A 57406-nucleotide genomic window follows, 5' to 3' on the forward strand; every position below is an offset into this window, starting at 1 on the left:
GTGCGGACCCAGACGAAGCGGACCGGTCGGGTGTGGTGCGGTGCGGGTGCGGTCAGGGCGTCCGCGATCGACGCCCGCACCGCATCCGGGTCGACCGGGTCGGTCGCGAAGTGGCGGACCGAGCGGCGCAGCAGCACCGCCTCCGCCCGGCCCAGCTCGACGGATTCGGCGGTGCCGAGCCAGAACAGGTCCTCGGCGCCGCGGCGGATCAGATCCTGTGCCCGCGAACCGTCGTCGACCAGATCCAGGCCCCGCACGACCGCGACCGGTACCCCACCGAGTTTGCCCTTGACCAGATCCCCCGCGGCGGCGATCTCGTCGGCGACCGCCACCTCCGTCACCACCAGTTCGTTGCCCTGACTGTCGCGGGACCCGGCGTAGCCGTGCAGCACCGGCAGCCCGACCGCGCCGATCGCGGCGTCGATCTGACCGTTGCGCCACGCCCGGCCCATGGTGTCGGTGACCACCACCGCCACCCGCACCCCCAGCGCCACCTCGATCGCATCGCGCAGGGCGCGGGCGCTGGCGTCGGGATCCTCCGGCAGCAATGCGAGTTCGGAGCCCTCCACGTTCGAGCCGTCGATCCCCGACGCGGCCTGCACGACCCCGAGCCGGTTCTCGGTGATCAGGGTCCGGCCCTTGCGGGCCACGATCCGCACCGCTTCCTGCTCGACCAGGCGCCGTCGGGCGGCGTCGCGTTCCTCCGGGTCGGAGGGCGAGGACACGATCCGGCCCTCGACCTTCGAGAACACCTTGCTGGTGACCACCAGCACGTCCCCTTCGGCGAGCCACGGTGCGGCCGCGACGATCGCCGCCGCCAGGTCGTCGCCGGGCCGGAACTCGGGCAGACCGGTCACCGGGCGGATCTCGATCGCCCCGCCCGGGGCGTGATCGAGCCCGGACGCACCCGCAGGGTCGCTCACAACGTCACCCCCGCCACGTCCAGCGCCGCCCGCACCATCGCCGCGGTGGCGTCGGGGTCGGTCATGATCAGCGGCACCCGGGCCACCTCCACACCGGGGATCTCGGCGGTGTCGGTGTCGTGGACCAGCCAGCCGTCGAGGATCCCGGTCCCGGACCGTGCCCCGTACCACCGGCCGATCGCCTCCGCCGAGGTGTCCACCCCGATCACGTCGAGGCATTCGTCGGCCATGCCCCGCAACGGTTTTCCGCCGACGATCGGCGAGATCCCGACCACCTTCGCCGCGGTGGTGCGCAGACCACCCCGGATCCCGGGCACCGCTAGGATCGCCCCCACACTGACCACCGGATTCGACGGTGCCAGCAACACGATGTCGGCGGCCTCGATCGCCTCGAGCACCCCCGGCGCCGGGGCGGCCTGCTCGGCGCCGATGTGCGCGAAGCTGTGCGTCGGCACCTGGGCGCGGTACCGCACCCACCACTCCTGGAAGTGGATCGCCCGCTGCTCCCCGTCCTCGGGATCGGTGATCACGACGTGAGTTTCACTACGATCATCGGTCACCGGCAGCAAGGTCACACCCGGTTGCCACCGGTTGCACAACGCCTCGGTCACCGCCGACAACGGATACCCCGTCCGCAGCATCTGGGTGCGGATCAGATGCGTGGCGATGTCCCGGTCCCCGAGCCCGAACCAATCCGGTTTCGCACCATATGCGGCGAGTTCTTCCTTCGCGTTCCAGGTTTCCCCGGCATGCCCCCACCCACGCTCGGTGTCGATACCGCCGCCGAGGGTATACATGCAGGTATCCAGGTCCGGGCAGATCCGCAACCCGTGCATCCACACATCGTCACCGACATTGACCACCGCCGTAACGACATGGCCCGAATCGGCCCCCAGAAGTCTCCGCACACCTTGCAGGAACCGGGCCCCACCCACCCCACCAACCAATACAGTCACGTTCACGATCCAGACCTCCGCCTACGAGCGATACATATGCAGTGAAATCAACTCCCGGCGGCAATCGACATGGGCTCACACCTCAGCCGGTGTGCTCGCCGCCGCGATGGTGTGGTCTTTCTCGGCCTTGTTCGCCGACAACGCAAGGCAGCACAGCAGTGCGGCGAAGATCCCAATTCCCGAGAGCACCGAGAACATGACGATCGACGGCCGGCCGGCAATCAACCCGCCCAAGATCGGCCCGCAGACGCCTCCGATCCGGCCCACTCCTGCAACGAATCCGATAACGCTGGCCCGGATGTCGGCGGGGAAGTAGCTGGCAACGAATCCGAAGACGATCGGTTGCGTTCCACCTGTTCCCGCCCCCGCGAGGAACAGGAATACGTAGAGGACAGGCGCCGGCATGTGTACCGCGAGGGTAATGACCGCGACCGCGCCGACCGCGAACCCGGTAATGGCGGCACGACGTTCCCCGACTCTGTCGGCAATCCAGGAGCCGCCGGACGCACCTGTTGCGGCTCCGATACTGAAGATGACCAGAAAGACCAATGCTGATCCGAGGGAATAGCCGCTGGCCTTCATGATCTGCGGCAGCCAGGTGAGTAGTCCGTACCACTGGATCTGGCCACAAAAGGTCACAGCGGTGAACACTGCCAGGGCCCGCCATCCGCTGCGGCCGAGGCGTGCAAAGAGATCACGAACGGTCCGTCGTGTTTCCACACCCGACTGCACCGAAACCGGCGTAGGTACCCACCGCCCGAGCTTGACCGCGACGATCGGAACCACGGTGAGGAGGGGAAAAGCGCCACCGATGAAGAAGACTCCACGCCAGCTCAGCACGTCGAGGAAGGCCAGGGCGGTGAGAGCGGCAATCACGCCACCCAGGGGTAGGCCGGCCAGGATCATGCCGTTGAGGAAGTTCTTCCGATGTGCGGGTGCGACGCTCATGGTCAACGCGACCGCTGTCGGCACCACACCGCCGAGCCCGAACCCTGCGACGAACCGGGCGATGCCGAGCAGTTCGGCAGTCGGTGCCGCGGCACACAGCATCATGCCGACGGAGAACCAGGTGACGCAGAGCAGGAACAAACGCCGAACACCGAATCGATCGGCAAGTACTCCCGCTGCAATGGATCCGATACCCATCCCCATGATCGCCGCACTGGCGATCACTCCGACTTGCGCGGTGGTGAGATCCCAATCAGCGTAGTGGAGCAGTTGCGGCGTCGCCGCACCGAATATGGCGAGGTCGTAGCCGTCGGCGGCTATCGCAAGAAATGCAAGAACAGCGACGCCTACGTAGGCGGGAAAGCTGAGTCGATTGTTCATGTGCTTCCTCAATGAGTAGGGAACTGATGCGCAGGACGACAAGGGCGCCCCCGGTTACGAAACCGCTCGGCGATTGCTGGGACGAAGCCCTCAACCCCTCGAGCGCGATAGTCAGAGATGGCCGAAACTCACTGCATCACTGGTGATACGCAAACTGTCGACGCGTCGATGCCGAATCGAACGGGTGCCCCAGACTGCGGAGGACGGCACGCAGGGCCGAACCGGCCTCCCCCATGGCGGCATCCAGCAGGTCGTCGAGATCGTCCACGTCACGCCGCAGAGACTCGATGTCGGGGTCCAGCGTCTCCACTGCTCCGGAGGCCAGGTGCGCCCGACGCGAGGGCCCTCCGAACTTCGGATCCAGGTCGACGCCCTCGGCGGCTGTGAGGAGACTCGTCCCCTCGCGTCGTCTGTCGGCGACGAATGTGCGCTCGTGCCGCCCAGCCACGTTCAGCGCGGCGTCCAGGTCCTCGCTGCGAAGGCTCGGAAGATCGGCAGGCAGTCCCGCCAGCCGGCAGCGCGGCCACCACTCGCGTGCCCGACGCCCACCCTCACTCAGCGCGTCGTTCATGCCCCGCATGTCCGGCAGAATCAGTGGTACGACGCCCGGCGACCGGACGTGGGCGGCATCCTGAGTCCGGTCCACCACAACGACGACCGCCTGCACCTGCGAGGCCGCCCGTACGGCGGAGACCGTGTCTCGGAACATGGCGCGCACGACCGCTTGCCGGGCCTCCGGCCGGAGCAGGAGCCGTGACTTCGCGGACGTGATGTCCCGCTGCGGAATGACGGCCACCCAGGGCCCATGGCGCGCGGAGTCCGGGCTTACCGCACTCATCGGCCGACCATTCCCACCGCGAGCGGCAGCACGGACCGAGCGCGGGCGTCGAATCTTCCTGCTGCAGCTGAGCGTTCGGCACCAACGTCGTCGTACGTGGTAGTGCGCTGCCGGACGGGGCGGCCTGCCGCCCCCGCCATGTCGGTGATGTCGGCGATGGTCTTCATCGACCCGTTGGTCGAACCGGCCATCCTGCTGATGGTCTCCTCCATCAGGGTGCCTCCGAGGTCGTTGACCCCGCCGCGAAGTAACTCCACACATTCATCCGGACCGAGCTTGACCCAGGAGCACTGGATATTGTCGATCTGACCGTGCAACATCAGCCGCGCCAACGCGTGAACTGCGCGGTTGTCCCGTCGGGTCGGGCCCGGCCTCGCCAGACCTGCGAGGTAAATGGGCGAACTCTGGTGTACGAACGGCAATGGAACGAACTCCGTGAAGCCGCCTGTCTCCTTCTGGATGTCGAGCAGGACGCGAAGGTGCCCGACCCAGTGCCGGGGCTCGTCCACGTGCCCGTACATCATCGTCGCGGTGGTGCGGATCCCGAGTTCGTGCGCGGTCTTGACCACCCGAATCCACTCGGCCGCGGGGAGTTTGCCCTTGGTCAGCACCCACCGAACCTCGTCGTCCAGGATCTCGGCGGCGGTGCCTGGCACGGAGTCGAGCCCAGCTCTCCGTGCCTCGGTCAGCCACTCGGCCACCGAAATTCCCATGCGCGATGCGCCGCTCACGATCTCCATGGGCGAGAACGCATGCAGGTGGATCTGCGGGCTCCGGCGTTTCGTCTCGGCGGCCAGGTCGAGATGGATCGTGCTGGGGAGGCCGGGGTCGATCCCGCCCTGCATGCAGATCTCGGTGGCGCCGACGTCCCAGGCCTGAGCGACCCGCTCCCCCACTTCGGAGACGGAGAGCCGGTACGAATCGGCATCGCTTGCGCGTTGCGCGAACGCACAGAAACGGCAGCCGGTGTAGCAGACGTTGCTGAAGTTCAGGTTCCGATTGACGACATACGTCACCGCGTCGCCCACTGTCGAATGCCGGACCTGATCCGCCAAGGCGCACAGGGCATCCAGATCCGCGCCGTCGCAGTGAACGAGAGCCAGGGCCTCGGCGTCGCTGAGACCGGCAGGATCCCGCTCGGCCGCGCGCAAGGCGGCGAGTACCTCACTGCCCAGGCGAGGATGGACGCCGGCCCCCGCACGTGCTGTCATCTCCTCGCCGAGCACGGTCCAGTCACCGAAGGCGTTCGCGAAGTCGCTGCGAGTATCCGTACGCCGCCCTTCTGTGTCGATCTCGAGGTGCAGATCGGTTCTGCCACTGGACTCCCCCGGTGCAGCATCCTGCCACGGTCGGCCCTCCGGGAGTACGTCGGCGGCCAGCCCGGTTTCCAGGTCGGCGAGCGCCAGCAGGTGGGGCCGGACGCGGGCGTCGATCCACCGCTCTCCCGCGAGAACGTACTGCGGCTGGGCGGCGAGGCGCTCCCGTAGCTCGAAACCGGCTGCAGCACTGAGGTCACGCAGTCGCTCGATCTCCGGCCAGGGCCGCTCGGGGTTCACGTGATCGGGGGTCAGAGGCGATACCCCGCCCCAGTCGTCCACCCCCGCCGCCAACAGTCGGCGCAGTTCGTCAGGCTCCGACAGGTTGGGTGGGGCCTGGAGACGCATCGAGGGGCCGAGCAGGATACGGGCCACCGCGATCGTGGCCAGGTACTCGTCGAGGTCGGCGTCGTCGGCCGACCGCATCGCGGTATCAGACTTGGCGCGGAAGTTCTGGACGATCACCTCTTGGATGGCGCCGTACTGCCGCGCGATCCGGCGGATCTGGAGGATGGACTCCACCCGATCGGCGTAGGACTCGCCGATCCCGACCAGGATGCCGGTCGTGAAGGGAATGTTGGTGCGGGACGCATCCTCGATGCAGGCCAGACGAACAGCAGGATCCTTGTCAGGGGAACCGTAGTGGCATCCCCCAGGTTCCGCCCACAGCGACCGCGCGGTGGTCTCGAGCATCAGACCCATGGAGCCTGCCACCGGCTTGAGGCGCTGGAGTTCAGCCCAGGACATTATCCCCGGGTTCAGATGCGGTACCAGACCGGTCTCCTCGAGCACCAGCACCGCCATGGCGCGCACGTACGACAGCGTGTCGGCGTAGCCCCGCGACTCCAGCCAGTCACGGGCGGCGTCCCACCGATCCTCGGGCCGGTCACCCAGCGTGAACAGTGCTTCCTTGCAGCCCATCCGGGCTCCCGCTCGAGCAATCTCGAGCACTTGGTCGGGAGACAGGAACGGCTCGTCGACCCGCCCGGGCGTCGTCGCAAAGGTGCAGTAGTGGCAGCGGTCGCGACACAGACGGGTCAGCGGGATGAACACTTTCCGGCTGTAGGTCACCACTCCCGATCGGCCGGCATCGAACAGGCCTGCCGACCGGACGGCCGCGGCGACCTCGCACAGTCGGTCGAGATCGGCACCGCGCGCACCCAGGAGGGCCTCGGCTTCACCGGCGTCGATGGTCTTGCCGGCGCTCGCCCGCGCGAGCGTGCGCCTCAGACCCGTCACCTGCCCGCTCCTGTCCCCAAGCCCATGGACCGGGCGATGAAGTCGAGCTGGACCGAGGGAGGTCCCGCCACGACGCGCGCGATGATCCCGTCGGAATGGTGCATCGGCAGGGCATGATCGCGCACATAGCCGTAGGCGCCCTGGATCTGCATCGCCAGCGCAGAGGCCTCTGCGTAGAGCTGGCCGGAGAGGAACTTCGCCATGGTGCTCTCCACCTCGCACGGCAGACCCGCGTCGAAGAGGTCGGCCGAACGGCGTACCGCGCACCGGGCCGCGTCGAGCCTGACGAACATCTCGGCGAGGGGCAGCGTCACGCCCTGATAGCTCGCGAGTGCCTTGCCGAACTGCTCGCGGTCGTTGGCGTAGTGGACCGTCAGGTCGAGCACTGCGGCCACGCTGCCGAGGAAACCGGAGCTGATCATGATCCGCTCGAGCACCAGGCGTTCCTTGAGGATCTGCCATCCTTCACCGGGCTCACCCAGCACAGCCGTCGCCGGCAGGGCGACGTCCCGCAGGAAGACCTCGTAGATGCCGCTGATGTTCCGCCCGAGCGCAGGCATGCGGCGGACCTCGACACCCGGATGGTCGACCGGCACCAGGAATATGGCGAGCTGGTCGCGCTTGCGTCCACCCCCGCCCACTCGGGCGACGAGTTCCATTACTGCGCCGGGGAGTCCCGCACCCTCGCAATAGGTCTTCTGGCCGTTGAGTACCCACGAGTCCCCGACCTTCTCGGCGCGCGTTGCCACGCTGGCAGCGTCCGAGCCCACATCGGGTTCGCTCACGGCAATCGACAGGCGCGCGTCGCCGGCCAGCACCGGTGCACCGTACGTTTCCTGCTGTTCGGGCGTGCCCCAGCGGTGGATGTCGCGCAACCCACTGAGGTTCAGGTTGAACAAGGCCACGAGGTCCGAACTCGCCCGGCCGATCTCCTCACAGAGCGTGATCAGCAGGCCGGCCGTCCCTTCGAGACCGTCGGCGCCGGCCACCACGTCGTACCACCCGAGGCGGGCGATCTCGCGGAACAGGCGCTCGGGGTACTTCCCCTCCTCGTCCCAGATTCGCACGTCGTGCGCGGGAGCGTGTCTGGCCAGGAACGCCCGGGCGGTGGTGCGGAGGTGCTCCTGCTCGTCGGTCTGAATGTGAATGCTAGTGCTCATGACTGCCTTTCGAGGCTGGTCGGTCGATGAAGGGGGGCCGCTTCCAGGCGGAGAGGCCTGTTTTGAGATCGCGCAACAACTCGGGGGGAAGGGCCGCGAGTCGGGCGGCCATCTCGCGCGCCTTTCCGTCGAGCGAATCCTCGGGAATGACCTCGACCAGACCGAGCCTGGCGAGATCGTCGGCGACAAAGCGCTCGTCCAGGGCCAGAAGCCGCAGCGCCCGTGCCGGACCGACGGCAGCTTCGAGTCTGCGCACCGTGCTGTCGGGTGGCGGGAACCCGAGCGGGAGCTCGGGAAATCGGAACGAAGCGGCAGGCGAGGCCAGGGTGATGTCCGCCGCCGCGGCTATGGCCCACCCGGCGCCGACCGCGGCGCCCTGGACCGCGACCATTGCCGCCGGGTAGTCGCTCAGCAGGTCGAGGCTCTCCTCGATGAGTCGACGCCGGAGGCCCGGTCGGCCGGTCGCCGTGCCGTCGTCCGAACGCACATCGGCTCCTGCGCAGAACGCCGGCCCTTCGGCGCGCACGAGAACGACGGCGGAGCCCGCGTGCCTCCCCTCGGCAAGTGCGGAGACGAACGCCTGCAGCAGCGGTACGTCGAGGGCGTTGCGTGCCTCGGGACGATTGAGTGTCAGGACGACCAGACCGTCGAGTTGTTCGGCCGGGCACAGGTTCCGGGTTGCCTGCGTATTCGCGCTCATGCGAGCTCCGGCAGGACCTGGGACGTGAGGAGCTCGACCGCCTCGCGAGGGTCGGGGCCGACCGGGGCGCCGATGTAGGCCTCGGTGAATCCGGCATCCTCCGCGTACTCCAGCAGCTCGCCCAGTGCCTCGATGCAGTCGCCGGGTGTGCCCGAAACGACGAGCTGATCCGCGACTTCCTGCGGGAGGAGGTCGGCAGCTGCGTCTACGCCGTCACCGGCTTTGAGCGCCGCGCGGGTGGCGGCGTAGTCGGAGGGTTCGAAGCCGACCTGGTGCAGGTTCTCTGGAGGCTGTTGGCTCACAATGAGTGTCGCCTGTCGCCGTGCGGCCGCGCAGGCGCTGTCCCGGTCCGCCGACACGGACAGGTTCACGCCGTAGATCCGGGTGAACTCCCCCCGCCGACTGCGCTTTCGTCCCCGGTCGAGCGAATCGAGGTTGCTCACCGCGTCGAACTGGCCGCTGCGGAAGGCCGCGAGGCTGTGGGCCGGGAAGTTGCTGGCGCAGATGACACCGTCTGCCAGTTCGCCGGCCATCTCCAGCACTTTCGGCCCGGCGCCGGCGACCACCACACGCACGTCAGGCTTGCTCGTCCAGGAGAACGACGCCCGAGCATCCTCACGCAAGCCGAGGGCTGTGCAGATCTGTGGGTAGTCACCCATTCGGATCGACTCGCCCTGCCAGAGAAGTCGGCACATCGCGATGAACTCGGCCACGCGGTCGATCGGATTCTGCAGCGGCATGAGCGCACTCACCAGCCCGCCCCCGGTGCCGATTCCCATGCTGACCCGGCGCCCTTCGGGCATGAACTCCGCCAGGGTGGCCATGCTGGACGCCATCTCGAGGGGGTTTCGCCCGAAGGGGAAGGTCACCGCAGTACCGACCCCGACACCGGTGCGCGCAGCGATTGCGCCGAGGAGAACGGCGACGCCTCGGGACTGGAGTTGGTCACTGAGCCAGACGGTTTCGAAACTCCGAGCGGCGATCTCGGCCACTTCCACCATCTGCGGCCCGTCAGCCCAACCATGGAGCTGGATACCTTTGATCATCGAACTTCTCTTCATGATGTTGAACTCGAATCACTATATGGAACAGGTTAGGGGCAGAACACGGCGACGGTCAAGAGTCGGGCCAACCTCGTTCGGCGCCGCTCAGGATCGGGCGTACGCCGGAGTGACCAGGAACGTGCTCCGGATCTCCGAGATGAGCGGCCCGTCGCTCTCGGTGCGTGCCTTCAACGCACGCCACCGGGGGTCGGCCTGGAACCGGGCCCAATGGGCGTCCGCAGCCTCGGGGTCGGGGAAGGCCAACAGGTAGACGATCCGGGCACGGTTGCCTGCCTCGTGCCAGAAGCCCTCGACCTGCAGCCCGAATTCCGCGAACAGGGCCAGCGTGTCGTCGGCGAACCTGCGGTGCAGGTCCTCGGCGCGGCCCGGTAGAGCAATGTACTCACGCAGCTCGTGGATCATGAACAACCCCGTTCACGGCGAGACCGGAGCGCGTCTTGTAGCGCCGGTTGACGTTGATGAGAACGGCAGTCAACGGTTCGAGCTGCCGCGCCACCCGCAGCGCCCCTCCATCGATGCCCGGGCGGCCGGTGATCGCGACCGCGAGCCGAGCCACCTCGTCCTTGGCGGGCCGATCGTCGCCGCACACGAGCACATCCTCGGGAAGGGGGCCCTCGTGCTCCCAGAGGTTGATCGCCGACAGGTGGTGGAAGGCAGCGACTACCGTGGCATCGGGCACGAGGTCGCGCAGTTGCTCGGCCGCGCTCCCTTCCTCGACGTCCAAACCGTAGGCCCCGGACTTGTCGAAGCCGAGCGGGTTCACGCAGCTGACCACGAGTTTGCCCGCGAATGTGGGTGCAAGTTCCGAGACCAGCTCACGATGGCCGTTGTACGGGACCACCAGCAGGATGATGGGACAGTCGGCAGCTGCCGACGCATTGTCGGCGGCGCCGACCACGGCGCCGTCACCGGCGCGTCTGCGCACCTCGAGGGCCGCCTCCTCCGCGCGTTCGACAGAACGCGATCCGATGACGACGGGCCAGCCGGCCGCCGCGAACCGGTAGGCCAGACCCTTTCCCTGGGGTCCGGTGCCGCCGACGACGGCGATCTTGCTGCTTTTCATCTCTGTCTCCTACACACGTTGAACGGGACACCTCGGGCGCGTTGCACCGGAGGTGGCAGTCGACCGTTGAGGGTCGACTCGGAGCGGCAGGCCCTCGATGGGGCCGCCGCATGAATGAAAACGGGGGGTCGGTCAGTCGCGCCCGGAACCCAGGTCGGGGGCCGTGACAGGAGTCGGGTAGTCCACGGGGATGCGGCCGCCGATATGCGAGCTGATCTCCCGAGAAGCCGTGACGAGGTAGTCGGCGATCCCGGCCACACCGTCAGCCGTGAGGTCGTCACCGATACCGAGCAGGGCGATGAACAGGCACGGCTCGCCGTCTCGGTCGAATACCGGGACCCCCACGACGTTGAGTTCCGGTCGATATTCGCCGTAGACCGCGCCGTAGCCCTGTGCCCGAAGCTCCTCGAGCTCCTCGGCGGGGTACGCGACGAGCTCCGGGCGACCCCGGCCCGGCCATGCCGCCGCGAGTCGGCTGATCAACGGCGTGTCTCGGCCGAAGCGCGAGCCGACCTCGATGGTGACCTTGACGGCCTTGCGGCTCTCGATCTTCGCGATCGCCGTGAAGTGACCGTCCGGCATCGGCTGGATGGCGAGACATGCCAGCTCGGTCCGCTCGGCCAACCACTCCATGTACGTCCGCGACGCGGCGACCGCCGACGTTCGCGCGATCGCAGCCACCCCGAACTCCACGAGCAGCGGGCCGAGGTTGTACCGACGTGTCTCCTGGTCGTACACGACGAGGCCTTCGACCACCATGGTCCGGAGCAGGACTGACGCCGTGCTCTTCGCCAGAGCGCACCGCTTGGCCAATTCGGTGAGCGTGGCTCCGGTGGACTGCTGGACCAGTGTCTCGAGCACGCGGGTGGCGCGCGAGATGGCGGGCACCAGCTGCTCGCTGGATTGCTCGCCCCGCTCGTCAGTCGCGCTGCTTCCCGGGACTTCTGCCTTGGTCAAGGGTTCCTACCTTCGTCGTGCGAATGCTGTCAGCTGACCGTAGCGGCCTGCCCCACCAGTTCGGCGAAGTGGAACAGCGTGCCGTCGGGATCGCGCGCGAAGAGCAGGCGCCAGCCCTTGACGCCGTCCGGACCCATGATGGTCTGCGGCGAGTGCAGGAACTCGACGCCGTCGTCCGCCAGCCGTGCATACTCGGCGTCGATGTCGTCGGTGAGGATCGAGAATCGGCACAGGCCCGGGTGCACGAGGTCGCTCTGCGCTCGACCCTCGGATCGTGCGTCCCTCCACTCGATGAGGTCCAGCATGGCCTCGTCCGGGGAGTCGTTCAGGCGCAGGTGCGCGAAGCGGAGCTTGCTGGCGCCCTCGACCATGAACGCCCGCGCAAGGTTGCTGTCCTCCACCTCCCGGTCCTGCACGACCTCGAAACCGATCCGCTGATAGAAGTCGATCGATTTGTCCATGTCGGTCACATTGATGCCGACGTGCCAGAACTTTCGCATTGCTTCGTCCTTCTTCTTGTACTTCTCTGTTCGGTGGGTGGATGGCGCTACGCGGGGCCGCGGCAGTCGCCGAGCGCTGGAGCTGGGGGCGGCACCAGCTCGCGGCGCCGGACCTTTCCGGTCTCCGTGCGCGGCAACGCTGCGACTGCCTCTATCTCGCGGGGGCGTGCGTGTGGACCGACCGCTGCGGTGACGAGTTCTCGGAGTTCTTTCGTGATTTCCTCGGTGAGCTCTCCGGCAGCGAGGTGGACGAATGCCTTGACCTGCTGCCCCGACTCCGGGTCGGGCAGCCCTACCGCCGCCGCGTCCAGGACCTGTGGGTGGCGCTTCAGGGCCTCTTCGATCTCCGCCGGGCCGATGCGGTAACCGCGGCTCTTGATCACGTCGTCGGCGCGGCCGAGGTACTCCAGTCGGCGACCATGCGCGCGCCGCGCCAGGTCGCCTGTCCGGTGCCAACTCCCGGCGGGAGGTACTACGCGAGCTGACGACGCGTCCCAATGGCCGAGGAGCGCAACCGGATCCGGAAGTTCCAGCGCGATCTCACCGACCTCACCGGGAGCGACGTGGGTGCCCGCGTCGTCCAGGAGCGCGATGCGATGCCCCGGGTACGGAGCGCCCATGGTCGCGTCGTCGACGGATCCGAGAACACCGGAGTCGCCGATGAGGGCGTTGGCCTCGGTCTGACCGTAGGCCTTGTTGACGGCGTCGCTGAGATGCCGCCGAGCCCAGGCGAGTTCCACCGCGCCGGCGGGCTCGCCTCCGGTCACGACCGCCCGGAGGCGTCGCTGGGCTGATTCCCCGTGTTCGGCAAACATCCGCAGAACCGACGCCGGCAGGAACGCGGTCGTCACGCCGTACCGCCTCAGCATGTCCAGGGTGGCGCCGGGGTCGAAGCGCTGCGGCCGGTGGGCCACGACAGGAACGCCGAGAGACCACGGAACCAGCAACCCGAGCATCAGGCCGCCGATCCAACCCCAGTCCGCAGTGCCGAAATAGACGTCACCCGGCCTGAACAGCTCGAAGGCGTAGTCGACCCCCGCATGTCCGAGGAGGACCCGGTGGCCGTGAACGATGCCCTTGGACAGACCGCTGGTGCCGGAGGTGTACATCAGCAGAGCAGGGTCCGAGGACCGCCCGGGCACCGGGGCGAGCGGGTCGACCCGGCGGGTCAGGTCCCCGAGCGGCGTGCCGCGGGAGCCGTCCACCGTGAGCACGTCGACGTCGCGTAGGGAACATCCTGTCGACTCCAGCCGGTCAATGCCCGGACCGTCCGTGACCAGCACAGTCGCGCCCGAGTCGACGAGCCGGTGCGCCACCGAGGTCCCGGTGAGCAGTCGCGGGACGGGCACGAGCACGGCGCCGGCGACCAGCACCCCGAAGACGACCTCGGCGGCCTCCACCGAGGGGTCGAGGTACAGGACCACGCGGTCACCGGGCTGAACCCCGCGGGAGCGGAGGACACCGGCGACGCGCACAGCGGCGTGCTGCACCTGACCGAACGTCACCTCCTCGGGCGTGTCGAGCCCCCCGCGCAGCACGGCCACGGCGTCGGGGTCGCGCGAGAAGAGGGCGTCCTCGGTGATCGTGTAGTCCGCCGCAGGCTCCCAATCCTGGGTGTGGCGGGCGTCGATCAACCGTCTGATGGTCCGTGACCTCGATGTCCCGGAGGTCAGTCCAGGCGTGCCCATATGCTCTTCTCCTTGGTGAAGCTCTCGATGGCGGCCTGGCCGAGGTCGCTGCCGTAGCCGCTCTGCCCGAAGCCTCGATACGGTGACGCCGGGTTGAGCACTCCCCAGCTGTTGATCCACACGTTGCCGGCGTCGAGTGTCTGCGCGAACCGCAGTGCGCGGCCCACATCGCGGGTGAAGACGCCCGCGGCCAGCCCGAAGACGGTGTCGTTGGCCAGGGTGATCGCCTCCTCCTCGCCCTCGAACGGCAGCACCGACAACACGGGTCCGAAGATCTCCTCCCGAGCGATGCGCATGTCCGCGGTGACCCCGGCGAAGAGCGTCGGACGGTAGTAGAAGCCCTGCTCAGGCGCTCCGGTCGGCGACTGGCCGCCACCGCTGATCAGCTTGGCGCCTTCTTCGGTCCCGGCGACGACGTACGAGTGGACCGACTCCCGCTGTTCGGCGCTGATCAACGGGCCGATCTCCGTTTCGGGGTCGAGGGGGTCGCCCACCCGGGCGGCCTCGACCCGCGCCTGGACGAGCTCGACCACCTCGTCGTAGATCGGCCGCTCGACGAGCAGCCGGCTCGCCGCCGTGCAGGTCTCGCCCTGGTTGCTGTACATCGCCTGGAAGACCACGGCTGCGACCGCCTTCGGGGACGAGTCGCCGAACGCCACGAGCGCCGACTTTCCGCCCAGCTCCAGCGATGCCGTGATGAGGCGGTCGGCCGCCATCCGGCCGATCTGCTGGCCGACCTCGGTCGAGCCGGTGAACGTCACCTTGCCGACCGATGGGTGCTGCACCAAGGCGTTACCCGCCACCGACCCGCGGCCCGGCAGGACGTTGACCAGCCCGGGCGGGAGCCCCGCCTCGAGGGCGAGCTCGCCGAGTGCCACGGGCACGAGCGGTGCGAGCTGCGCAGGCTTCAGCACGATGGCGTTGCCCATCGCAAGAGCCGGGGCGATCTTCCAGACCGCCTGCACTGCAGGAAAATTCCACGGAGTGATGGCGCCCACCACACCGATCGGCTCACGCAGGGTGTAGTTGAGGAAACGACCGGGTGCCGGCGTCGTTCGCCCCTCGATCTTGGTCACGAGGCCCGCGAAGTACTCGAGCGTCTCGATCATGATCGGCAGGTCGACCCCAAGCGACTCGCGGATGGGTTTGCCCATGTCACGACTCTGCAGCTGGGCGAGCTCGGTCTTGTGTTCCTCGATCAGCGCGGCGTAGCGGAACATCAGGCGGGTGCGCTGGGCCGGACGCATGCGCTGCCACGTCCTGGCTGCGGCCTTCGCGGCTTCGACGGCACGCGCGACGTCCGCGGCCGTGGCCTCGGCGACGCTGGCCAGGTGCGACCCGTCGGCCGGGTTGATCGAGTCGAAGGTCGCCCCCGTCGACGAGGGAGTCAGTCGGTCGCCGATGACGAGGGGGACTGATGAGGTGAGTGCCTGCACAATTCTCGTCCTTTCTTCCGCCGGGCCGTCAGGCCAGGTTGTGTGCGGTGGGGAGGACGGCGTCGGCAAGCTCGGCGAGCTCGTCCATGGTTGCTTCGAGGGTGTCGTGCTCGAACGACGTGTCGCAGATGAAGTGGGTGACACCGAGTTCGCCGTACGCTTCGATAGTCTCGGCGTTGTACGGCGCCTTCCGCAGAGGCCGCGCAGTGAGGGTGATCTCGTTCATGTCGCGACCGGCTTCCTCGGCGTACTGCCGCAGGGTGGCCAGGTAGCCGGCGTACTCCTCCGGCCCGATCGCCAGTGGGTGCCAGCCGTCGCCGATGGCGGCGATACGGCGCAGGGAGGCTGTGCTGTACCCGGCGAACCAGACTGGGATCGTGCCCCGCACCGGCTTCGGATACATCTTGAAGTCGTGGAGTTGGTAGAACTCACCGTCGAAGTCGACCTCGTCTTCCTTCCACATGTGCCGCATCGCGTTGACCATCTCCGTGGTCCGCTTCCCGCGGTCCTTGAAGGGCGCTCCCAGCAGCTCGAACTGCTCCTTCATCCAGCCCACGCCGATGGCGACCGACAGCCGCCCGCGCGACATCACGTCGATGCTCACCAGCGTCTTGGCGGTCTGGACGAGCGGCCGCCACGGCAGGATGAGGCACGACGTGCCGAGCTCCATCCGCTCGGTCGCGGCCGCCGCCCACGTCAACGACGTGAGGCAGTCGAGGTACGGCGTGGCGGGGTCCCACAGGAACTTGCCGTCGTCGGTGTACGGGTACGCCGTCTCGACTCGGGTCGGCAAGGCCACATGATCAGTCATCCAGAGGGAGTCGAAGCCGATCTTCTCAGCGAACCGCGACACCTCCGTGATCGCCTCGGGTCCTGCCCACGGTCCTGCTCCCGGGATCCTGATTCCGACCTTCATTGGGGTTCCTTTCGCCATGTTCTGTGGTCATCGGACGATCTGTTCGGCCCGGAGGGCCGCGATCCGGTCGTCCTTGTATCCGAGATCGCTGAGAATCTCGGTGGTGTGCTCGCCCAACGACGTCGGTGGGCGATGAACGTGTCCCGGGGTGCCCGAGAGCTTGACCGGGAGACCCGGGACCTGCAGCGGCCCGAGTTCGTCGTGGGTGATGTCGACGACGAGGTCCAGTGCCTGGATCTGGGGATGCCTGACGGCCTCGTCGTACGCGAGTATCGGGGCACAGATGATGTCGTGGGCCGAGAGCAGTGCGACCACGTCGTCGCGGTCGCGGTCGGCGAACCAGGGTGCGACGGCGGCGTCGAGGGCCTCACGGTTCTCCAGTCGGGATCCGGCCTCCGCGAAGCGCGGATCATCGATCAGAGCCTCGGCACCCATCGCCCGGGCGAGCTTGACGAAGTGGCGGTCGTTGAAGGCAACGACGTGCACCGCGCCGCCGTCACGGGTCGTGTAGGCGTTGTACGGCGCGTAGAAATTGCTGCCGTTGCCCACCTTGCCCTGGATGTAGTCCGCGAGGAGGTACTGCCCCAGCCACGGCGTCTGCAGATGGAACAGCGCGCCCACCAGGGACACCGAGCCAGTTTGCCCCTCCCCCGTGCGTTGTTTCGCGAAGAGCGCGACGAGGGCGGCGATCGCGACCAGGTAGCCCGCCGCGCTGTCGGCGACGGGCGGTCCGGCCTTGAGCGGCGTCCCGGAGCGCTCACCGGTCGCCTCCATGAGACCGGTGAGCGCCTGAGCCACCGGGTCCATTGCGGGACGACCCGCGAGGGGGCCGCTCTCGCCGTACCCGCTGACATTGAGGCAGATCAGGTGAGGGTGCCGTTCGCGAAGCTCGGCGGCAGTCAACCCGAATCGCTCCCGTACAGCCGGCAGCATGTTCCCGATGAGCACGTCCGCTGTCGAGCAGAGCTCGTGGAACAGCTCACGGCCCGCCGCCGTACGAAGGTCGAGCGCGAGCGCGCGCTTGTTTCGGTTCACGCCGGAATAGACACCACTCATGCCGTCTCGTCCCGGCCCGAACGTGCGCGACTCGTCGCCGCCGATCGGCTCGACCTTGATGACGTCGGCACCGAAATCGGCGAGCAGCGACGCACCCAAGGGGCCCGCGACCATCGTCGCGGCGTCGACCACCCGGATTCCCGACAGTGCCTCGACATTTCCGGTGAACCCCATCACTAGCTCCGTTCATTATGCTGAACTGACATCATTATTTGGAACTCCACGGACGTTACGAGCACCATCGCTCGCTGTCAAGAGGGAGCAGGTCCCCGGACGCCGGGGCGCGGCTGGCGATTCGACCCCACGACGGGAAATGGGGGCGAGCAGCTAGACGAGATCGAAAAGCCACATACGTTCGGGGAGAATGGTTTTCGTCGCAATGCCAGGGACCGACCCACGGTCGTGTTCGTCGCCGACTGCTGCGCTCAACGCGAGCGGAGGTGTTCCATTCAGTCGTCGGCCCGCTCCACGACCCAGGCCGCGACCTGCGCCCGAGAGGTGAAACCCAGTTTGGCCAGGATGTGCTCCACGTGCCCTTGCGCGGTGCGTGGAGAGATCACCAGGCGGTCGGCGATGGCCTGGTTGGTGAGACCTTCGGCGATGAGGTCGGCGACTTGGCGTTCCCTCTTGGTCAGTCGCGTCGACCCGCCGGTGGTGGGTGCGGAGGTGCTGGGCGGTTGCTCGCGGAGTGCGTAGGCGATGGCCCCGTCGAAGCCGAGTCCCTGACCCTTGCGGTAGGCCGCCGCGAATCCCTTGTCCCCGAGTTCCCGTCGAGACTTCTGTTCGCATTCCTGATGGTAGACAAGAAGATCGGAGTAGATCACCACGGCACTGCCCACTGATCGCGCCAACTCTTCCGCGGCTCCCAGCAGAACCGCAGCCCTCGGTTCGTCATGCAGCCCGCACGCGATCCAGGCCAGTGCCTCGAGACAGGAGGCGGCGACACGTGGGCCGTGCACTTGTCGGGTCACCTCCAGTGACTGCTCGAGCACTCGGACCGCGCGATCGCCGTTCCCATGCCGCCACAGGGCGATACCCAGGGCCCATAACGAGTGCGACCGATACATTCTCTCGCCGTGCTGCTCGGTGATCGCGAGAACGCGCTCGAGCCGTTCGATCGCTCGGTCCGTCGAGCCGCGCAGCCCGTACGCCAACCCCAACGGGTACAGGGCGGCTACTTCGAGCGTTCGGTCACCGCGCGCGGTGAACTCCGTCAGAGCGGTCTCGAGGTCCGAAGACGCACGCGCCAGATCACCGCTGTAGAGGGCAAGCATGCCGTCGCCGTAGGCAACGAGAGCGCGCATCGTGGGGTCACTCGTGTGGGCAGTGAGCGCTCGCCCCTCCGCCACGAGTGCGGCTCCGGCAGTCAGATCACCCTGCACATTGGCCATCATGCCGGCGCGTTGGAGAGCCTTGACCCACTCGACGGTCGGTGGGCCGCTCTGGCGGGCGAGCATCTGGCCGAGCCACCGCCGCCCCTCGTTGTAGAGGCCCTGAGAGCCCCAGAACAGGAACAGTGCGGCGGCGGTCCGCAGACCGGCGACGGGATCGTCGTCGACGCCGAATTCGAGGGCCTCCCGCAGATTCGGCTGCTCCCGCTTCAGCCGGGCGATCCAGTCGAGTTGGCGCGCGCTGATCCACTCGGCCTCCGCATCCAGCGCCAACGCCTCGTACCAATTCCGGTGCCGGCGATGCAGATCCAATGCCTCGCCGGACTGCTCGAGCTTCTCGTAGCCGTACTCGCGGAGAGTCTCGAGCATTCGGAAAAGCACCACCGACCCGGATTCCTCCCGGATGAGGATCGACTTCTCCACCAAGGAGGTCAGCGTGTCCAGCAACTCGCCCGAGGCCAGGCCCTCGCCACACACCTGCTCCGCGGCATCGAGTTCGAAGCACCCCGCGAACACCGCCACCCGACCCCACACCAGTTGCTCACCAGCGGTGCACAACTCGAAGCTCCAGTCGATGCACAACCGCAGGGTCTGTTGCCGCGTCGGCGCACCCCGGTTGCCGCGGGTCAGCAGGGCGAAGCGGTCGGTCAGGCGCACCAGGATCTGTTGGGGCGACATCGCCCGCAACCGGGCCGCCGCCAATTCGATCGGCAGCGGCAACCCGTCGAGCCGGTGGCAGATTCCCGCCACCGCCGCCGCGTTCTCCTCGGTGAGCGCGAACCCCGGAACCGCGGCAGCACCGCGTTCGACGAACAACGACACGGCATCGTATCGGGACAACGCCCGCAAGGAGGGCCGCCGTTCCGAATCCGGGACAGCCAGCGGGGGGACCCGCAGCACTGCTTCCCCACCAACGGCCAGAGGTTCGCGGCTGGTCGCCAGAATCCGCAGGCCCGGGCACACCCGTAACAGGGTCTCGGCCAGTTCCGCCACGGCGTCCACCATGTGCTCGCAGTTGTCGAGGACCAACAGCAGTTCCCGCGGCACGAGAAACTCGATCAGCACCTCACGCAACGGCCTCGCCGAGTGGTCTCGCAGTCCCAGTGCGCCGGCCACCGCGTCGACCAGCGACGACTCGTCGCGCAGTTCACCCAATCCGACGAGCCGCACACCGTCGGCGTACTCACGCTGCACACTTGCCGCCACTCGCATCGCCAGCCTTGTCTTGCCCACACCCCCGATCCCGATCAACGTCACCAGCCGGGACCCGGCCAACAGGTTCTTCGCCTCGGTGAGTTCGTGTCGGCGGCCGACGAAACTGGTCAGTTCCAGGGGAAGACGCCCCGTCGCGCCGCGCGCGGAGGACGCCGCCGACCGGGGTGTGCCGGACTCTGGTTGTGCGTCGTCGCTTGCCGATCCCGGTGTGGTGTTGAGGGCCATCTCGTCGACCGGAAAACCGTGATCGAGTTGGAGCCGTCGCAGTTCCTCCCCGAAGTCGGCGACGGTGGCCGGTCGCTGCTCCGGGGAACGGGACATCGCCCGTGCGATCGTCGCGGACACGTCGTCGGGGATCCCGTGCTCACGCAGATCGGGTACCTCTTGCGTCGTGATGCGCAGGAACTGCGCGACCACCTGTTCACCGCTGCGACGTTCGAACGCGGCATGGCCGGTGAGAGCACTGAACAGGGTGGCACCGAGGCCGTAGACGTCGGCGGGCGGGGTCGGTGGGTCACCTCCGAGCACCTCCGGCGCGGTGTACGCCGGCGATCCCTGCACGGTCCCGGTGGCGGTCTCGAAGCCGCCGCTGACGTGCGCGATGCCGAAATCGGTCAACGCCGGTTCCCCGTAGTCGGTGAGCAGGATGTTCGCGGGTTTGACGTCGCGATGCAGGATGCCGAGCCGGTGCGCCGACTCCACCGCGCCCGCGATCTTCACCCCGAGGCGAAGCGCCTTTCCCACCGGCAGCGGACCACGGCGGCGGATCCGCACGTCGAGCGAGCCCCGCGAGTGGTAGGTCATCACGATGTACGGAAGTCCGCTGTCGGTGGCACCGACCTGTAGGACGCCCACGATGTTCGGGTGCCCGGTGAGCCGCCCCATCGCCCGCTGCTCCCGGAAGAACCGAGCCCGGTTCTCCTCGTCGAGTTCGACGGTGAGTACCTTCACCGCTACCGTGCGATCCAGCTCCGCCTGCGTACAGCGGTAGACCACGCCGAAACCGCCGCGCCCGATCTCGTGGGCGTCGTCGAAACCAGCTTCGCTCAGCTCCGCAGCCACGTCGGGGACGACGTACCGCTGCGTATCGCACGGATCATCTTCACCCATCGGACGGTCTACTCACCCCGTCGGCTCGTGGTTCCCCGCACACTGGTCCCGACGGCACGACCAGCGCAAAACAACCGTGAACTCACCTCTCGATCGCGTGCACTCCAGGATATAGCCGCGGAACCTGAGCGCGGCAGCATGTGAGGGTCCCCGATTCTGCCGAATCGGGCATACCGAGGAGCAGTTCTTCACAGCTCACAGTCCGGCGACAACCCCGTCGACAACGGTGGCACACATCTCCGGTCGACCACCCGATTTCGCGAGCACGCTGAGACCGATCACCGAGGCCAGCAGTTGTCGAGCTGCAACATCGGCAGACCGGCCGCGGTCGAACTCCCCGGACTCCTGTCCATTGACGATTGCGCGCCTGAAGATCGCTTCGATCCGAGTGAACAGCTCGTCCACTATGACGTTCACCTCGTCGTCGACAGTGCCGAGCTCTGCCGCCGCGTTGACCATGACGCAACCTCGCCGGTGCTCGCCGACCCCGGCAAGGACGGCCATCGCTACCGCGAGTCGAGGTCCCATCGGTCCAGGCGCGGTGAACAGATCGTCGAGGTACTCGAGTCGCATCTCGCTGTATCGCCGAAGCGCTCGCACGAACAAGGCGTGCTTGCTCCCGAATGTGTTGTACAGGCTGCCTTTCCCGATTCCCATCTCGACCGCGAGCTGCTGTGGAGTCGTCGCGGCATATCCCTGTAGCCAGAACAGGTCCATCGCCTTGTCAATCGCCGCATCTGTCTCAAAGCGCATCGGTCTCGCCACCCGGGTAGGTTAACTCGCAATCATTGTTGACCTCAAGGTCAATAACAAATAGGGTGGCCTCGCACTCGTCTTTGACCTTGAGGTCAAGAACTTTTCCCATCCCAGCCAGGAAGGCACTTCATTGTCTGGTCAACACTCGATCGCCGCCCCAGAGCCACACACGCGCACCCTCCTCCCGCTGAACACGCTTGCGATCCCCCTGGGCCTTGCCGGACTGGCCCAGGCCTGGTCGGTTGCCACAACCGTGCTCGGCACTCCCTTCGCGCTCGTCCACGCGTTCTGGCTGATCGCAGCGCTCGCCTGGATCTCGACAGCCACCGCCCACGCGCACCGCGCCAAGCGCACCACCCACCGGATCTCGCATCAGCTCACGCACTTCGCCCACGGTCCGCTTGCGGCGCTACTTCCGCTCTCCGCGATGCTGCTGGGGGCACAGCTGCACAGCACGCTCCCACTTGCCGGAACAGCGCTGACCCTGGTCTCCATCACTGCCGCAGCCGCATTCGGCGCATGGATGATGAGCTTCTGGATGAGCGGGGAGATGGCGCTCGAATCCGTGCACGGCGGCTACTACCTACCCATCAGTGCAGCCGGCCTCGTCGGGGCGTTCGCCGCAGCCCGAATCGGTTTCGACTGGCTCGCTGTCGGCAGCTTCGCGATCGGCCTGTTCTTCTGGGTGGTGATTTCCATGCTTCTGTTCCTCAGGCTCGCGTTGCGCCCCACAATGCCTGCACCCCTCGTGCCGACGCTCGCAATCATGATCGCTCCGCCTGCAGTTGGCGCTGCAGCATGGCTCACCATCTCGAACGGGCAACCCGACGCCTTGTCCGTCGCGCTCACCGCCATCACGGCATTCATGGTCATGGTCCAGGCACCCTTGCTGCGCCGCTACCGCGCCCTGCCGTTCTCGCACGGTTTCTGGTCGTTCACCTTCCCTGTCGCGAGTGTTGTTGCCCTCGCCATCACCTGGCTTCACCTCGCGCAGCCGCACGCCTGGCAAGCGATCACCACCGGATTACTCGGTGCCGTGACGATCCTCGTGATGCTGATCGCAACGAAATCCCTCCGGTTGCTCCACAAGAATTCGCGCCGCCCCGCGCGATGACTCGCCTCGTCAGTGCCAGCGACTCCGTGAACGAGGTGCCGCGATCCTGGCGCTTGACAGCTTCCGAGCCATCTCGTTATCGTCCTCGTATTCCAAATATGGAATTATGTTCATGATATTGAACAGCTCACGCTGAGCGAACTCGCTGGGAAGGAACGGCAATGGTTCTTCTGGGGTATCGCGATCACAACGTCCACGAATTGGTGTGCCACGAGATCGCCAAGCGAGCGGGCTACTACGACGGTCTGGGCATCGAGGTGGAAGCGGTGCCCGGCTCGGACCACCCCGAGGCAGCGCTGTCCGCAGGGCTCGGTGGTTCGCTGGTCGAAGCACTTCGGGGGCAACGAAGATGGAAAGTTGCTCTGGTCCATACCCTCCACCCGCTGTTCTGGATATGGACACGAGATCCGGAGACACGATCGACCGGGCCGACCGTCCTGGCCGGCCATCCGAAGGGATCGATAGTGGGTGCATTCACGCAGAGAGTCCTGAGAGCCCGCTGGTCCGCGGACGAAGACCCGTCGGTCCTACACTTCCCCGCAGGACGCGCAGGCGATCACCAGCGTTTGGAGGCACTGACGTCCGGAGTAGCCGACGCGGCGGTTCTGGGCTCCGCGTTCGCCCCCAGCGCACTGTCACGACTCGGGCTCACCGACTCGTTGTTCTTCGGCGTCGCCCTGAAATTCCCCACTGCGGGCATCGCCGTCGACGTGGCGAGAACCAGCGTCGACCACCCGTCGGTACGAAAGGTCGTCGCCGCACAGACAGCGGCAATCGCGAAGGTCAGGAGCCGAGATCCCGTGGCACTCGATGCGGTGGCGTCGCTGCTGCACGACAGCAGCCGGACAGATGCGCAGCGCTTGTTGGCGGATTACCTGTCCCCCCAGTACGGTCCCGCTCCACGCGACGTCCACGCCGCTGGTGCGGATGCGCTCGAATGGTTGGCGGTCGCACTGAACACGGGTGGGCACACCGCCGCAGACTTCTACGAGGCGGTCCGGTGACTTCTTCCCGACGTGAGCACCTGGTCGTACACGCACTGCCCGGGAGCCATGGCACGACGGTCGCCGCGCGCAGGCACGAGTTGACCATCGACGAAGCCGCGCGATACGGCGGGCACGATGCCGGTGCAAACCCTGTCGAGCACATGCTCGCCGGTCTTGCCGCTGCCTCGCTGGTGGTGCTTCGGCTGCTCGGCGAGGTCGCGATAGCCGAGTCTGCCACGCTCACAGTGTCAGCCGGCTTGAACGTCGACCGCGTGATGGGAACCGATGACGGCGCCGTCATCGACGCGATTCGCCTGGACTGGCACGTCGCGAACGCCGAACACGCCGTGCGCTTGCGTGCAGCACTTCCCCACCTTGCGAGTCGTCGACCTGGGCAAGCTCTGATCGATGCCGCATCCGTATCCACGGAAGCGGTGTCCATCCGCGCGTTGACGACTGCGGACGAGTAGCCCGAACCGCGGCTTGTCAGAGATCGAGAACGAGGTCGGATTCGGGTTGCGAGCAGCACAAGAGAGTGGTGCCTGGCATCGGGGGCTCCAGGGGGTCCGGTCGGTATCGAACGGTCCCGGAGAGGATCGGGGTCTGGCAGGTGTGGCACACGCCGGTGCGACACGACCAGCGGGTCGGAACGTCGCAGGCTTCGGCGAAATCGAGGACGGTGCTGTACTCGCCGCTCCATGGCGCGGTGAGTCCGCTGCGGGTGAACGTGATGCGCGGCCCGGTGCCGACGGGTCCCAGTGGCAGGTGTGGCGGGGTGTGGGTGACGTCGGTGAGTCCAGGGTTGATGGCCGAGAGTGCGCCGAACAGTTCGGTGTGGATGCGGTCGGGCTCCACACCGAGGTGCATGAGCGCCTCGCGCATCGCGGCCATGAACGCGGTGGGACCGCACAGGTAGGTGGTCACGTTGGCGGGCAGCCCCAGGGCGGCCAAGGCTTCGCGGTTGATGCGGCCGGCGGCGGCCGGTGGATCAAGGTTCGCCGTCGGACTCTGGGCGGTGTAGTAGACGTGTTCGTGACCGCGGTCGACGCTGGTCAGCAATCGGTGCGCTTCGGCCGCGAATGCCTGTTCGGCGGCTGAATGGGCGGTGTGCAGCCACCAGATGTCGCGCTTGCTGTGGGCTGCGGCGAGTGCATGCAGCATCGCCAGAACGGGTGTCACCCCGACGCCGGCCGAGAGCAGGAGCACGGGCGTGGCGTCGTCGCGGTCTTTGGGAAGGACGAAATCGCCACGCGGAGAGGCGACGTCGACGGTGTCGCCGACGCGTAACTGCGTGTGGAGATAGGTGCTGACGAGGCCGTGGGTCTCGCGTTTGACGCTGATGCGGTACTCGATGTCCGACGGGGCGGCGGACAGCGAATAGTTGCGCACCGGCGGTGGGTCGGCGGCGCCGGCGACGCGGAGGGTGAGGTGCTGGCCGGGTTTCGGCCGGGTCAGCGGAGTGTCGTCGTGTGGCGCCAGGTGGATCGACGCCACAGTTGTGCTCTCGGGAACGATCCGCGACACCCGCAGCGGTCGGAAGCCGGCCCAGCCTTCCGGTTGGGCGCCGGCGGGCGGCTCGCCGGCGCGCATCGGGTGCTCTGCGGCGTCGAGCAGGTCGCGAAACGATCGCTGCCAGCCGGGGCTGAGCGCGGGGATGTCCACTGCGGTCCGGAGCTGGCCGACGTCCCGGTCGGGTAGGTAGAGCAGTGCGTCGATCGCGGCGACGCTCATGCGGTGTCGACCGATCCGGGTGCGGATGATCTCGTCGCCGGCCTGCACGTGACCTTCGGTGATGACCCGGAAGTAGAACCCGGGCCGGTGGTGGGCAACGAGCAGTGCCGGCATCTCGGGTTCACCCAGGCGCATTCCGACCCGATAACAAGTGACGCGTGGCTGAGTGACCTCGAACTCGGCGTCACCGATGCGATAGCGGTCACCGATGTGCACCTCGTCGTCGGGTAGGCCGTCGACGGTGAAGTTCTCACCGAACTGACCGTATTCGAGATCGTCGCGACCGAGTTGACGCCGCCAGAAGTCGTAGGACTGACATTGGTAGACGAGGACGGCACGTATTTCGCCGCCGTGACCGTCGAGGTCGCCTTGACCGTCGCCGTCGATGTCGAGCGTGCGGACCATGCGTGGACCGTCGACGGGGTACTTGAAGATGCCCGTATGGACGGTCCGTCCTTGCCAGGGAACGTCTTTCGGCATACCGACGTTGAGTGACCGTAGGCGTGCCATTGTGCGACCCCTTACTGTTTCGCGCGGAACAGATTGCCGGAGGTGTCCATCGTTCGCGCCCTAGCCATCGCGATGAGCAGCTTCGTCATGTCGCAGAACATCCTATATCCGACTGTGATCTGCGCCACTCCTGGCCCGATGGTCATGAAACAGCTTTCCGATCGATATCCGCGGCCGCGGAAGGACGTCGGGTCTGAGCGAATCGGTGGATCGGTGTGCGCTGCGGAACGAGCACGGTCAGGATGGCACCGACGACGGCCGGTGCGGCGAAAGCCGCCAGTTGCCAGTTGGTTCCGGTCTCGATCGCGACGAGGACGCCACCGTAGGTGGGGCCGACGATCGCCCCGATCCGGCCCACACCCAAGGCCATACCCAGTCCTGTGGCACGACTCGACGCGGGGTAGTGACTGCCGATGAACGTATTGAGAAGGATCTGGGTGCCGGTCGTGCCGACTCCGGCGAGCAACACCAACAAGTAGACGACAACCAACGGCGGAGCGGTGGTCACGAGCAGTAGTGCGATCGCGGCGCACAGAAAGAATGCTGCCGTGACGGGTTTGATCCCGTACCGGTCGGCGAGCACCGCGCCGCCGAGGGCGCCTAGGGCGCCTCCGATGTTCAGGGTCAGGAGGAAGGACAGGGACGCGCCCAGAGGGTATCCGGCCGATCTCATCAGTGCGGGTAGCCAGGTCGCCACGCCGAACAACACCAGCAAACAGAGCAGGGTCGTGCACCAGAACAACAAAGTTGTGAGGGTGCGGTCGGTGCCGAAAAGTGCGCGCAATCCACGTTCTCGGCTGGACGTGGTGAGTGTCGGGGCGGCGGTGCGTTCGAGGCGATACCTGTCGGCAATCGCCGCCGCGGCGGCATGTTCTCCACGGGAAGCGAGGTAAGCGGGTGATTCCGGGAGGTACGCGAGCATCAGGGGCAAGAACATCAGCGCCGGCACCAGGCCGGCGAGAAACATCGATTGGAAGCCGTGGGTGGGCACCAGCCACAGGGAAAGGACTCCGGCGAGTATGCCGCCGATGCAGGTGCCGACGAACCCCATGGCCACGGAACGGGCCCGGGCACGGGGTTCGGCGAATTCGATCAGTGTGGCGGCGGCTGTGGGCATGAGGACACCGGCGCCGAGTCCGACGGCGAAGCGTCCCGCCCCGAACACCTCGGGGGTGGGGGCGATCGCGCACGCACCCATGGCTGTGGAGAACATGACGACGGCGGCGAGGAGAGTGCGGCGTCGTCCCCACCGGTCGGCAACTGCCGCGGCGAGGAGGGCGCCGACGAGCATGCCGATGCCGGTCAGCGAGCCCAGCATCCCGACGTCGGTGGCGTCGAGGTCCCACGGGGTGTATGTGAGCAGTGACGGAACCACTGTTCCGTACATCAGGAGGTCATAGCCCTCGAGGACCAGGGCCATCAGGCAGAGCCCGACGACGGGGGCTGCGGGTGGAATACGGGCACGCATCGGATTCTCCGCTCGGAAGGTAGTCCAGACCAACGACCGCGGTGACCTCCGGAACATGTGAGGTCACTGCGGCGTGAGGTCCGGCAGAGGGATGTGGTGGCTGTCTACGGGAATCTGGTTGCCAGCCACGCGCCGATGTCGGCGGCGGCGAGGCTGGCACCGGTGGGAGCGCCGTCGTGGATGGGTCCGCCGAAGTGGGTGCCGGCGACGCGGACGTGGGTTTTGTCCGTCGACCCGAGTGCATCGCACATCGTCTTGGCGTCGTCGGGGAAGCAGGCCTGGTCTCCGGTGAGTTCGACGAACAGTGTCGGTGCGGTCACCGTGGGGGCGCAGCGCAGGAAGTCGGCGTTGCTGCTGAGCCCGGACCAGGTCGACAACCAGGCGTCCGGCGTGGAAAAGCGACCGAAGCCGACGAGTCCGTAGTTGGTCAGGTCGGGTCGCCGGCCGAACAGCGACCCGTAAGGGCGTTCGTTCGGGTTCAGCGATAGATCGACGAATCGCAGGTCGGCGTCGGTGCGGTAGACGGTGAGGACGCGGGGCGCGAGCGCGGCGCGACGATCTCCCGGATCCGACGCGCTCTTGTACCGGCGGCGCGCGTCGGCGGCTTCGTCGACGCGTTGCCGGGCGATGGTGTCGAGGCGGGCGATGCGGTCGCGCTGCGCTTGGCGGTAGCGTGTGATGAATTCCGGTGGGTAGGAAGAACTGTGGGGCGGTTCGGCGAATCCATTCGCAGGATCGAACGGGTTCAGGTCCGGATCTGTCGAAAGCGGGTCGGATTCGTCGACGACCGACGGGTCGATCAGCCGCAGCAGGAGCGCACCTTGACCGGGGTGCGGTGCCATGAATATCGCCGCATCGGGCCGGGGCATCTCGGCCCCAGCCAGGTCGATGGGTCTGCCCGCGGGAGTATGGGTCAACCGCTCCCCCGGCGGCAAACCGGCTTGCTGGTGGTAGAACGCGAAGAGGGTTCCGCCGCCGGAATGGCCGAGGGTGACGACGTGGTCGAAACCCCTCTCCCGCAGAAACACTTGCCCGGCCGCGGCATCGAGCAAGGCTTGCTCGTGCACCAGCGCGATGTCGTTGTTGACCGATCGGGTGCCCTGCGTCCATACCGCGAACCCGCGGGCGAGCAGTTCGGGCACGAGCACGTGGTGAGTCAGATCCTGGCGCGGGTGCATCAGCGCGACGACGGTGTGCGCGCCGGGCATCATCCGTAGGACACCGGAGATCTTCGCTCCGTCGGCGGTGGCAAGTTCGTGCACCGACGTGACGGCGGTGTCGGGGGCCTGGGCGGCGTCGATGTACCGTCCGGCGCCGAGCCGTTGGGTGTTCTCGCTCATTGCGGCTCGACTCTCATGGCGTCCTTGTCCCACTGCGTGATTCGGGACCCCGCCAATCCGGCGACACTGCTGTACCAGACGGCGTGGCGGCAGCCGGTGGCGCGGCGGTCGATGACGATGGCCGAGTCGGAGACAATTCGGAAGTAGGGCCCGACGTGGTCGACCGTGACCGCCGGGTTGCGACCGGCCACCTCGGCAACAGCCGTGTTCTCGGGGACGTCGAGGACGAACAGGGTAGTCATCGGGTCGCCATCTCCTTCGATTCCTGCTCCTGCTGCCAGGCCGCTGCCCGTTCGGTGATCAGTTCGGCTTTGCGGGTGAGCAGCGCGGCCATGCTGGGATCCGGTCCGGTCACCACGTCGACCAGGGCGTCGATGGTGAGATTGGCGTCGAGGTCTTCCTGCGGGGTGACCGGGCGTAGCGCCCTTGTTATTTCGATCATGTAGCCGTTGGGGTCGTGTGTGTAGATCGACTCGATCGTCTCGTGCTGGATCTGCATCTCCACCGGCCACGAGCTGTGGTCCAAGCGCCGCCGGTATTCCATCAGGTCGTCTTCGCTATCCACGTGGATTGCCAGGTGGCGGGAGCGGATGAAGAAGATGGGTACGTCCTCGGCGAAACGGGAGTACGAGTCGCCCTGCGGGCCGCCGTCGAACGGTTCGAGGCCGAAGTAGTAGAAGAATGCCAATCGGTCGTCGTTGCCGATATCGAAGAAGAAATGGATGAAGTCGGGATGTTTCTCCGGGCCCCAGCCGGCCGCGCAGATCGAGTGCACGACTGGGAACCCGAGAACGTCACGGTAGAACGTGACGGTCGCGGCGGGGTCGAATGTCGGGTAGGCGACGTGGTCGACGCCTTTGACCGTGTGTTGCAGTTCGGACATGGTGAACTCCAATGGATTCGGGGCTACTGAAGGGCGGCGGCCTGAGCGTCGGCACGCAGGAGACCACCGGCTCCGGGGATGTCGACCGGAAGATCGAGGGCCCTCAGCAGGCTGTAGACACCGGCGGTGGCCGCCGAGAGGACGGGCAGCCCGAACTCGTCTTCAGCCGCTTGGACGAGGTCGAGTGAGGGCATCTGCACGCACGCGGAGATCACCAGCGCGTCGGCTCCGGCGCGGTCGAGCGATCGGGCAGCGTCCATGACCCGGTCGCCGGGGATACAGCCGACCTCCGCGTTGTCGGCGACCTCGAGTGCTCGCCAGTCCGATACCCGAATTCCTTCGGCCTCGATGTACGCGACGACCTGCTCGGCGAGGGGACGCATGTAGGGGGTGACCAGAACGATCCGTTCGGCGTGGATGGCGTGGAGTGCTTCGACGAGTGCGCCTGCGCTCGAGCGGATCGCCGCTTCCGAACCGCCGGTGGCCAGTTGCTCGGCAATCAGCCCCTCCACCCGCTGATGCTCTCCGGGTCCCACCGACATCAGCGCGACCAGGCACGCGTAGAGAATGGCGTCGACCCCGGCATCACCGAGTTCGAGGATGCATCGCTCGCGTTGGGCGTTCATCGCCCGTAGCTGTTCCGGGGACACGGACTGCATCCGCATCCGGCTCGAGTGAAACGAGAACCGCGCGTCCGCATGCCGGTTGAGCAGTGCCGGCATTTCCGTCTCGACGGTCACATTCGAACTCGGTACGACGAGTCCGATGCGATGAATGCCCATGTTGTGGCCCTTCTGGTGGGAGTCGGACATAGATTTACGCCCATGACGAGTATTCGACGCTAATGATGATTCGTCAACCCCCGAGTGACCGAAGCGTGGGTTCACCGCAACTTCCCCCACCTCCGTGACGGCACTCACAGTTGCCTCTTGACATGTCATCATTCACGTCGAATACTCGACACAGACGTAGGGAGTGTTCGAGGATGACCTCACACCGCCCCCTGAATTTCCCCCAGCACGAAGGAGCGCAGCTGCAATGGCATATGTGATCGGAGTGGACGTCGGTGGCACGTTCACCGACGCGGTATTGGACGACGATGCAGGCACTGTTCTCGCCGCGAAGGCCCCCTCGACACCGCCGGACTACTCCCGCGGCGTGATCGACGTCCTCGAGGTACTCGCCGGGCAATTGGGCTGTCCGATCGAGGAAATGCTGGCAAACACCCACCACATCGCACACGGCACCACGTCGTCACTCAACGCGCTCGTCATGGGCAACGTGCCGCCGGTCGGCTTCCTCACCACCAAAGGCCATCGCGACTCCATCTACATCATGAACGTCGAGGGCCGATACCTGGGCGGCTCACCGGAGCAGTTGCAAAATGTCATGGGGCAGAGCAAGTCTCATGGCCTGATACCGAAGAAGCATGCCCTGGAAGTCACCGAACGACTCGACCGCGACGGCAACGTCGTCGTCGCACTCGACGAAGAATCCGCCCGTCGATCCATCCGCACGCTTCTCGCCGACGGCATCACCGCGATCGCAGTCTCCCTACTGTGGTCGTTCCGCAACCCGACGCACGAGCAGCGCATCCGCGAACTCGTCCACGAGATCGACCCGACGGTGTTCGTGTCCCTGTCGAGTGAGGTGAGCCCACGCATCCGCGAATTCGCCCGCAACGCGACGACCATCATGAGCACCCAGATCGGACCGGGGCTACGTGACTACCTCGGTTCACTGGAGTCCGAGCTGCGGGAACGCAAACTCGCCGGACCCCTGCTGGTGATGCAGAGCAACGGCGGCGCCGTCGCAGCCGCCGAGGCACCGAAGAACGCGATCAGCACCGTCGGCTCGGTGCTGACCGGTGGCGTGGTCGGTGCGGTGTCCCTCGGCAAACAACTCGGCCACCGCAACATCATCGCCACCGATGTGGGCGGGACCACCTTCCTCGTCGGCCTCGTCGTCGACGGCGAGCCGGTCCGGGCGTCGAGCACGATCATCAACCACCACCCGATCAACGTTCCCACCCTCGAGGTACACGCCATCGGTTCCGGCGGCGGCGCCATCGCCTGGGTCGACCCCGGCGGCAATCTCCAGATCGGCCCACACAGCGCCCAGGCCGTCCCCGGCCCGGCCTGCTACGGCCAGGGCGGCATCGAACCGACCAACGCCGACGCGAACCTGGTTCTCGGGATCCTGCCCGAACACGGGCTCCTCGGCGGCCGTAAGCCGCTGGACAAGGACCTCGCGCGGGAAGCGATCCGCACCAAGATCGCCGAACCCCTCGGGCTGTCGATCGAAGACGCGGCCGCGGCCATCTACGCCGTACAGAACGCCCAGACCGGTGACCTGCTGCGTAAGACGGTGGTCGAGGCGGGACACGACCCCCGCGACTTCGTGCTCTACGCCTTCGGCGGTGCCGGCCCAGCCCACTGCGCCGCCTACGCCCGCGAGGTCGGCGTCAGGGAAGTCATCGTCCCACTCGGCCAGGTGGCCTCGGCGTTCTCCGCCTACGGATTGGCCTCGTCCAACATCGTCCTCGCCGCCGAACTGTCCGACCCGGCCGTCATGCCGCTCGATCCTGCCCGTGCCGAGCGCAACTTCGCCCAACTCGAGTCCCAGGTCCTCGAGCAACTCAACCGGCAGGGGTTGACCTTCACCGGGGTGGAGATCGAACGCGAAATCGACATGCGCTACACCATGCAACTCGCGGAGGTAGCGACAGCGGTACCTGCCGGCAGCCTCGACGCCACCGGTATCCACGCCGCGTCGGACCTCTTCGAGCAGCGGTACGCCGAACTGTACGGAAAAGACAGCGGTTTCCGTGAGGCCGGAATCCAGGCCATCACCTACCGTGTCCGGGCCACCGGCCTCCTGCCGTTCTCCCCTACGCTGCCGGAGGTCAAGTCCGCGGACTCCGCCGATCCCACACCAGCACACATCGGAACCCGAAAAGTGTGCCTGGACGGCCGGATCGGGTACGTCGACACCGACGTCTACGACTACAGCAAGCTGCTCGCCGGACACGTCCTGCACGGGCCGGCCATCATCGAAGTCCCCACGACCACCGTCGTCGTTCCCCACGACACCACCGGCACCGTCGACCGCCTCGGCAACCTCACCATCGTCGCCCAGTAGGAGCACCGAAGATGACCATGCAAATCCCCGGCTCCGAAATCTTCTCGAGCCGACCGATCGACCCCGACGCACTGGCGCGATCGCTGCCCCCGACGCTGGCAGTCCACACCGTCAGCCAGGAGCACATCGACAACCTCGACCCACTGACCTACGAGGTCATCCGGCACCGGCTGTGGTCGGTCACCGACGAAATGGGCGAAGCACTCAAACGCATGTCCGGCTCCCCCATCGTCACCGACGCCAACGACTTCGACTTCGCGATCAGCGACGAAATCGGGCAGGAAGTGCAGGTAGGCCTGTACAACACCATGCTCGTCGGGGCCGTCGACCTCGCCATCTACTGGACCCTCCAGCACCGCGCGACCAACCCGGGCATCACCGAGGGCGACATGTTCCTGTGCAACGACCCCTGGGTCGGCGGCGGACTGCACCAGAGCGATGTGATCGTTTATCAACCAATCTTCCACGAGGGCAAGCTCTTCGCCTGGACCAGCGCCATCTGCCACGAACCCGATCTCGGCGGGTCCGGGCTCGGCTCGTTCGACCCCTCTGCCCAGGACGTGTTCTCCGAGTCGCTGCCGACACCCCCGATCAAGGTGGTCCGCGACTACGAACTGCAACGCGACGTCTCCGACGCCTGGGTGCGGCGCTCGCGGGTGCCCATGCTCGTCGGACTCGATCTCCGCGCGAAGATCGGCGCCAACACCGTGGGGCGCAACCGACTGCTCGCGGTGATCGAGCAGTATGGCGCCGACACCGTCAAGGCCGTGATGAAGCGGATGATGGCCGACGCCGAGGGACGTCTGCGCGGCAAGCTCACCTCGCTGCCCGACGGAACCTGGAAGGCCACCGGCTACCAGGATCAGTCACACACCGGCGACCGCGGGATCCACAAGATCACCGTGGCCATGACCAAGACCGCCGACCACCTCACCTTCGATTTCACCGGCACCGACCCGCAGACCGGCGTCATCAACTGCACTTACGCGGGCATGCGCGGCGGAGTCATGCTCGCCCTGCTTCCGATCCTCGCCGGGGACATCCCCTGGTCCGCGGGTGGACTGATGCGCTGCTTCGACCTGGTCTCCGAAGAGGGCACGATCAACAACGCCACCTTCCCCGCCGCGGTCAGCCGCGGACCGATCGGACCCGCGTGGCTCACCGGCACCCTGATCGCCGAATGCCTGTCGCAGATGCTCGACCGGTCGGTCGATCTCGGCACAAGCGTGCAGGCCGCGTGCTGCGGCACCTGGGACACCGCCGTTATCGCCGGTCTCGACGAACGCCCCGAACAGTCGGTGCCCTTCCTCAACATCATGATGGAGCCGATGGCCGGCGGCTACGGGGCCCGCCCCACCGCCGACGGCATGGACACGGGTGGCCTCTTCTGCATCCCGATGGGCCGCATCCCGGACACCGAAATGACCGAATTCCTCTACCCGCTGCTCACCCTGTGGCGCCGCGAGGAACCCGACTCCGGCGGACCCGGACGGCAGCGCGGCGGTGTCAGTGCCTCCATCGCCATCACCCCCTACGGCACCAGCCTGCCGATGGGCCTGGTACTGGCGTCGGCAGGCAAGGCCGTCGCCCAGAACAACGGTCTCGCAGGCGGATACCCCGGCAATACCGGCGTCGAGGTCCTCGCCCGCGGCACCGACATCGTCGAACAGTTCGCGGACGGCCGCATCCCCGACGCCCTGGACGATCTCGGCGGCGGCCGCGAACTCGGAGCCTGCTACGCCGAGAGCTACGTGGCACCCGGTGAGGTGCTGTACATGCACTGGCAGGGCGGCGGCGGCTACGGTGATCCGTTGCTGCGCGACCCGGCCGCCGTTTCAGCCGACTTCCGCGAAGGCAAGGTCACCGAACACGGTGCCGAAACCGTCTATGGAGTCATCCTCTCCGATGGAGACGTCGATGAGAACCGGACGTCGGATCGGCGAGACGAGATGCGCACGGAGCGCCGAGACCGCTCCGGGGTTACTTCGTCCGATGCCCCCGTGCTCGACCTGACCGGGGCTCGCAGACTCGACGACAACCTGGCAGAGGTCACGATCGGGGACACCCGCGCGATCGCCTGCGCCCAGTGCGGACGCCTCCTCGGAGACGACAGGACCAATGCTGCGCTGGACCTCGCCCGGTTCGAAGGTCCCTCCTCGACCGCCGGACCACAGGTGACCTCCGATCCGCGCGAGTACGTCGACGCCCCCGTCGTCTTCCGGCAGCTGTGCTGCCCCGGTTGCTGGACCGCTGTCTACTCCGGCATCGTCCCCGCCGATCACCCCGATCACGCCCTGGACATCGCCCGCCTCCTACCCGCGGTAGCGGAGCGATAATGTCGGCGAACGCTGTGATGACACTGGAAGCAGGAGGGCTGCGGTGACCTTCTCGGATTGGGGCGGACGCCTCGTCACCTTCCCCGCGGACCGGGCCGGGCACTACCGCGAAAGCGGAATGTGGAGCGCCGATCCCACCGGGCGGCGACTGCACCGGATCGCCACCCGGTTCCCGGATCGAACGGCGGTGATCAGTGCGGAGGGTTCGATGAGCTTCGCCGAACTGGACCGTCGGACCGACCAGATCGCGGCCGGACTGATCCGGCTCGGGCTCGACCGACTCGATCCGGTCATCTTCCAGCTGACCAATCGCCTGGAGACCGTCCTTGCCTGGTACGGCTGCCTCAAGGCCGGCCTGGTTCCCGTCGCGACTTTGGCCGCGCACCGCATGCACGAGATCGGGCACGTCAGCCGCAAGGTCGGCGCCGTGGGGCATATCGTCGAGGCCCGCACCGCGGGATTCGATCTCGTCGAGTTCGCACGCGAACACGCCGCCGGGCATCCCAGCATCCGGCACATCATCAGCGTCGGCGACGAGGCGGGCAACGATCAGCCAGGCGTGACCCGACTGGAAGACATCGGTCGCGAGACCGATCCCGCCGCAGCCCGTGCCGTGGTCGAACAGATAGAAGCGCAGATCGACCCACTCGACGTCGTCGCGTTCCAGCTGTCCGGCGGTACCACCGGTGTGCCCAAGGTGATTCCGCGCATCCATGCCGAATACTGGAACAACGCCCTGCTCTACGCACAACGACTCGGCTGGGACGAACACAGTCGCGTGGCACACCTGATACCGATCATTCACAACGCCGGAATCTCGTGTGGGCTGCACGCGGCGCACTCCGTCGGCGCCTGCCTGGTACTGGCCACCGCTGACGCTCCCGCGGCGTTCGAGTTGATGGCACGGTCGGAGGCGACCGAAGTCCTCATCGGGCACGGCCACTACCAGGCAGTTCTGACCCCGGACTTCGACAAGGCCCGCGCGTCTCTCGGACGGGTCGTACTGTCGGGTGCCAAGGTTCCACCCGAACTGTTCGAACGAGTCGACGACGGTGCGGGGCATTGGGCCGGCCAGCTGTTCGGCATGTCCGAAGGGCTGCTGACGGTGACCCCGATCGACTCCCCCACCCACGCTCGCCTGACGACCGTGGGAACCCCGATCGCGTCCGACGACGAAATTCGTATCCTCGAGCCGGGTACCGAGATAGATCTCCCCGACGGCGGCGTCGGAGAACTGTGCTGCCGCGGCCCGTACACGATCCCCGGCTACTTCGATGCCCCGGAGCACAACCGGGATGCCTTCACCTCCGACGGCTTCTACCGCACCGGTGACCTCGCCGCGATCACCGTCATCGACGGCGAGCGGTACCTGTCGATCGAGGGCCGAATCAAGGACCTCATCAACAGGGGCGGGGAGAAGATCAACGCGGAGGAACTCGAATTACTGCTGCTCGAGCATCCTCGCGTCGCCAATGCGGCGGTAGTCGCCATGCCCGATCCCCGACTCGGGGAGAAAACCTGCGCATATCTGGTGGCCACCGACGAAGAGCCGTTGTCGATGAAGGCCGTTCAAGAGCATCTGGCCCGGCTCGGCGTCGCCAAGTTCAAGTGGCCCGAACGGCTCGAATGGGTGACATCCTTGCCGCACACCAATGTGAACAAGATCGACAAGAAGCGGTTGCGTGCCGAGATAGCCGCGAAAGTGCTCGCCGAAGCCGATGCACGCGGCGCGGTCGTCTAGAACCACGTGTTCCGTTCTGGATCAACACCTTCGGGGCATGTCCACACGGGCATTCCCCCGAAGACGACCACCTTCCAGATGACATCGACCGCACACGTCACATTGACTGTTCGACATAAACGTCGAATACTTGACTTAAACGTCACACAGACTGGAGTTTTGCCATGAATCTCGCGCGAGTCGCAGTTCTCGGAGGTGGACCCGGCGGTCTCTATGCCGCAAGACTGCTCAAGCTCAGCCATCCGGACGCCGAGGTGACCGTGTACGAACAGAGCGCCCCGGACAAGACATTCGGATTCGGCGTCGGCCTCGCCTCCCGCACACAGCGCAATCTTCGCGAGGCCGATTCGGCATCGCTGGAGGCCATCGTTGCCGCTGCACACCCGCACGACATGTCGATGCAGGTCGGCGAGCACATCGCCCGGCTGCAGAGCGGCGACCTCCTCGCGATCGCGCGTACCTCCCTGCTCGAAGTGCTGCAACAGCAAGCCCGACAGGCCGGTGTCCGACTGCACTTCGGCGAACGCCGGGACATCGCCGACCTCGACGCGGACCTCATCATCGCGGCCGACGGCATCAACAGCGGAACGCGCACACAGCTCGCAGACCGCTTCGATCCACACATCGACACCGGCACCGGCCTGTACCTCTGGTGCGGAACCGATTTCGCTCTTCCGAGCGCCATATTCACACCGGTCACCACCGAGCACGGCACGTTCGTCGCGCACGCCTACCCCTACGCGCCGGACCGCAGCACATTCCTCATCGAAACCGACGAGGACACGTGGCGGCGGGCAGGGTTCGACGTATCCACCGAGCAGACAGCACCACTCGACAGTGACGAAACCTCACTGCACTACCTGCAGGCAGCGTTCGCCGACACTCTGCAGCACCACCGGCTGATCGGTAACCGCACCCGCTGGATGCGCTTCCGGACCATCTCGTGTGGGCATTGGCACAGCGGCAACGTCGTACTCCTCGGCGACGCCGCCCACACCGCGCACTATTCCATCGGCTCGGGCACCAAGCTGGCCATGGAGGACGCCATCGCCCTCGACGAGGCACTCACCGCCTCCCCGAACATCGAGGACGCGCTCGCGCACTACGAGCGAACCCGCCGCCCCGCCGTCGAATACCTCCAGCACATCGCGCACCGCAGCGAACTCTGGTGGGAGTCCTTCCCGCAGCGGATGAACCTACCCGTCGAACAGCTGCTGATCGCCTACATGACCCGCGCCGGAAAGGTCAGTCTCAGCCGATTCCACGACACCGCCCCCATGCTCGTGCGGAAGGGCCTGGCGAACTACGCGGACGTGGCTGCCGACGCGATCCCCGACACCGACATCACAGACTGGACGATCGGGCAACCACTCGCCCACGGTGACCGCCGATTCGAGCACCGGATCGCACCGGCGGACCTGCGCGACGCCGCCACCACCACAGTGCTCGATATCGACTTCGAGTCCGCCTGGGGTCCGGAGGCCACCGCACTCATCGAGACCGCACCAACCGCGCGAACTCTCTGGCTCACCGGCCCAACCACCCGCTCATCGCTGCTCGGCAGGCTCGACTTCGCCGAACGCCTCGGTCACCGCACAGACGCAGTCGTCGTCGTCGAGGCCCCCGGTTCCTGCCGCGCAGATGTCGCAGCAGGTTTGGCCAGCGTACGGATGCACCTCGCATTCTTCAGTGATCCCGCGACGTCGGACGCTGATCCGGCGCTTTCCGGGTTGCGGGTCTCGACATGAGTACGCGACCAGCGACCGGCGCCCGTTATCCTTCGGACATGACAAGCGAGGAGGCCCCGAACGAGCGCCGACCCCGAGGCCGGGGCAAATCCCGTTCCACCGATCAGGCTGCGACCGAAACCGCGGGCATCCGCAGCAACCCTCGCCGTGAGCTGGTGGAAAAGCAGATCATCGAGCAAGCCACTCGGCTGTTTGCCGAACGAGGATTCGCGAGCACCACGCTGCAGGACATCGCCGACGCAACCGGCCTGACACGGCCGGCCCTCTATCACTACGTGGCCAACAAGGACGAGCTCCTCTCCCGCCTGGTCAGCGAGAGCACCGAGACACCGGCCGCGCTGCTGCACACCATCAACGAGCGCACCGATCTGGGTCCGACAGAAAAGCTCCGCGAGATGGCCACCGCCATCGCACTGCATCAGGCGCAGGCTCCGGATCGATTCCGGTTGATCATCCGTTCGGAAGCCGAATTACCCGAAGACATCTCACGCAACTACGAGCAGAGCCGTCGACACGTGCTCAAGGAATTCATCCACGTCGTCGAAGACGGTATCCGCATCGGTGAGATGCGACCGGTCGACCCGCGAACCGCAGCTCTGGCCGTCATCGGCATGCTCAACTGGATCGCCTGGTGGCATCAGCCGGGAAACGCAGACGACGACCGAGTCATCGCCACTCAACTCGCGGACATGGCAGTACGCTCGTTGGTCCACCAGGACCCGCAGTCGGCGACCCCGGAAGGTCCCGCGCGAGCGATCGCGATGATCCGCCAGGACCTGAACTACCTCGAACGGCTGCTCGACGAATCACGCCCCGACTGACCGCGCTCGACGGCAACGGCTGATCCTGACGGAGGTCACGCGCGTCGCAGCGCCAGCACGGGGATCGTCCGGATGCCCGCCGTCTTCTCCGCATATTCGGCAAAGCCGGGATATCGGCGGGCCTGCTCGGTGTAGATCCGATCCCGTTCGTCACCGGTCACCTCGACGACAGTCACCGGGTACTGCTCGGTGCCGCGTTCGACCTCCGCCTCCCCTGCACTGACGAGGTTGTAGTACCAGTCGGGATTGGTCGGGGCACCGGCCTTGGAAGCGAAAACGTAAATCGTGTCCGGACCTTGCTCATCGGGTAGATACATCATCGGGCTCACCCGATCGCGCCCAGTCTTTCGGCCCCGGTGGTGAACCAGCACCACCGGGGCGCCCTCGAACGGGCCACCCACTCGGCCCTGGTTTGCCCGGAATTCGGCAATGATATTCGCGTTCCAGTCGTCGGGGGTGCTCATCTGGGAATTGTCCTAGGCCGGCACCGGAACGGGGGGCATTTCCGGTCGAATGACGTCGTCTCGTGTCGCACTCTTTCCGCTGACCGCGATGGCGACCATTCCGGCACCGCCAATCCGACGCCACGCACATGCAGGCGTCGTCGCCATCAGGCCCTTGTGGAAAATCAGTCCTGTTTGGGCACCCAGTGGTCGGTTGCGAGCTCGTAACTCTGTTTGAGCTCCCCGTACGCCGCTCGTTGGGCCTCCTCGCCCTCGCCGTACCGCCGGACGGCCATCTCGTGGGCAGCCGCGAAGGCCGCCTGTACCTCCTTCGACGATCGCCGCAGTGTCTGTGGGAGCTCGGTTCGGTTCACCGCTCCACTCCTTCTCGGTCGTGGCCGTGACGTACCCCTCGATTGTCCGCCCGGGACCACCGCGGCGGAACCGGGTTGACCCGGTTTTCCGATGTCGGCCGCGGGGCGCCCGCAGGCAGGGTCTGCGCAGCGCACCCGACACCGAGAATCACAGGCATCGAAGCAGGTCTCCACGGTGGCCTGCCAACGGTGTAGACCGGGGAAACACCTGGCACCGATCACCGGTATGGGTAACAATGACCTCGGAAAACACACAGCAACGCCAATTTCATTCTCGCCGAAGGGAAGTCCGCACCAGAGGAGACTCGATGCCTGTTTCGCCACACACATTGTTACAGCACGTCCAGGATCGCACCACCGACCTACGCCGATGGTTGGATACCGGCGAGAACACCGCCGTCCTGACGGCGTACCTGCGCGACGAACCCGTCGACCACCGTTGGCTCACCACCTACAAACGACTCACGCACGACCTGCTGAGAGCGGTCGACCATGCCTGCCCGTCCAGGGCGCCGCACGAAACCCAGACGCCGAACGCCGGCCGGCCGCCGGACCGTCGATGAACGACGACCAACGCCGGGCACTCGAGCACGTACGCGACACCTGCGTCATGCTGCACAGCTTCCTGACCACCCACCCGAGCGACCGACCGCCCGAACGGGTCCGATCGGCCACCTTCGAACAGCTCACCGACGACCTCCTCGACGCCGTCACCGCAGCGCAGAACGCAGGAGTTCCCGAACAACGCATCTTCGACAGCATGTGACAACCGTCCGCCGGCCCGGTCCGTGGCAGAAGCCCCTACCGGGATCGAGGTTCGGCTCTCTAGCCGGTGCCGGGCGAGGAATGCGCTTTGCCGGATGCAATACCGGCTCGTATTCCGATTGCTCCGGCCTCTCCACGGTTGGCGCCCTCGAGTTTCTTGAGCACGCTCGCGACGTGAAACTTGATCGTGCGCTGGCTGATCCCGAGTTCCTCGGCGATGGCGCGATTGCGTTTGCCGACCGCGAGGTGCGCGAGGACTTCGAGCTCGCGGGGGTTCAGGGTGGACAGCAGGTCCTCGTCGGGGCGGGGGGCGCGCGGATCCAACGGGATGGTCAGCGTCACGCGACTCCCCCACCCGGCGATGGATTCGATGTCGATCCGGCCGCGCAACGTGTGCAGGCGTCCGGACAGTTGCCGAGTCAGCGCGTTGCGGTCGATGGCGCCGAGCCCCTGGTCGCGAACCTCGATCAGAACGTTGTCACCGTCGCAGTCCCACGCGATCCGTAGCCGGGGCAGCACGATGGCGCGGACCATCGCGCGTGCCGCATGCGCCACCTCACCAGGAAGCGGACGGCCGTCGGCCGGCGGGTCGACATAGTCGACTTCGACCTCCCGATGCCGCAACAGTGGCCGCAATTCGCCCTGCAACCGAGGAAGTGCCGGGACTCGCCGGTGAGCTGCGTGGTGGCGATGCCCCAGCCGGCGTAGTTGCTGGAGCTGACATACGTGATCTTGCCCTCCTGGACCAGTTGCTCCATGGCCTGCCAGGTCTCCTCGAACGGGGTTGGCCCGGTCGATGTTGTCGGTCGGCAGCGGCCTCGCACGCCCGCTTGATGTGATATGCGGACAGGCGCCGGTCGTTCGGTCCGAGCCCCATCGGCTGATACACCTTCGTGGCCAGGACGATCTCGTCACGGCGGCCGCTCTTGGCCAGCCATTCGCCGATGATCTCCTCAGAGGTGCCGTACCCCTTCTCCGTGTCCGGGTACCGGGGGCCACCGTAGACGTCGGCCGAGTCGAAGAAGTTGATGTCGTTGTCGATCGCGGTGTCCATGATCTCGAAGCTGGCCGGCTTGTCGGTGGCGTCGCCGAAGTTCATGGTGCCCAAGCCGTTGCGGCTGACGAGCCGGCCGGAGCGGCCCAGATGCGCGTATCACCTGAGTTGGTGTTCTCCTCTCCGTGCGGGTTGGTTCGGTGCAACGGACCGGATGGAATGGTATGGTCCGCGCCCCGGCCGGCCCGGGATGGTTATCCGCCGGACGGGGTCGCGTAGCCGGTGGGCTGCCTCGGTGTGTAGCCGGCTTCGAGCTGCTCGATCTCGTCGTCGGTCAAGGTCAGGTCTACCGCTGCGGCTGCGTCGACGAGGTGATGTGGCTTGGTCGCGCCCACGATTGGCGCGGTCACCTGCGGGTTGTGCATGACCCAGGCGAGGGCGACTTGGGCCATGGGCACGCCCCGTTCGTGGGCGACCTTCTCGACGGCGTCGATGATGGGCTTGTCGCGGTCGCCGTGACCGGCGAAGAAGCGCTCGGCGGCGGCATCGTCTGCGGATCGGGTCGTGCCCGCCTGCCCGAACGGGCGGGTCAGCCGGCCTTTGGCCAGCGGGCTCCACGGGATCGATCCGATGCCCTGATCGGCAAGCAGCCCGAACATCTCACGCTCCTCCTCCCGCTGGAGCAGGCTGTACTGGTTCTGCATGGACACGAACTCGGTCCAGCCATGCAGGCGGGCGGTGTACTGCATCTTGGAGAACTGCCATGCCCACATCGAGGACGCGCCGATGTAGCGGGCCTTCCCGGCTCTGACGACGTCGTGCAGGGCCTCCATGGTCTCCTCGACCGGAGCGTCGGGGTCGAACCGGTGGATCTGGTACAGGTCGACGTAATCGATGCCAAGGCGGATGAGGGTTCCTTCGATCTGCTCCATGATGGCCTTGCGGGACAGTCCTCGCCCGCCAGGGCCGTCATGCATCGGGAAGAACAGCTTCGAGGCCAGCACGATCTGCTACCGCGAGGCGAGCTTCCGCATCGCGCGCCCGACGATCTCCTCCGAGGTGCCATGCCCGTAAACGTTCGCGGTGTCCCAGAACGTGATCCCTAAATCCAGCGCCTGCCGCAGGAGCCGTTCGGCGGCGTCCTCGTTCAACGACCATGGGTGTCCGCCCGGAATCGTGGGGTCGCCGTAGCTCATGCAGCCGAGCACGATCCGGCTGACGTTCAATCCGGTCGATCCCAGTCGTCCATACTCCTTGTCGATTGCTCCTTCTCGGTGGCTGTCACCGCCACATGACTGCAGATACGTCGGGGACGCAGATCGGCATCCTCGGATAGTCGCGCGAGCGGGATACCTGGCTCAGCGGCCGACGAGGCCGAGGTGAAACTCGTTGTATCGGTCGCCGTGCACGCCGACCCGGCGGGCGAGGGTGTCGAGATCGGCGATTTCGTCGGCCGACAGCGGCACGCCGGTGGCGCCCGCGTTCTCCTGGATGCGCGCGGTCCGGCGCGTTCCGGGAATCGGCACGATCCAGGGCTGCTGCGCCAGGAGCCAGGCCAGGGCGATCTGGCCCGCGGTGGCGTCCTTTGCCGTTGCAAGCTGTGCGACGTGATCGACGAGAGACTGATTTGCTGCCCGGTTCTTTTCACTGAAACGTGGAATGCTCGCGCGCACGTCCCCCTCGGCGAAGGTCGTGCGGGTGTCGACCGTGCCGGTGAGGAATCCCTTGCCGAGCGGGCTGAACGGCACGAAGCCGATGCCCAGCTCCGCCAGGGTCGGGAGCACCTCGGCCTCCGGGTCGCGTGTCCACAGCGAGTATTCGCTCTGGAGTGCGGTGACGGGCTGGACGGCGTGTGCGCGGCGGATGGTGGCGGCGGAGGCTTCGGAGAGGCCGAAGTGGCGTACCTTGCCTGCGGCGATCAGTTCGCCCACGGCGCCGGCGACATCCTCGATCGGCACGTCCGGATCGACGCGGTGTTGGTAGAACAGGTCGATCACGTCGGTGCGCAATCGGGTGAGGGATTCATCGGCGACGCGGCGGATCTGCTCGGGCCTGCTGTTCAGTCCGGCGCTCTGATTGTTCTGGATGTCCCAGCCGAACTTGGTGGCGATCACGACCTGGTCGCGGATGGGTTCGAGGGCTTCGCCGACGAGCTCCTCGTTGACGTACGGTCCGTACACCTCCGCGGTGTCGAAGAACGTGACGCCGTGCTCGACCGCGGAGCGCAGGACAGCGATCATGTCGTCCCGGCTGCCGGGGTTGGGTCCGTAGCTCTGGGACATGCCCATCGCGCCGAGTCCGATCGCGGAGACTTCGAGGCCTTGGCCGAGGGTTCTGGTGTGCATGGTCAGACCTCCACTGTTATGTTGTGTGCGCGGGTGTAGTCGGTGTCGGCAACGTGTTCGAGCCAGGTCGTCGTCGTGGCCGGGTCGTCGCCGTTCTCGTGGGAGTGCCAGGCGGTGCGGGCACTGGGCGCGAACCAGACACAGGCGACGACCATCCGCCGGCCCGGCTCCTGCGGGGCAGCGATCGGGTCGACCCACATGTCGCCGGTGAACTGCCCGGAGGGTTCTTACCTGTCGGGTTCTGGGAAAGCTGTTTCATAGATTCGTCTCTTTCGGCGCAGCGGCCTGAGTCTTCTGCAGGTCGGTGTCTTCGTGTTGATGTGCGGTGGCGGCCCAGCTCGCCAGGAGATCGAGCCGTTCCTGGCTCGCTGAACCGGGCTCGGCGGTGTAGATGAGGAACGAGAGTCCGGGTTCGGCGGTCAGCTCCATGCCCTCGTAGGACAAGGTCAACTCGCCGACAACGTGGTGTTGGAAGTTTTTTGTGCCCGAGCCGTGGCGGCGTACGTTGTGCGCGCCCCACCGGGTGCGGAACGCGTCACTGCGTGTGGAGAGCTCCCCGATGAGATCGTGCAGTTGCTTGTCGCGGGGGTCGCGGCCAGCCTCGGTCCGTAGGATCGACACGGTGATGTCGGAGGCGGCTTCCCAGTCGGGGTAGAACTCCTTGGCGCGCTCGTCGAGGAAGCAGAACCGCGCGAGATTGCCCTGCCCCGGCCCGTCGAAGACGCGATCGTAGAACGCGCGACCCAGCGCGTTGGTGGCAAGGATGTCCATTCGGCCATTGCGTACGAACGCGGGCCCGTGAGTGATCACATCCAGTGCCCGCGTAAGGCTCTCCCGGGCTACCCACCTCTTCGGATTGCGCCTGCGCACAGGCTGGGCGGCGCCGCCCGCGACGCGGGCCAAGTCGAAGAGGTGCTCACGTTCGGCGTCGTCCAGTTGCAGCGCCCGCGCGACCGCTTCGAGGACGGCATCGGAGACCCCGGCAAGGTTCCCGCGCTCGATCTTGGCGTAGTACTCGATGCTCACATCGGCAAGCATCGCCACTTCACTGCGTCTCAATCCCGCCACACGCCGCTGCCCGGAGACGGTCAGACCTGCCTGCTCGGGGGTGAGGTTCGCGCGCCGGGACATGAGAAACTCTCGTGCTTCACTCCTGTTGTCCACGCTGCAAACGCTATGCCGATGCAGCCGTGCAGGGGATGCCCTGCTGGTACACCCCTCATCAGAGACTCCCTCCGGGGACGTTCTGAAGGTGTCATAGAACTTGCCGAGATTCCGCGACGGTGACGATGGCACCGAAAGAACGCTTCGCCTGACCTTTCATGGCGTCGTCATCTTTGCGGTCGATGGCGTCTGTTCGCGTCCTTGCCGACCGTTGGCATCGGTGGCGATCGCGAGGCAGCACAACGGCATGAATTCGAAGGCGGTGCATGCGAGGAGTCGCAGCAGGAAACGAACTGAACAACCGACGAGGCATCCCCGGATGCCGGACGAGAGGAAACAAGCATGGCTGAGAACACAGGTACTGGCTGGACCGGTGGACAGAACGCGTTCGGTGACTTCGCCCCCGGACTCGTCCACTACACCGACAAGATCCTGTTCGACGAGGTGTGGGAACGGCCCGATCTGTCCAAGCGCGACCGCAGCCTGGCCACCGTGTCGGCCCTGCTCGCGATGGGCAACATCGACCAGCTCAACTTCCACCTCCCGTTCGCCCGCGACAACGGCGTGACCGAACAGGAACTCATCGAGACCATCACCCACCTGGCGTTCTACACCGGCTGGCCCAAGGCCATGTCCGCGATGACCGTCGCCAAGAACGCCTTCACCACCGAGGAGAACTGAACCGCATGTACGGAGCCGTCATCCACGCCCCCGGCGACGTCCGCTATGAACAGCGCGAGGACCCGCAGATCCTCGCCCCGACCGACGCGATCATCCGCCTGGCCGCATCCTGCGTGTGCGGGTCGGACCTGTGGGACTACCGCGGCATCAACCCCGTCGACCAACCCACCCCGATGGGCCACGAATACGTCGGCGTCGTCGAACAGATCGGCAAGGACGTCAACAACGTCAAGGTCGGTGACTTCGTCGTCGGATCGTTCTTCGCCTCCGACAACACCTGCGAGATCTGTCAGGCCGGTTACCAATCCCGCTGCGAGCACGTCGAGTTCGCCGGCGCCGGTGGTGCGCAGGCACACCTGCTGCGGGTCCCCCTCGCCGACGGAACCCTCGTCGCCACCCCCGGCATCCCCGATCCGGACCTGGTCCCGTCGTTGCTGGCCGCCTCCGACGTGCTCGGCACCGGCTGGTACGGCGCCGTCGCCGCCGAGGCCGGCCCCGGTAAGACTGTGGCTGTTGTCGGTGACGGAGCGGTGGGCTTGCTCGCCGTTCTCGCCGCCAAGCAACTCGGCGCCGACCGGATCATCGCCATGTCCCGCCACGAGCCCCGCCAACGGCTGGCCCTGGAGTTCGGAGCCACCGACATCGTCACCGAACGCGGCGACGACGGTGTCGCGAAAATCAAGGCACTCACCGGCGGACTCGGCGCGCACTCCGTGATCGAAGCGGTCGGGACACAGGAAGCGATGATGCAGGCCATCCGGTCGACCCGTCCCGGTGGGCATCTCGGTTTCGTCGGCGTCTCACACGGCGTGAACCTGCCCGGCGAAGAACTGTTCTACGCCGAGATCCACCTGCACGGCGGTCCCGCCCCCGTGCGCCGGTTCCTGCCAGACCTGATCGACCGGATCTGGCGACGCGAGATCGACCCGGGCAAGGTCTTCGATCTCACCCTTCCGCTGAGCGAGGTCGCCGAAGGGTACAAGGCCATGGACGAGCGCCGCGCCATCAAGGTCCTCCTCCAACCCTGAGCTCTTCCACGGCCGAATTGTCGCTTCCCGTCCTCGGCACGGGCGGGAAGCGACGCTCTCTGCGCTGACGAAAGCGAATCAGAATGAAAGCCATCGCACTCGAGACATACGGAGGACCCGACGTCCTCCATCCGGTCGATCTCCCGGACCCGCATCCCGGCCCCGGGCAGGTGCACATCCAGGTCCACGCCGCCGCTGTCGCGCCGGTCGACGCGATGCTCCGCACCGGACTATTGGCCTAGATGAACGCTGGGCCGAACCCACCGTTCGTGCCAGGCATGGAGGTCGCGGGCGTCGTCGACGAGGTCATCGACGACATCGACCCGGCTCTGGCGGTCGAGGCCGGGCAGAAGATCGTCGGATTCGTGGACAATCTCGGCGCACACGGCGGTTACAGCGACTACGTCGTCCTGCCCGCCGCGTCGGTCACCCGCATCCCCGAGGAGGCGTCCGCACCGGAGGCGGCGAGCTTCATCAACTCGATGACTGCGCTCAACGCGCTCGAGGCCCTCCACCTTCCTTTTGTGGCGACGCTACTGGTCACCGGCGCGGCCGGCGGATACCTCGCCCAGCTCGCCCACCACGCAGGCCTCCGGGTCATCACCATCGCAGGACCTGGGGACGACGACCTGGTCCGCTCGTTCGGCGCCGACCAGATCGTTCATCGCGGACCGGACGCCGCGCGCGAGGTCGTCGCGCTTGTCCCGGGCGGGGTGGATGCGGTCGCCGATGCCGCGCTACTCGGCGACGACATTGTCGGTGCGATCCGCGACGGCGGGCAACTGGCCACCTTCCGCCACTACCACGGGGATCCAGGACGCGGGATCCAGGTGCACGGTCTGAACGTGCGGCAACGCGCGACCGACCATCCCGCAATCACTCACCTGCGCGACCTAGTCAATGAGGGCGTCCTGACCATGAGGGTCGGGACGGTGTTGCCCGCCGCCGAAGCACCGGAAGCGCACCGGGCTTCTGGACGCCGGCGGGGTGCGCGATCGCATAATCCTCGAATTCCCCGTCCACGAACCCTCCGACGAAAGGACGACACATGAACCCTTGGCCGTCCCCAGACATTGAGTGGATCGCCAACGTCGACGACCTGCACATCGCACCCTTCCGCGCAGATGGCATCACGCCCGGCACCCCGACCTGGATCTGGTCCGTGGTGGTCGACGGGCGCCTGTTCGTCCGAGCCTGGAACGGCACCCGCTCCCGCTGGTACCAGGCCGCCATCGCCCAGCGGGCCGGGCAGATCACCACCGCTGGCGCAACCTACGACGTCGCATTCCGCTCTGCCGACCCAGGACTGAAGGATCGGATCGACGCCGCGTACCGAACCAAGTACGCAGCCAGCAGTTACCTGCCACCCATGGTCGCTTCCGGCCCCAAGGCCGCCACCGTCGAAGTCACCCCGCGCCCCGCTCCACAAGCCTGAGCAGAACAAATCGCGTCCACCATCGACCCGTGTGAAAGGAACTCTTCCGTGCGATCAAAGCCCCTCGCCTCAGCATTCGTATTCACATTCGCCGCGACCTTGCCACTGCTGCTTGCCGCCCGCAGCACCAACACGACCGACGATGGCACAGGGGCTCCTCCACCATCGACTGCACCGACGTCGTCATTGACACCCCGCATACTCGACACGACGGCCTCCCATGACGCAGTACGCACGACCGTCCGCTTCACCGCCGGTGACACGTCGATCCACGTCACCATGGCAGACAATCCGGCTGCCCAGGACTTCCTGTCGATGCTCCCGCTGACGCTCGAGTTCGAGGACTTCGCTGGCAACGAGAAGATCAGCTACCTGCCCCGCGAACTCGACCACGAGGAAACCGAAGGCTCAATCCTGAACCAGGGCGACTTCCTGTACTACATCCCCTGGGGCAACGTCGGATTCTGGTACACCACCGACCCCGGCACCCACGCCGCCGACTCCGTCGTACTCGGCAGCTACGCAGCCAGCCTCGACGACCTCCAATACCTCGAAGGACGCGACGTCACCGTGGAAGCCCTCCCGTGAACGACCAGGCGACCCCTCCCCTCGGTCACACGTCAGGCAAGCCCAGCGCGACGCGTCGGGCTAGCACAGGCGGCCAAATGCCTCTCAAATCAACCACAACAGACGAATCGACTGGGAGGGCACGGCTTCGCCGGATGTCTGCCGCACGCTACCCAACAGCCACGCCCCTCCGTCCGGACACACCCGTCCTCGTTTCGACGTCAGCTGGTGAACAGTGGTTTACTCGATGAGTAAACGCATGTTCACCATTGCTACGAGGAGTTCCGTGAGTCCGCCCTTCGACATCTCCGCGTCCGAGTCGTCGTCACGTAGCTGGATAGTGGTTGCGACGCTTGCCCTGACCGGCACCGTGGTCTCCCTTCAGCAGACCCTCGTCCTTCCGCTGCTTCCCGACCTTCCGGAGTTGCTCGGCACCACTGCCGACAATGTTTCGTGGCTTGTCACCGCGACCCTTTTGTTCGGTGCCATCTCGATACCGACCGTCACCCGCCTCGCCGACATGTTCGGGAAGAAACGGATGATGATGGTCGCGCTCGCGGCAATGGTGCTCGGCTCGGCACTCGGTGCGCTGAGCACCGATCTCGCGCTCGTGATTACGGCCAGGGCCATGCAAGGCGTCGGACTGTCGCTGGTACCGGTGGGTATCGCAATCATGCGTGATGAGCTGCCGCGAGAGCGTGTGCCGCTCGGCGTGGCGTTGATGAGCGCGAGCCTGGCCATCGGTTCGGGTGCCGGCCTGCCCCTGTCCGGGTTGATCGCGGCGCATCTGGACTGGCATGCCATCTTCTGGGTCACCGGCGTCGTTGGAATGGTCGTTCTCGCGGCAGTCTGGCGAGTGATCGACGAGTCTCCGGTACAGACCGGCGGATCCTTCGACTACCGCGGGGCGATAGTTGGGACGGTTGCTCTGACGGCCGTGATGCTTGCGGTGTCCAAGGGAGCGCACTGGGGATGGACCTCGCGTCTCACTATTTCTCTGGCGGCCGCCGGGGTGCTGTTGCTCATCGTTTGGGTACCCATGGAGCTCCGAGTACGCAACCCGCTGGTCAATGTCCGTGTCGCGGCGCGACCGCCTGTTTTCCTTGTCAACCTCGCCTCGCTGTTGCTGGGTTTTGCAATGTTCGCGAACATGCTGGTAACCCCACAGCTCCTACAGCTGCCGGTGACCTCCGGCTACGGCCTCGGCTTCGACGTTCTGAGCACCGGACTATGGATGGCCCCGATCGGGTTGATCTTCGGAGTGACGGCTCCGGTATCGGCGGTACTCATCCGCAGATACGGTCCCCAGATGACCCTGCTTGCCGGGGCAATGATCATGGCCGGTTCCTACGTCGCCCGGGTCTACCTGAGCGACAGCGTCTGGCAGATCGTGACAGGTGCGGTGCTGGTAGGGGCAGGGACATCCATGACCTACGCCGCGTTGCCCACGCTGATCATGCGCGCAGTGCCGGTGACGGAATCCGCATCGGCGAACGGCCTGAACACCCTGCTCCGGTACATCGGTACGTCGACCGCCAGCGCCGTGATGGCGGCGGTCACCACGATGAGCGTTCAACGTGTCGCAGATGACGTCTTCCCGAGCTTCGGAGCCCTCCTGCTGGTGTTCTGGCTTGCCGCCGCGGCCTCGCTTACGGCAGGGCTGATCGCGCTGTCCATACTCGGTTTGCGTGAAGCTCAAGAAGAGTCACCCGAACAACCCGGTCGCATTCGCGCCGCAGTGGCACGCGGCCGCGTGCTCAGCAAATCCGAAAGACCCATCCGTCGCGCCGTCGTCACTGTTCTCACCCAATCCGGAGATCAGGTCGACTGGAGCCAGGTGGACTCAGCGGGCGACTTCTCGGTCGCCATTCCCGGATCCGGGCGCTACCTCGTAGTCACCGCCGCAGAGGGCTGGACTCCCGACTCCCGACTCGCAGACCTCGTCGCAGAAGCCAACATGGGCACAATCATCCTGAACGAGCGATTGACCATCACCGGCACGGTGACCGATCCGCGCGGCCCACTCGCAGGCGCTGTCGTCGTGCTGACCCGGCAGAGCGGCGAGGCCGTCGGTACCACGAAAACGTGGCCGGTCGGTTCCTACGAGATGCCGCTTCCCCCGAACGGGAGGTACATACTTACTGCATTCACCCACATTTCGACCGTGGCGCGTGCGGTCACCGTCTGGGGAGGATCGCTTGTCGTCGATCTCGAACTGAACGAACCAACTGAGCTGGCCGAAACGACCGCGCGTGTCGACGAGGCGGTGGTGCAATGAGCCGGGCGAGAGACGCCGCTATCGCGGCGGCCGCCGCACTCTTTTCCGAACGCGGTTACAGCCAGGTCACCATTCGCGACATCGCGGCACTCGCGAAGTTGTCCCCCGCCATGGTGATGAAATGCGTTGGTAATAAACAGGAATTGTTTCTCGAAGTGGCTACGGTTGAACCGCTACCACTTCCTGCCTGTCCCAGTTCCGACCTCGGCCAGGCGCTTGTGCGCGATATATTCGACCGATTTTATGCCGACACGGTCGAACCCATGACACGGGCAATCATGCTCCGACTCACCGCGCCGGACCACCAGTCGGTGATACAACATTTCACCAGCGGTTACGTCGACCCGCTCACCGAGCGGTTCGGCGGGGACGTCGACGCACGACTGCGCGCCGAACTCGCAGTGAGCGCCCTCGTCGGTTTCGCTACCATGCTGAGAATCTTTGGTGCCGACGCCTGCTCACAGCGCAGCGACGAAGTGGTGCGCCGATACGGCACGCTCGTGCAGCAACTACTCGACAGTTGACTGCACGGGCCGACTACTCCCCTACGCCGAGCGCGGCTACGGCGGGGTCGACGGGGTGCCGGAGCGAGCTCAGCCAGAATCCGCGCACACCTGGCACTCAATTGGGGTCCGCGGTGCGGCAAACGTCAACCGCACCACGGCTTCCGCACGGTACCGGGGGAACGTCAGGCCCACAGGCGAGAAATCACCAGACGTTCCCGACGCTCGCTCCGGGCCTCAACCGAAAAGGAAAACACCTTTGCCAGCATTCTGTTTGTCGAATTCGGCGTAGGCTTCCTCTGCCTGGTCGAGGCGCCAGCGGTGACTGAAGAGGTCTGAAACTGGCAGATCTCGCTCGGTAATGAACTCCAGGCACCTGGCCAGCTCAACGATCGACAGCGTCCAGGACGTCATGATTGTTGCCTGGGTTCGCATCAACGAGCGGACATTGAGCTCGACCGGCGCGCCGCCCAGACCGAGGAAACAAACTCTTGCCCATGGCTCGAGCGAGGCGAGCGCACTCGCTCCTGCTCGAGCGGCGCCCGACGTTTCAAGCACGTGGGATGCTCCGCGCCCATTTGTCAGTTCCATGATCGCGTCATGCGGGTCCGTTGTGGACGCATTAACGGTGGCGGACGCTCCGAACGCGGTCGCTCGTTCCAATCGTGTCGCTTCGACGTCGATGGCGATTACGCGTGCTCCCATCGCTGTGGCAAGCATCGTCGCCGACAACCCGACAGGCCCCTGTCCGAACACGATCAGTGAGTTGCCGCCTATGTTTCCCAGCCGCTGTATTGCTCCCCACGCGGTCCCCGTCCCGCATCCAATGGCGGCACCCGCTTCGTAGGACAGGGAGTCGTCAATCTTGACGACCGTCACTGCCGGAGCGAGCATATATTGTGCGTGTGAGCCGTTGGCATCCGCGCCATAGCGGATGGTGGTGCGTCGGCAGAGTTGAAACCAACCGGCCCGGCACTGGTCACATACGGTGCATCCCGCATAGTGATGGATTGTGACGCGGTCTCCGACAGCAGCGACACGCGGGTCGACGCCCGGACCGGTGGAGTCGATTGTTCCGCACGGCTCATGACCGACTATGCATCCGGATGGATCACTCGCGCGATACTGATGTAGGTCACTTCCGCAGAGGCCGGAGGCCTTCACCGCGATGACGACTTCGCCGGGGCCGGGTGTCGGCTTAGTGAAATCTCGTAGCTCGACTTCCTTGTGACCGGTGAATACCAGTCCTTGCATCGTGTTTCCTTTCGTATCTTGAAGATCTCAGTCTCGGATCTCGATATGTGCCTACCTAAGTCGTGGTCCGGGTTCGCTCAGACGATTCGGCGAACGTCGGCCGTGGTCGGGCGCCGACCTCCGACGTGAGGTCTCGTCCAGCGTCGTCTTTGAGCAATAGCACGCACGCTAGGCTCAGAAGGCTCAGCAGGGACACCAGTACCCCGTACATGTAGGCGCCCAAAGCTTGGGTGATGGAGGCGGCGAACAGCGGCGGGATGGCGCCGCCGGCGATGCCCGCGAAGTTGTAGCTGAAACCGGCGGCGCTGTAGCGATATTGGGTGCGGAACAGTTCAGAAAGGAACGCGCCAATCGGACCTGTCGCCGTGCCAGTGATGAACATCGTGATACACATGGCGACGGCGAGGCCGGCGAATCCGCCAGCGTTGAGTACGGGGAACATTATCAGCGGAAAGATCACGGCTGCCGTCGCGGCGACGGCCATGGTCAGGCGGCGCCCGTATCGGTCGGCGGTGAGACCACCCAGGAAGATGCCGATGGTGTAAAACACAGTCGCGGCCAACGCCATGAGAAGCGTCGGCGTTCGAGCGATGCCTAGGTGCGTCCCACCGTAATTTGTCAGGAACGTGATGCCGAGGTAATAGGACGAGTAGATCATCAGCATGGTGCCGGAGGCCAAGATGATCTCGCGTGGCTGAGCCTTGAACGCCTGCACGAAGGGGGCTTTCGGTGCTCCGCGGCGCTCGACTTCGGCCTTGAAGACTGGCGTCTCGTCGATGTTCAGCCGGGCCCAGAGCCCGACCCCGACCAGGATGATGCTGGCGATGAAGGGGACTCGCCATCCCCAGCTCAGGTAATCTTGGTCGCTCATGCCGAGGCCTCCGCCGACCACCAGCGCGCTGCTGAGGATCGCACCGAACCCCCCGCCGAGTGACGCGAACATGGACCAAAATCCGCGTCGGCCCGCAGGCGCATACTCAGCGGTCGTGAGGACGGCGCCCGCCCACTCCCCGCCGACGGCAAGTCCCTGAATAAACCGCAGCGTCACAAGGATTATGGGTGCAAGCACACCAATCTGGGAGGCAGGCGGTATGAAACCGACCAACACGGTGGAGACACCCATAAGGGTTAGGGTTGCGACAAGCGTGCCCTTACGTCCCATGCGGTCGCCGAAATGGCCGAACAAGATGCTCCCGAAAGGGCGGGCCACGAACGCGACACCAAATGTGGCCAGTGACGCCGTTAGTCCAGCCGCATCTCCCAACGCAGGGAAGAAGATGTGAGGGAACACCATTGCGGCGGCAAGTGCAAACAGCCCGAAGTCGGCGAGCTCGATCGTGGTCCCGACACAGCTAGCGATGGCCAGGCGCCGCATCGAGACAGGCCTGGTGCGCGGACTGGCAATTTTGGATCGCATGACGGGCGCTTTTCTCCTTCATTTGGCCAGCGTCGCTGGACTCCGCCGAGCGCGCCGTACAAGCGGGCGCCAAGACTGACTCGCAGTCCATCTACGCATTCAGTTCGCAGATTGGCATAGTCATACTGTTATTTATTGCGTGTGGGATCTGACCTTAGGACCGATCAAGACACAGCGTTGCAAGTGGTCTGGACGTTCCTGGAGCTCGACCAAGGGAAAGTGTCCAGCTCGACACGCTGAAACAGTTTGGCGTGTCGGCAAATTCAGAACAGGGTGCCCGGACGCTGACGCTAGTGACGTCCCGCTGGATAGCGCTCTTGGCGCGAGGCAAATCCTAGGTCGCGTTGCCGTGGAGAAATCTCAACTTCACCAGAGACAACGCGCAGAACTCTAGCTTTGCGCGTCGAACCAGTCGATGACGCTGCGCAGTCCGTCCTCGAGTGACACCGCCGGCGTGAAGTCCAGAACCTGTTTCAGGCGCGCCTGGCTGACCAACTGATACCTGGTCCGGTTCTCGTCGAAGACGATGCTGGCGGGGTCGGCCCCGAGCATGTCGGCCAAGGTTCCGTAGATCTCCTTCGACGTGCGCGGCAACCCCGACACGTTGATCGGCATGCGCGTCGCGTCGGAGAACACCGCGCGTCGGACAGCTTCGGCGACATCGTCGACATGGATCAGGCCGTGTTGTGCCGTCGACGCCCACGGGATCGTCGGTGTGGTGCCCGCACGGATGGCCGTGATGAGGTCGGTCATGAGGGTCGCGTTCGAGCCCGGGCTGCTGCGCGGGCCGTAAATGGTCCCCAACCGCAGAGCTACGTAGTCGGGCCCGCCAGCGGATGCGAACGCTTCGAGGTAGGCCTCGCCGGCCAGCTTCGTTGCCGCGTACATGTTGATTCCGGAACAGGGCCAGGGGTGATCTTCGGCGAACGGCTCGCGATGCGGGTCCTGGAAGGATCCGTAGACGGTGTGCGAGGAACCCAGGACGACCCGCTTGGTGTCGGCGGCGCGCGCGGCGGCGAGTAGGTCATACGTCGCCCCTACGTTGACGTCGTGGGCATCGCGCGGCCGCTCGGCCGATGCCTGGGTGCGGACCGCGGCCAGATGGACGACGACGTCGGTGTCGACGACGAGGGAGGCGATCGCTGACGGGTCTCGCAGGTCTGCCAAATGCACGGACACCCCGTCGAGTCTGCCGAGCTCGTTCAGTCGGGATTCTCCGCCCGCGTCGGTGGCGATAACTTCTGCGCGAGGATCGGTGGCCAGGAGCTCCACCACGTGAGAGCCGACGAACCCTGCCGCTCCGGTCACGAGAACACGCTGGGGCCGTTCATCGGACGGTGAAGTCGGTCGGGTGCTGTCCATGGGTGCCTCCAAGCGCAGGACGCGCGTACGGCGGCGGACCGGCAATACGCGGAGCCTGTTAGTAAAGGATATGATTTTCCTCAGCTGACAATACCAGTATTGTCTGACAAATAAAGGGTAATTATGTAAGTGAACAGCGGAGCACGAAGTCGAGGTGCTCACGCATGGCAGCTCCGGCCTTCTCGGCGTCGCCTGCCTCGATCGCCGCCTCGATCGCGATGTGTTGTCGCACCGTTTTCTGCGCGACATCTGGTGTGACGTCAAGGAATTGGGCGGGGTGCGTTGCGTCATGCACGGAAGCGATGAACGCGGCCAGCAGGCGATTGCCTGATGCGTAGCCGATCGCGGTGTGGAAACGCAGGTCGAGGTCCGGGATGTCTGGATCATCGATGGCAATGTTTTTCTGCTGCTCGATGACGTCCTTCATCGTGGCGATGTCGGCTTCGCTCCGGTTGCGGGCCGCCCACTCCGTGGCGGGGATCTCGAGAACGCGGCGGACCTCGGTGATCTCGTCGATATTCAGCGCGCCAATGCGCACGATGGTGTCCATCGACTCGCTGAGCATCCGGCTGAGGGAATCCGGCGTCACCGTATTCACGAAGCTGCCACCAGCGACGCCCGGAATCTTGCGGATCAGCCCCGCGCTCACCAGCGCTCCAAGTGCTTCTCGAACCGTGGGGCGGCTGACACCGAACTGCTGAGCCAGCTCGGTCTCGGGCGGAAGCTTCTCGCCCTGCGTGAAGCGCCCGTCCAGGATCGCCTCGCGCAGCTGGCCTTCCACCTGGTCACGCGGGCGGGTCACCTGCAGCGCCTTGAACGTGTTGCTTTCGGTGGTCGATGTCATCGGGTCTCCAGCCTGCTTCGTACGCGTCATGCCAGGTCAGCTGACACTTCAACCGCCCTACAGCGTCCATGCTGCAAATTGTCAGCGCTGCAGATCATTGGCCTGTTCGATCTGCAGATGTTTCGTCAGAGGTCGTTAAATCAGACGTTAAAAAATCTGACAGTATTCTACCTGTAGAAGTCATGCTACCTGCAGACGATCCCGGCTACTACTCTCACAACTACAAGTGCTCCCCGATTCACTTCATCGGCGGAGAGGCGGGGCTCTAGTTCGGCCTGTGCACCGGGATCAGAGCAGGCTGTAAAACTTACGGGCCGAGCCTCCGAACATCAGCTCCCGCTCCTCCCGTGATGCCGAACTCGCGAACCGCTTGTAGGCATTCCAGAGCACGCGATACGAGGTGCCCATCTTGTCGACCGGGAAGTTGCTCTCGAACATGCAACGCTTCGCGCCGAACTCCTCGGCGCACACCTCGAGCCAGGGCGACCAGAGACGAGCCAGCTCGTCGGAGCCGGGAGGT

General features: G+C 66.0%; 53 protein-coding genes and 2 pseudogenes (1 of these 55 cut by a window edge). 18 read left to right on the top strand and 37 right to left on the bottom strand.

The features are described from left to right. The 18 genes from ACNJ7E_RS34515 to ACNJ7E_RS34600 all read right to left on the bottom strand — a co-directional run. Positions 1 to 923 (bottom strand): coenzyme F420-0:L-glutamate ligase (locus tag ACNJ7E_RS34515; RefSeq protein WP_418341998.1); only part of this gene is annotated, 923 nt, incomplete at its 3' end. After that, entirely contained in the window at positions 920 to 1885 is a 966-nt protein-coding gene (cofD, locus tag ACNJ7E_RS34520; protein WP_283335207.1) for a 2-phospho-L-lactate transferase, read from the bottom strand. The genes cofD and ACNJ7E_RS34515, both read right to left, overlap by 4 nt. A gap of 69 nt (positions 1886 to 1954) precedes the next feature. Next, the gene (locus ACNJ7E_RS34525; RefSeq protein WP_280780324.1) at positions 1955 to 3208 is read right to left on the bottom strand and encodes an MFS transporter; all 1254 of its coding nucleotides are present in this window, start codon (positions 3206 to 3208) and stop codon (positions 1955 to 1957) included. A 136-nt stretch (positions 3209 to 3344) separates the two neighbouring features. Then, positions 3345 to 4046: a 2-phospho-L-lactate guanylyltransferase gene (gene cofC, locus ACNJ7E_RS34530; protein WP_418341999.1), complete on the bottom strand. Its 702-nt coding sequence runs from the start codon at positions 4044 to 4046 to the stop codon at positions 3345 to 3347. After that, positions 4043 to 6601, bottom strand: coding sequence for a bifunctional FO biosynthesis protein CofGH (locus ACNJ7E_RS34535; RefSeq protein WP_418342000.1), 2559 nt, complete (start codon positions 6599 to 6601; stop codon positions 4043 to 4045). Before ACNJ7E_RS34535 ends, cofC begins: the two co-directional genes overlap by 4 nt. Then, complete coding sequence (locus tag ACNJ7E_RS34540; protein ID WP_418342001.1) at positions 6598 to 7761, bottom strand: acyl-CoA dehydrogenase family protein; 1164 nt, start codon at positions 7759 to 7761, stop codon at positions 6598 to 6600. The genes ACNJ7E_RS34535 and ACNJ7E_RS34540 overlap by 4 nt, the downstream gene beginning before the upstream one ends. After that, positions 7751 to 8461 (bottom strand): enoyl-CoA hydratase/isomerase family protein, encoded by a 711-nt coding sequence (locus ACNJ7E_RS34545; protein WP_280780320.1) that lies wholly within the window; start codon positions 8459 to 8461, stop codon positions 7751 to 7753. Before ACNJ7E_RS34545 ends, ACNJ7E_RS34540 begins: the two co-directional genes overlap by 11 nt. Continuing rightward, positions 8458 to 9507: an LLM class flavin-dependent oxidoreductase gene (locus tag ACNJ7E_RS34550; protein WP_378472279.1), complete on the bottom strand. Its 1050-nt coding sequence runs from the start codon at positions 9505 to 9507 to the stop codon at positions 8458 to 8460. Before ACNJ7E_RS34550 ends, ACNJ7E_RS34545 begins: the two co-directional genes overlap by 4 nt. A gap of 102 nt (positions 9508 to 9609) precedes the next feature. Further along, a complete protein-coding gene (locus tag ACNJ7E_RS34555; protein ID WP_280780318.1) occupies positions 9610 to 9927 on the bottom strand; it encodes an NIPSNAP family protein in 318 nt (105 codons plus the stop codon). Beyond that, positions 9908 to 10588, bottom strand: coding sequence for an NADPH-dependent F420 reductase (gene npdG / locus ACNJ7E_RS34560; protein ID WP_280780317.1), 681 nt, complete (start codon positions 10586 to 10588; stop codon positions 9908 to 9910). The genes ACNJ7E_RS34555 and npdG overlap by 20 nt, the downstream gene beginning before the upstream one ends. Positions 10589 to 10720: 132 nt before the next feature. Next, entirely contained in the window at positions 10721 to 11545 is an 825-nt protein-coding gene (locus ACNJ7E_RS34565; RefSeq protein WP_280780316.1) for an IclR family transcriptional regulator, read from the bottom strand. 29 nt (positions 11546 to 11574) lie between these two features. Continuing rightward, a complete protein-coding gene (locus tag ACNJ7E_RS34570) occupies positions 11575 to 12045 on the bottom strand; it encodes a VOC family protein (protein ID WP_280780315.1) in 471 nt (156 codons plus the stop codon). Between the two features lie 47 nt (positions 12046 to 12092). After that, positions 12093 to 13733 carry an AMP-binding protein gene (locus ACNJ7E_RS34575; RefSeq protein WP_418342002.1) on the bottom strand — a complete coding sequence of 547 codons (1641 nt, stop codon included), beginning with the start codon at positions 13731 to 13733 and terminating at the stop codon, positions 12093 to 12095. Then, positions 13715 to 15169, bottom strand: a complete 1455-nt coding sequence (locus ACNJ7E_RS34580) for an aldehyde dehydrogenase family protein (protein ID WP_280780313.1) — start codon at positions 15167 to 15169, stop codon at positions 13715 to 13717. Before ACNJ7E_RS34580 ends, ACNJ7E_RS34575 begins: the two co-directional genes overlap by 19 nt. Before the next feature lie 28 nt (positions 15170 to 15197). Then, a complete protein-coding gene (locus tag ACNJ7E_RS34585) occupies positions 15198 to 16085 on the bottom strand; it encodes an LLM class F420-dependent oxidoreductase (RefSeq protein ID WP_280780312.1) in 888 nt (295 codons plus the stop codon). A 27-nt stretch (positions 16086 to 16112) separates the two neighbouring features. Beyond that, positions 16113 to 17315, bottom strand: coding sequence for a CaiB/BaiF CoA transferase family protein (locus tag ACNJ7E_RS34590; protein WP_418342003.1), 1203 nt, complete (start codon positions 17313 to 17315; stop codon positions 16113 to 16115). Between the two features lie 275 nt (positions 17316 to 17590). Beyond that, a complete protein-coding gene (locus tag ACNJ7E_RS34595; protein WP_418342004.1) occupies positions 17591 to 20857 on the bottom strand; it encodes a protein kinase domain-containing protein in 3267 nt (1088 codons plus the stop codon). A 195-nt stretch (positions 20858 to 21052) separates the two neighbouring features. Continuing rightward, positions 21053 to 21610 (bottom strand): TetR/AcrR family transcriptional regulator, encoded by a 558-nt coding sequence (locus ACNJ7E_RS34600; protein WP_280780309.1) that lies wholly within the window; start codon positions 21608 to 21610, stop codon positions 21053 to 21055. A 133-nt stretch (positions 21611 to 21743) separates the two neighbouring features. Between ACNJ7E_RS34600 and ACNJ7E_RS34605 the strand changes: the two genes are divergently transcribed. From ACNJ7E_RS34605 to ACNJ7E_RS34615, 3 genes are all read left to right on the top strand, one after another. Then, positions 21744 to 22727, top strand: coding sequence for an SLAC1 family transporter (locus tag ACNJ7E_RS34605; RefSeq protein ID WP_418342005.1), 984 nt, complete (start codon positions 21744 to 21746; stop codon positions 22725 to 22727). A gap of 161 nt (positions 22728 to 22888) precedes the next feature. Beyond that, the gene (locus tag ACNJ7E_RS34610) at positions 22889 to 23731 is read left to right on the top strand and encodes a substrate-binding domain-containing protein (protein WP_280780307.1); all 843 of its coding nucleotides are present in this window, start codon (positions 22889 to 22891) and stop codon (positions 23729 to 23731) included. Between the two features lie 80 nt (positions 23732 to 23811). Beyond that, on the top strand, positions 23812 to 24183 hold the full coding sequence (locus ACNJ7E_RS34615; protein ID WP_280780306.1) for an OsmC family protein: 372 nt from the start codon (positions 23812 to 23814) through the stop codon (positions 24181 to 24183). A 16-nt stretch (positions 24184 to 24199) separates the two neighbouring features. Here the strand turns inward: ACNJ7E_RS34615 and ACNJ7E_RS34620 are convergent, their stop codons facing one another. From ACNJ7E_RS34620 to ACNJ7E_RS34645, 6 genes are all read right to left on the bottom strand, one after another. After that, positions 24200 to 25954: an MOSC domain-containing protein gene (locus tag ACNJ7E_RS34620; protein ID WP_280780305.1), complete on the bottom strand. Its 1755-nt coding sequence runs from the start codon at positions 25952 to 25954 to the stop codon at positions 24200 to 24202. A gap of 142 nt (positions 25955 to 26096) precedes the next feature. Further along, positions 26097 to 27422, bottom strand: coding sequence for an MFS transporter (locus tag ACNJ7E_RS34625; protein WP_418342006.1), 1326 nt, complete (start codon positions 27420 to 27422; stop codon positions 26097 to 26099). A 104-nt stretch (positions 27423 to 27526) separates the two neighbouring features. Further along, complete coding sequence (locus tag ACNJ7E_RS34630) at positions 27527 to 28762, bottom strand: alpha/beta hydrolase (protein WP_418342007.1); 1236 nt, start codon at positions 28760 to 28762, stop codon at positions 27527 to 27529. Further along, positions 28759 to 29004 carry a hypothetical protein gene (locus ACNJ7E_RS34635; RefSeq protein ID WP_280780300.1) on the bottom strand — a complete coding sequence of 82 codons (246 nt, stop codon included), beginning with the start codon at positions 29002 to 29004 and terminating at the stop codon, positions 28759 to 28761. Before ACNJ7E_RS34635 ends, ACNJ7E_RS34630 begins: the two co-directional genes overlap by 4 nt. Further along, positions 29001 to 29645 carry a VOC family protein gene (locus tag ACNJ7E_RS34640; RefSeq protein WP_105420145.1) on the bottom strand — a complete coding sequence of 215 codons (645 nt, stop codon included), beginning with the start codon at positions 29643 to 29645 and terminating at the stop codon, positions 29001 to 29003. Before ACNJ7E_RS34640 ends, ACNJ7E_RS34635 begins: the two co-directional genes overlap by 4 nt. Positions 29646 to 29668: 23 nt before the next feature. Beyond that, positions 29669 to 30427: a maleate cis-trans isomerase family protein gene (locus tag ACNJ7E_RS34645; RefSeq protein ID WP_418342060.1), complete on the bottom strand. Its 759-nt coding sequence runs from the start codon at positions 30425 to 30427 to the stop codon at positions 29669 to 29671. Between the two features lie 256 nt (positions 30428 to 30683). On the opposite strand from ACNJ7E_RS34645, the gene ACNJ7E_RS34650 reads away from it, so the two are divergent. The 5 genes from ACNJ7E_RS34650 to ACNJ7E_RS34670 all read left to right on the top strand — a co-directional run bounded on the left by ACNJ7E_RS34650 (position 30684) and on the right by ACNJ7E_RS34670 (position 39432). Further along, positions 30684 to 32786, top strand: a complete 2103-nt coding sequence (locus ACNJ7E_RS34650) for a hydantoinase/oxoprolinase family protein (RefSeq protein ID WP_280780298.1) — start codon at positions 30684 to 30686, stop codon at positions 32784 to 32786. Between the two features lie 11 nt (positions 32787 to 32797). Then, positions 32798 to 35122 (top strand): hydantoinase B/oxoprolinase family protein, encoded by a 2325-nt coding sequence (locus ACNJ7E_RS34655; protein ID WP_418342008.1) that lies wholly within the window; start codon positions 32798 to 32800, stop codon positions 35120 to 35122. A gap of 43 nt (positions 35123 to 35165) precedes the next feature. Continuing rightward, positions 35166 to 36863, top strand: coding sequence for a (2,3-dihydroxybenzoyl)adenylate synthase (locus ACNJ7E_RS34660; protein WP_280780296.1), 1698 nt, complete (start codon positions 35166 to 35168; stop codon positions 36861 to 36863). A gap of 164 nt (positions 36864 to 37027) precedes the next feature. Next, the gene (locus tag ACNJ7E_RS34665) at positions 37028 to 38611 is read left to right on the top strand and encodes an FAD-dependent monooxygenase (protein WP_418342009.1); all 1584 of its coding nucleotides are present in this window, start codon (positions 37028 to 37030) and stop codon (positions 38609 to 38611) included. 38 nt (positions 38612 to 38649) lie between these two features. Next, positions 38650 to 39432: a TetR/AcrR family transcriptional regulator gene (locus tag ACNJ7E_RS34670; protein ID WP_418342010.1), complete on the top strand. Its 783-nt coding sequence runs from the start codon at positions 38650 to 38652 to the stop codon at positions 39430 to 39432. Positions 39433 to 39467: 35 nt separating this feature from the next. On the opposite strand, the gene ACNJ7E_RS34675 is transcribed toward ACNJ7E_RS34670, so the two are convergent. Then, the gene (locus ACNJ7E_RS34675; protein ID WP_280780293.1) at positions 39468 to 39896 is read right to left on the bottom strand and encodes a nitroreductase family deazaflavin-dependent oxidoreductase; all 429 of its coding nucleotides are present in this window, start codon (positions 39894 to 39896) and stop codon (positions 39468 to 39470) included. A 164-nt stretch (positions 39897 to 40060) separates the two neighbouring features. Beyond that, on the bottom strand, positions 40061 to 40249 hold the full coding sequence (locus ACNJ7E_RS34680) for a ChaB family protein (protein WP_009473096.1): 189 nt from the start codon (positions 40247 to 40249) through the stop codon (positions 40061 to 40063). Between the two features lie 308 nt (positions 40250 to 40557). Here ACNJ7E_RS34680 and ACNJ7E_RS34685 point away from each other — a divergent pair, with 308 nt between their 5' ends. Together ACNJ7E_RS34685 and ACNJ7E_RS34690 are read left to right on the top strand one after the other, a co-directional pair. Next, a complete protein-coding gene (locus ACNJ7E_RS34685; protein ID WP_242322953.1) occupies positions 40558 to 40812 on the top strand; it encodes a hypothetical protein in 255 nt (84 codons plus the stop codon). Continuing rightward, positions 40809 to 41015, top strand: coding sequence for a hypothetical protein (locus ACNJ7E_RS34690; RefSeq protein WP_418342011.1), 207 nt, complete (start codon positions 40809 to 40811; stop codon positions 41013 to 41015). The genes ACNJ7E_RS34685 and ACNJ7E_RS34690 overlap by 4 nt, the downstream gene beginning before the upstream one ends. A gap of 59 nt (positions 41016 to 41074) precedes the next feature. Here the strand turns inward: ACNJ7E_RS34690 and ACNJ7E_RS34695 are convergent. The 6 genes and pseudogenes from ACNJ7E_RS34695 to ACNJ7E_RS34720 form a co-directional block, all read right to left on the bottom strand. Next, positions 41075 to 41674 (bottom strand): annotated as a pseudogene (locus ACNJ7E_RS34695) (helix-turn-helix transcriptional regulator); the annotation flags it as partial. After that, a complete protein-coding gene (locus ACNJ7E_RS34700; protein WP_418342061.1) occupies positions 41571 to 42113 on the bottom strand; it encodes an aldo/keto reductase in 543 nt (180 codons plus the stop codon). The gene ACNJ7E_RS34700 and the pseudogene ACNJ7E_RS34695, both read right to left, overlap by 104 nt. A gap of 149 nt (positions 42114 to 42262) precedes the next feature. Further along, positions 42263 to 43204: pseudogene (locus tag ACNJ7E_RS34705) on the bottom strand (aldo/keto reductase). Positions 43205 to 43366: 162 nt separating this feature from the next. Beyond that, positions 43367 to 44353: an aldo/keto reductase gene (locus ACNJ7E_RS34710; RefSeq protein WP_418342012.1), complete on the bottom strand. Its 987-nt coding sequence runs from the start codon at positions 44351 to 44353 to the stop codon at positions 43367 to 43369. Positions 44354 to 44355: 2 nt separating this feature from the next. Continuing rightward, complete coding sequence (locus ACNJ7E_RS34715; protein WP_418342013.1) at positions 44356 to 44553, bottom strand: cupin domain-containing protein; 198 nt, start codon at positions 44551 to 44553, stop codon at positions 44356 to 44358. A 55-nt stretch (positions 44554 to 44608) separates the two neighbouring features. Further along, on the bottom strand, positions 44609 to 45517 hold the full coding sequence (locus ACNJ7E_RS34720) for a helix-turn-helix transcriptional regulator (protein ID WP_418342014.1): 909 nt from the start codon (positions 45515 to 45517) through the stop codon (positions 44609 to 44611). Positions 45518 to 45859: 342 nt separating this feature from the next. Between ACNJ7E_RS34720 and ACNJ7E_RS34725 the strand changes: the two genes are divergently transcribed. The 8 genes from ACNJ7E_RS34725 to ACNJ7E_RS34760 all read left to right on the top strand — a co-directional run bounded on the left by ACNJ7E_RS34725 (position 45860) and on the right by ACNJ7E_RS34760 (position 52030). Then, complete coding sequence (locus ACNJ7E_RS34725) at positions 45860 to 46198, top strand: carboxymuconolactone decarboxylase family protein (RefSeq protein WP_061697793.1); 339 nt, start codon at positions 45860 to 45862, stop codon at positions 46196 to 46198. A 5-nt stretch (positions 46199 to 46203) separates the two neighbouring features. Further along, a complete protein-coding gene (locus ACNJ7E_RS34730; protein WP_418342015.1) occupies positions 46204 to 47226 on the top strand; it encodes a zinc-dependent alcohol dehydrogenase family protein in 1023 nt (340 codons plus the stop codon). Positions 47227 to 47309: 83 nt separating this feature from the next. Continuing rightward, positions 47310 to 47468, top strand: a complete 159-nt coding sequence (locus ACNJ7E_RS34735; protein ID WP_418342016.1) for a hypothetical protein — start codon at positions 47310 to 47312, stop codon at positions 47466 to 47468. After that, a complete protein-coding gene (locus ACNJ7E_RS34740; protein ID WP_418342017.1) occupies positions 47469 to 48278 on the top strand; it encodes a zinc-binding dehydrogenase in 810 nt (269 codons plus the stop codon). Continuing rightward, complete coding sequence (locus ACNJ7E_RS34745; RefSeq protein ID WP_418342018.1) at positions 48275 to 48661, top strand: DUF2255 family protein; 387 nt, start codon at positions 48275 to 48277, stop codon at positions 48659 to 48661. Before ACNJ7E_RS34740 ends, ACNJ7E_RS34745 begins: the two co-directional genes overlap by 4 nt. A gap of 186 nt (positions 48662 to 48847) precedes the next feature. Beyond that, positions 48848 to 49249: a cyclophilin-like fold protein gene (locus ACNJ7E_RS34750; protein WP_418342019.1), complete on the top strand. Its 402-nt coding sequence runs from the start codon at positions 48848 to 48850 to the stop codon at positions 49247 to 49249. Between the two features lie 265 nt (positions 49250 to 49514). Beyond that, positions 49515 to 51506, top strand: coding sequence for an MFS transporter (locus tag ACNJ7E_RS34755; protein ID WP_418342020.1), 1992 nt, complete (start codon positions 49515 to 49517; stop codon positions 51504 to 51506). Continuing rightward, positions 51503 to 52030, top strand: coding sequence for a TetR/AcrR family transcriptional regulator (locus tag ACNJ7E_RS34760; protein WP_418342021.1), 528 nt, complete (start codon positions 51503 to 51505; stop codon positions 52028 to 52030). Before ACNJ7E_RS34755 ends, ACNJ7E_RS34760 begins: the two co-directional genes overlap by 4 nt. Positions 52031 to 52246: 216 nt before the next feature. Here the strand turns inward: ACNJ7E_RS34760 and ACNJ7E_RS34765 are convergent, their stop codons facing one another. The 5 genes from ACNJ7E_RS34765 to ACNJ7E_RS34785 all read right to left on the bottom strand — a co-directional run. Next, the gene (locus ACNJ7E_RS34765) at positions 52247 to 53263 is read right to left on the bottom strand and encodes a zinc-binding dehydrogenase (protein ID WP_418342022.1); all 1017 of its coding nucleotides are present in this window, start codon (positions 53261 to 53263) and stop codon (positions 52247 to 52249) included. Positions 53264 to 53318: 55 nt separating this feature from the next. Next, positions 53319 to 54680, bottom strand: a complete 1362-nt coding sequence (locus ACNJ7E_RS34770; RefSeq protein ID WP_418342023.1) for an MFS transporter — start codon at positions 54678 to 54680, stop codon at positions 53319 to 53321. 390 nt (positions 54681 to 55070) lie between these two features. Beyond that, positions 55071 to 55988: an NAD-dependent epimerase/dehydratase family protein gene (locus ACNJ7E_RS34775; RefSeq protein ID WP_418342024.1), complete on the bottom strand. Its 918-nt coding sequence runs from the start codon at positions 55986 to 55988 to the stop codon at positions 55071 to 55073. A gap of 175 nt (positions 55989 to 56163) precedes the next feature. Next, a complete protein-coding gene (locus tag ACNJ7E_RS34780; RefSeq protein ID WP_418342025.1) occupies positions 56164 to 56886 on the bottom strand; it encodes a FadR/GntR family transcriptional regulator in 723 nt (240 codons plus the stop codon). 288 nt (positions 56887 to 57174) lie between these two features. Then, positions 57175 to 57406 carry the final stretch of an amidohydrolase family protein gene (locus ACNJ7E_RS34785; RefSeq protein ID WP_418342026.1) on the bottom strand. Its footprint extends 827 nt past the window's final position, so the window shows 232 of its 1059 coding nt (coding positions 828–1059); the start codon falls outside the window, past its right edge — the gene reads right to left on this strand; its stop codon occupies positions 57175 to 57177.

The sequence above is a fragment of the Rhodococcus mengyinensis genome (assembly GCF_048381435.1).
Taxonomy (GTDB): Bacteria; Actinomycetota; Actinomycetes; order Mycobacteriales; family Mycobacteriaceae; genus Rhodococcus_F; species Rhodococcus_F opacus_D.

Coding starts and splice junctions, on each gene's coding strand:
- ACNJ7E_RS34525 (WP_280780324.1), bottom strand. CDS start 3,208: ATGAACAATCGACTCAGCTTTCCCGCCTACGTAGGCGTCGCTGTTCTT.
- cofC (WP_418341999.1), bottom strand. CDS start 4,046: ATGAGTGCGGTAAGCCCGGACTCCGCGCGCCATGGGCCCTGGGTGGCC.
- ACNJ7E_RS34540 (WP_418342001.1), bottom strand. CDS start 7,761: ATGAGCACTAGCATTCACATTCAGACCGACGAGCAGGAGCACCTCCGC.
- ACNJ7E_RS34545 (WP_280780320.1), bottom strand. CDS start 8,461: ATGAGCGCGAATACGCAGGCAACCCGGAACCTGTGCCCGGCCGAACAA.
- ACNJ7E_RS34550 (WP_378472279.1), bottom strand. CDS start 9,507: ATGATCAAAGGTATCCAGCTCCATGGTTGGGCTGACGGGCCGCAGATG.
- ACNJ7E_RS34555 (WP_280780318.1), bottom strand. CDS start 9,927: ATGATCCACGAGCTGCGTGAGTACATTGCTCTACCGGGCCGCGCCGAG.
- npdG (WP_280780317.1), bottom strand. CDS start 10,588: ATGAAAAGCAGCAAGATCGCCGTCGTCGGCGGCACCGGACCCCAGGGA.
- ACNJ7E_RS34570 (WP_280780315.1), bottom strand. CDS start 12,045: ATGCGAAAGTTCTGGCACGTCGGCATCAATGTGACCGACATGGACAAA.
- ACNJ7E_RS34575 (WP_418342002.1), bottom strand. CDS start 13,733: ATGGGCACGCCTGGACTGACCTCCGGGACATCGAGGTCACGGACCATC.
- ACNJ7E_RS34585 (WP_280780312.1), bottom strand. CDS start 16,085: ATGAAGGTCGGAATCAGGATCCCGGGAGCAGGACCGTGGGCAGGACCC.
- ACNJ7E_RS34590 (WP_418342003.1), bottom strand. CDS start 17,315: ATGGGGTTCACCGGAAATGTCGAGGCACTGTCGGGAATCCGGGTGGTC.
- ACNJ7E_RS34595 (WP_418342004.1), bottom strand. CDS start 20,857: ATGGGTGAAGATGATCCGTGCGATACGCAGCGGTACGTCGTCCCCGAC.
- ACNJ7E_RS34600 (WP_280780309.1), bottom strand. CDS start 21,610: ATGCGCTTTGAGACAGATGCGGCGATTGACAAGGCGATGGACCTGTTC.
- ACNJ7E_RS34610 (WP_280780307.1), top strand. CDS start 22,889: ATGGTTCTTCTGGGGTATCGCGATCACAACGTCCACGAATTGGTGTGC.
- ACNJ7E_RS34620 (WP_280780305.1), bottom strand. CDS start 25,954: ATGGCACGCCTACGGTCACTCAACGTCGGTATGCCGAAAGACGTTCCC.
- ACNJ7E_RS34625 (WP_418342006.1), bottom strand. CDS start 27,422: ATGCGTGCCCGTATTCCACCCGCAGCCCCCGTCGTCGGGCTCTGCCTG.
- ACNJ7E_RS34630 (WP_418342007.1), bottom strand. CDS start 28,762: ATGAGCGAGAACACCCAACGGCTCGGCGCCGGACGGTACATCGACGCC.
- ACNJ7E_RS34635 (WP_280780300.1), bottom strand. CDS start 29,004: ATGACTACCCTGTTCGTCCTCGACGTCCCCGAGAACACGGCTGTTGCC.
- ACNJ7E_RS34640 (WP_105420145.1), bottom strand. CDS start 29,645: ATGTCCGAACTGCAACACACGGTCAAAGGCGTCGACCACGTCGCCTAC.
- ACNJ7E_RS34645 (WP_418342060.1), bottom strand. CDS start 30,427: ATGGGCATTCATCGCATCGGACTCGTCGTACCGAGTTCGAATGTGACC.
- ACNJ7E_RS34650 (WP_280780298.1), top strand. CDS start 30,684: ATGGCATATGTGATCGGAGTGGACGTCGGTGGCACGTTCACCGACGCG.
- ACNJ7E_RS34655 (WP_418342008.1), top strand. CDS start 32,798: ATGACCATGCAAATCCCCGGCTCCGAAATCTTCTCGAGCCGACCGATC.
- ACNJ7E_RS34665 (WP_418342009.1), top strand. CDS start 37,028: ATGAATCTCGCGCGAGTCGCAGTTCTCGGAGGTGGACCCGGCGGTCTC.
- ACNJ7E_RS34670 (WP_418342010.1), top strand. CDS start 38,650: ATGACAAGCGAGGAGGCCCCGAACGAGCGCCGACCCCGAGGCCGGGGC.
- ACNJ7E_RS34675 (WP_280780293.1), bottom strand. CDS start 39,896: ATGAGCACCCCCGACGACTGGAACGCGAATATCATTGCCGAATTCCGG.
- ACNJ7E_RS34685 (WP_242322953.1), top strand. CDS start 40,558: ATGCCTGTTTCGCCACACACATTGTTACAGCACGTCCAGGATCGCACC.
- ACNJ7E_RS34690 (WP_418342011.1), top strand. CDS start 40,809: ATGAACGACGACCAACGCCGGGCACTCGAGCACGTACGCGACACCTGC.
- ACNJ7E_RS34700 (WP_418342061.1), bottom strand. CDS start 42,113: ATGAACTTCGGCGACGCCACCGACAAGCCGGCCAGCTTCGAGATCATG.
- ACNJ7E_RS34710 (WP_418342012.1), bottom strand. CDS start 44,353: ATGCACACCAGAACCCTCGGCCAAGGCCTCGAAGTCTCCGCGATCGGA.
- ACNJ7E_RS34715 (WP_418342013.1), bottom strand. CDS start 44,553: ATGTGGGTCGACCCGATCGCTGCCCCGCAGGAGCCGGGCCGGCGGATG.
- ACNJ7E_RS34725 (WP_061697793.1), top strand. CDS start 45,860: ATGGCTGAGAACACAGGTACTGGCTGGACCGGTGGACAGAACGCGTTC.
- ACNJ7E_RS34730 (WP_418342015.1), top strand. CDS start 46,204: ATGTACGGAGCCGTCATCCACGCCCCCGGCGACGTCCGCTATGAACAG.
- ACNJ7E_RS34735 (WP_418342016.1), top strand. CDS start 47,310: ATGAAAGCCATCGCACTCGAGACATACGGAGGACCCGACGTCCTCCAT.
- ACNJ7E_RS34740 (WP_418342017.1), top strand. CDS start 47,469: ATGAACGCTGGGCCGAACCCACCGTTCGTGCCAGGCATGGAGGTCGCG.
- ACNJ7E_RS34745 (WP_418342018.1), top strand. CDS start 48,275: ATGAACCCTTGGCCGTCCCCAGACATTGAGTGGATCGCCAACGTCGAC.
- ACNJ7E_RS34760 (WP_418342021.1), top strand. CDS start 51,503: ATGAGCCGGGCGAGAGACGCCGCTATCGCGGCGGCCGCCGCACTCTTT.
- ACNJ7E_RS34765 (WP_418342022.1), bottom strand. CDS start 53,263: ATGCAAGGACTGGTATTCACCGGTCACAAGGAAGTCGAGCTACGAGAT.
- ACNJ7E_RS34770 (WP_418342023.1), bottom strand. CDS start 54,680: ATGCGATCCAAAATTGCCAGTCCGCGCACCAGGCCTGTCTCGATGCGG.
- ACNJ7E_RS34780 (WP_418342025.1), bottom strand. CDS start 56,886: ATGACATCGACCACCGAAAGCAACACGTTCAAGGCGCTGCAGGTGACC.